Here is a 57,671-nt window from a genome sequence, read left to right as displayed (position 1 = left end):
GGCGTACACCTGGCCGAGGTAGGTGCCGTACGAGTAGCCGAGGTAGGAGATCCGGGGCTCGCCGAGCGCGGCGCGGATGACGTCCATGTCGCGCGCGGTGTTCCGGGTCGTGACGTACGGCAGGACGTCGCCCTGGGACGTGCGGCAACGACCGGCGAGTTCCTCGGCCAGGGCCACCGCGCGGTCGAACCCCGCCCGGTCGGTGCCCGCGCCGCGTACGGAGGAGCCGGTGGGCCAGTGGCAGTCCAGCGGCGTGCTGCGGCCGACGAAACGGGGGTCGACGCCCACCACGTCGTAGCGCTCACCGACCTGCTTCATCGCCGTGCGCACCCACGGCGGGTCGCCGATCGACTGCCCGCCGGGACCACCACCGTTGAGCAGCAGCGCGCCCACGCGGTGGGCCGTGTCGGTGGCAGGGATCCGCGAGATCGCGACGGTGATCGTGCGCCCGTCCGGGTCGTCATAGTTCAACGGGACGGTGACATCGGCGCACTGGGCGCCGGCCTGCTGGAGTTCCTTGCCGGTCTTGTCGTCGGGTCCGAGCAGGCAGCTCTTCCAGTCGAGGTGCTGCTGGTGGTAGCGGGCGAGGGGGTCCGCGGTCGCAGCGGCGGGTGCGGCCGCCGCTGCGGGCGACGCGGCGACGGTGAGCGCCCCGACCAGGCACAGGGCGGCCCCTGCCGCGGTGCGCGACACGAGCCGGTGCAGGCCGCCGGTCGTGGCACCACGGGGGCCGGTCGTGCTCGAGGCTGCGGGGGAGGCGGGGGCAGGGGGCAAGGCCGGAGGCGGAGGAGCCGTACGGGATAAGGAGGTGGGGGAGGAAGGGGAGTGGGAAGGGGAGCCGGTCACGCGGAAGTCCTTTCGGGAGAGCTGCCCTCACAGAGGGCCTTGTCGACGAGGTCCAGGAAGTCCAGCTCGGCCTGGAGCGAGGCGGGCACCTCGTTCAGGGCGACGGCGACGCTCCGGCCGCCGGGGCCGACGGCGACCAGCGCCCGGTGGCCGCCGGGCACCGTGCCGCCGTGCCCCCACCACGTCCCTCCGCAGGACAGCGGTGTCGAGATCACGCCCAGCCCGTAGCGGGCGCCCGGCCACAGCCGGTCGGCGTCGGCCTCCACCGTCCGTCGCAGCTCGGCCAGTTGGGCCGCGGGCAGCAGCCGGCCGTCGAACAGGGCGGCAGCGAACCGCGTCAGGTCGCCCGGCGAGGAGACCAGGGCGCCGCCGACCCCGCCCAAGGTCATGTTCCAGGCGGTGCCGTCGACGCGTCGGCCGTCGCCGTCGGTGAAGTAGCTGCGGGAGTGAGGTCCTCGGAGGCGGGTGTCGTCGCCGGGCCAGTAGGTGTCGTGCAGCCCGAGGGGCTTGATGATGCGGCGGGTGATCTCCGCCTCGGGGGTACGGCCGGTGACCTCGCGGACGATCAGGCCGAGGACGAGGTAGTTGGTGGTCGCGTAGTGCCAGGTGCCCTGCGGGCGCGGCAGTTCGAGAGCACGCGTGACGAGGTCGCGCGGCTCGAAGTGGCGGTACCGCAGCCGCTCGGGATGCTCCCATTCGGGCGCGTCGAGATAGTCGGGCAGTCCGCTGGTGTGGTGCAGGAGTTGGCGTACGGTGATCAGGCTCCCGTCGTGGCCGTGCCCGTGGATCAGGCCGGGCAGATAGCGGTCGACGGGGGCGTCAAGCGAGAGGCGGTGCTCGGCGACGAGTTGGAGGACGAGTGCCGCGGTGAACGTCTTGGTCACGCTGCCGACGCGCAGCCGGTCGACGCTGTTCATCGGGCGTCCGGTGCGCAGATCCGCCGTTCCGGCGGCCTCGGCCAGGCGGTCGCAGGGCTCGTCCTCGGTGGGGTAGCTCACCAGGACCGCGGCCCCGGTGATGCCGTCGCGGTCGGTGAGTACGCGCAGCGCCTGGCGGGTCTGGTCGTGCGTGCCGCAGCCGCCGCCGGAGCGTGAGCCCGGCGCCTGCGCGGACGCCGCCGGGCCGGTGGCCAGCACGGTGGCCGCCACCAGGGCCGCGAGGCCGATGCGCCTGCCGGTCTCCGAAGTCGGTAAGAAGGTTGGCATGCCACATCACGGTAGGCACGGGCGTTCCCGTGATCACTCCGGCAGGCATGTGCTTCGGAGCTGAGGCCAGCCCAAGCAGAGAGCCGGGAGCAGTCCCCCTGGACGGTGGGGACCTTCTGCTGGTACGGGCTCGGCGCACGCCGAGCACGCGAAACGCCGCGAACGCCGAGGCTCTCAACCGACCGGTTCACCCGCGCAGATGGCCGACGGACCTTCGGCGTATCCGCGTTCGGTGATCACGCTCGAATACATGCCTGGAATTCTTCAGTTTCTTCACCATTTCGCGGTCAACCAACTTTCTCGAGGCCCCTGTTGCGGATTGGCGCCGGGGGGTGTCTGGTAATAGATTTAAGTGTGCAAGGAAGAAGGTGAGAACATGCTGAGGTATGCAGCCCCGACTCTGATTCGCCTCGGGCGGATCGAGGAACTGACCGGGCAGCTCCGCCGCGGTGTCCCCGACCTCCTCGGTCACGGAAACATCCTGTGACAAGCTGTCACCCCGCCCCTCACCTGGTGCTTCAACAGCTGTTCAGGGAGGGGCTTTGATGTCCGGCCAGCACCTCGTCGTAGACTTGGCGGGATGCTCGGGGCACGCCGTACCCGAAATCGCGTATCGGTGCGGGCCGCCGCGCCACGGTGTCGTGGCGATCGATGCGAGAGGCGGCGTACAGGATCCCCCGGATATTTCGAAAGAGGGATGTTTTTCCCTTCAATGGTTGATCCCTGGAATTGCCAAAGGTCCGCCGCAGCCCGGAAACGGAGCGCGCGTGCTTTTCTCCGGCCCGCTGCTGTTCCGTCCATCTCTGGAATTCGTCCAGAACATTTCCGATGCGTCGGCCCGCGCGCAGTACCGGGCTCTCGCCGACGTACTCACGGAGCTTCCCGCGGAACTCTCCGGTTGCATCGTCACACCGGAGCGGGTCGTCCTGTTCCGTGGGCTCTCCAGCCCCGACCAGATCTTCTTCCGGAGGACCGGGGCAGGCGTGTCCTGGTCCTCCGACCCGAGGGATCTGCTGGACGGTCGTCTCCCGGACTTCGACCGAGAGAGCCTCTGGCGGAGCTGCCGGGGCGAGGACGTCTTCCTCTATCCGCACCTCGGGCGGCTGCGTTCCGGGCAGTTCGCCGTCCTCGGCCCCCGCTCCACTCGGACAGCGACGTACGAGCCGGCCACCCCCCTGGACCTGCCGCGCCACTTCACCCTCCACGAGTACGCACGGCTCACCTACGACCTGCTGCTGGAGGAGACCCGCCGATACGCCCCGGACAGCACCGGTCCGGGCCGGATCGGCATCCTGCTCTCCGGCGGCGTCGACTCGGCCACCGTTCTGGCGGCACTGACCGACCATGGCGCCGACGTCACGGCGTACCACATGGGCACCGACGACCCGTCCGCGGACGAGTCCTCGTACGCGCGGCAGGTGTGCCGGCACCTCTGCGTCCCCCTGGTGACCGTCCCCCGTGTCCAGGCCGACGACGACTACTTCGCCACCACCTGCGATCTCTCCCACCCTTTCAACCACGTCTGGCTGCGCTCGCTGGAGCGTGTCGCCGACCGGATCGCGGCGGACGGGGTGCGGATCCTGCTGTCCGGCCTGGAGGGGGACATGCTCTTCGGCCCGCTCCGGTACGGGCTGCACGACATCCTCACGGGTGACGTGCCGTCGTACGAGAAGTGGTGCATGCTGCGCGGACTGCTCGGCACTCGCTGGGAGCTGAGCCGCATCCTGCGCAGTGCCAGACCCTCGTACTCCCTTTACGCCGACCCGGAGGGACTTGCCGAGGTGGAACTCGGCAGCGACTTCCTGGTCCCGGTGCCGGGCGCGGACCCCGAGTCGTACGACATCGACTTCGCACCCCAGGAACACACGCTGAACCTTGCCCTGTGGCGGCCGCGAGGCATTCACCTCGCCAAACCTCTCGGCGGCCGGCTGCTGCGGCACCTCGCGGCCAGGCTGCCCGATGCCTACCGCCTGATCCCGCACGCCGGGCGGACCATCGACAAGCCCGTGCTGCGGCTGGCCGCCGCCCACCGGCTGCCGTCCGACGTCTGGCGCCATTACGGGCGGACCTGGCTGGGTTCGCCCGACGAGACGTGGTGCCTACGTCACCCCGGGGCGCTCGCCAGGATCCTCGGTGCCCCCGACGCCCGGCTGACCGCCCTGGGAGTCGTCGACCCGCGGCGCCTCGACGAGGTGCTCGCGGACCCGCGGGCGCTGCGCCGCAATGCCGAGAACCTGCTCTGTTCCGCCATGGTCGAGCTGTTCCTGCGCGACCTCGAAGCACACCTGGACGCACATCTCCGCCCCCGCGGGGCGGACGACCGGAGGTGACCGCCATGCCGCTGCTCCGGCTCACCGAACAGACCGTCTTCGACCCCGCCGACGGCGCCGGAGTGCTGCTCGACGGTGCGGAGGGCGCGTATTACGAGCTGAATCCCGTCGCCACGCTCATGCTGAAGGCCGCGCTGCGGTACGACACCACCGAGGAGGCCCTCCACGACCTCGGGCAGCGCATCGACGCCACCGACGCCGTACTGCGCGAAGGTCTGGCCACGCTCGCCGGCCGGCTCATCGAGACGCGCCTCGCCGAGCCCGATGCCGACACCTCCGTGTCGCCATGAACGCCCGCGTCGGTCCGGTCGCCGCATGGGAGTTCCTGCTGTGGGATCCCGGACCAGTCGGCCAGGCCGCCACACCGCCCCGTCCACCCCTTGGGACACGGCTGCTCGCCGCTGCCCGTACCGTCCGCGCCGCATGCCTGCTCCGGCGGCGCGGCTGGCCCGACGCCCAGCGGCAGCTGCGCGCCCAGCGCCCCGTGGTCCGGGACGACGACACCTGGCGGGAGCCCTCGCAGGCGGTCCGCCTGGCCCGCCGTGAAGTGCTGACCTCCCTCACGGCGCTCCGGTTGGCGGACCCCGACGCGCTGTGTCTGCCCCGCTCGTACGCCATCGTCACCTACCTCACCGCACTGGGGCTTCCCGCCGAGATCGTCGTGGCCCGGCAGCGCTCGTCGGTCGGCGGACGCTTCGCCTTCCACGCCTGGGCGGAGCTGTACGGCGAGGTGCTCGGCGACATCCCCGGGGTCAGGACCGGCTACGTCGTGCTCCAGCGCGTCGGCTCCGAGCACCTGGGGAGAGCGGACGCGGACCGCTCCGGGGGCACCGTATGAGGCACCCGAGGCACCCAAGGCACCCACCGAACTCACCAGCTGTGGCGACCGGCGGCCGACGACGACGCACGGGACCACAGGAGATCCGGCGCATCCTGCGGGGCCACGGCCACCGGATCCTCCTGGCCGCGGTGCTGGCCCTGGCCGCCTCCGCGCTCGCCCTGGCCCAACCGCTGGTCGTCAAGCGGGTCATCGAGGCGGCGGGCACGGGCACGGCGACGGGCGGCGCCATCGGGCTGCTCGTCGTGCTCTTCCTGGCGCAGGCCGCGGTTCAGGCGGTGGCGCGCTATGTGCTCGCCCGCACCGGAGAGGGCGTCGTCCTCGGCCTGCGCCTCGACCTCGTCGCCCACCTCCTGCGACTGCCCATGCGCACATACGACCACCACCGCACCGGCGATCTGATCGCCCGCACCAGTGCCGACAGCACCGCGCTGCGCCTGCTCGTCTCAGAGGGCTTCACCGACGCCGTCACCGGCACGGTCGGCCTCGTCGGCGTCGTCGTACTGATGGTGTGGCTCGACTGGATGCTGTTCCTGCTGGTGCTGGCGGTGATCGCGCTCGGCTCGCTGGCCGTGGTCTCGGTACTGCGCGGCATCGAGCGGGCCGCGCTGCACGCCCAGCAGGCGACGGGGGCGATGACCGCCGAACTGGAGCGAGCGCTGGGCGCCATCCGCACCGTGCGCGCCAGCCGGGCGGAGGACCGCGAGACGCAGCGCATCGGGCGACAGGCCCGGTCCGCGTACACGCAGAGCGTGCGGGTCGGAGCCCTGGACGCGGTGGTCGCCCCGGCGATCACGCTCACCATCAACGGATCGTTCCTCCTGGTACTGCTGATCGGAGGGGTACGGGTCGCCGGCCGTGACGCCTCGGTCGCCGAACTCGCCGCCTTTCTCCTCTACATGCTGTATCTCATGTCCCCGGTCGCCGCCGTCTTCCAGGCGCTGAGCACCATGCGCCAGGGCCTCGGCGCGCTACGGCGCATCAGTGAGATCCTCGACCTGCCGGGCGAACCCGGACCCCACCCGCCGAGCGACTCCGGCGTCCGGCCTGCGGTGCCCGAGCGGCCGGGCCACGACACTGCCGTACTGGAATTCCAGGACGTGTGGTTCGGCTACGAGCCGGGCCGACCGGTGCTGCGCGGAGTTTCCTTCACGGTCCCACCGCGTGGCCACGTGGCCCTGATCGGCAGCTCCGGCGCGGGCAAGTCCACCGTCCTTGCGCTGGCGGAGCATTTCTACGAACCCGACGCCGGCCGCGTCCTGTTCGAGGGACGGGACGTGCGCACCCTGGACAGATCCGAGCACCGCTCGCGGATCGGACTGGTCGAGCAGCACGCTCCCGTGCTGTACGGCACGCTGCGCGAGAACCTGCTGTACGCCGCGCCCGACGCGGACCCCGCCGAACTGGACCGGATCATCGAACTGGCGCAGCTGACCGAGATGGTTGCCCGGTCACCGCACGGACTGGACACGGCGGCCGGAGAACGCGGCATGGCCCTGTCGGGCGGCGAACGCCAACGCATCTCCCTGGCCCGCTCCTTGCTCACCCACCCGAGCCTGCTCCTCCTCGACGAACCGACAGCCCATCTGGACGCGGTCAACGAGGCCGCGCTACGCCGCTCGATCCGCCGGATCACCCACGAGTGTGCCCTGCTGGTCATCGCCCACCGGTACTCGACGATCCGCGCCGCCGACCTCGTCGCGATCCTGGACGAAGGCCGGATCGTCGCCACCGGCACCCACGACGAACTGCTGAACAGCAGCGAGCACTACCGCTACCTGGCGCGCGCCCAGGAGACGGGGGACCTCCTGTCCGGATAGGCCGGCTGTCCGGACAGGCCGGCTTCGACGCGCTCTCAGCTTGGGAAGCGACGGCGCTTGGGTGGACGCCGGGTTGTCCGATCCGAAGGGCACGCCGCGGGCACGCACCAAGGCCGGGTGGACGTGGTCAGTTCGCCGGCGCACCCGTCAGGTCGTCCAGCTCGGCGGCGAAGAGCTGCGCGGGGTCGATTCCCATGCCGGTGAAGTGGCCGGCGAGTTCCAGGGACAGGACGCCGTGCAGCCGGGTCCAGAAGGTCAGGGCCCGACGGAGGGCCGCGGGCGGGGCGGGATGGCCGTCCGCCCAGTCCCGGTGGTCTTCGACGTGCGCGTCGAACGGTGTCGCCGGTCCACCCAGGGGCAACGCGGCACACGCGTCCAACAGGGTCGCCATGATCTCGGACGAGATCGCGGTCGTGTCGTCGGGCGCTCGGTAGCCGGGGACGGGCGTGCCGTAGATGAGGAAGTAACGCTGTGGGTCCCGCAGGGCCCATCCCCGCAAGGCGTGCGCCAGCGCGGTCACATCGGCACCGCCCTGCGAGGCTGCGCGGAAGGTGTCGGCAAGGCTTCGGTACGCGTCCCTGACGAGCTCGGTGATCAGCTCGTCGCGACCGCCGAAGTACCGGTACAGCGCGGGTCCGCTCATGCCCATCTGCTTGGCGATCGCGTTGAGGGAGAGCGCGGACGCGCCCGCCGTGGCGATCTGTTCCCACGCGCGCTCTTTGATCTCCGTACGCACCTGGGCGCGGTAGCGCGCGCGGGGGGTCTCCGCTTCCGAGTTCACCATGGTTAGAGGTTATCACTGAAGTTATTGACACTCTCGAACCTGACAGTTATAACTTCTAGCGAACACGAAGGCTTGTAACCGACTGACTCTGTGGAGGTCGTCATGAACGCCGATGGACTCGTCGAGGTCGTCCTGCCGGGCAAGGTCGAGCCCGAGGGACTTCAGATCCGGCATGGAGCCGTACCTGCCGCGGGCCCCGGCCAGGTCGTGATCCGGATGGAGGCGACCGGCGTCTCGTTCGCCGAGCAGCAGATGCGGCGCGGCCGCTACTACGACCAGCCGCCCTTCCCGTTCGTGCCCGGCTACGACCTCGTGGGTACGGTGCTGTCGACCGGCGAGGGAGTCGAGCGGGGCCTGGCCGGCACCCGGGTCGCCGCGCTGGTCAAGGTCGGTGGCTGGGCCAGTCATGTGCTCGTCGACGCGGCGGACGTGGTACCCGTGCCTGCCGGGATCGGTGCGGCGGAGGCGGAGACCCTGGTCGTCAACGGCATCACCGCCTGGCAGATGCTGCACCGCAAGGCCCGCGTCCGTGCGGGGCACACCGTCGTGGTGCACGGCGCGAACGGTGGCGTCGGATCGGTCCTGGTCCAGCTCGCCCAGGCCGCAGGCGCGCAGGTGATCGGCACGGCGTCCACGCGCCACCACGACGCCCTGCGCGAACGGGGAGTCGCTCCCGTCGACTACCGCACCGACGACGTCGCCACACGGATCCGCGAACTCGCCCCCCATGGGGTGGACGCCGTCTTCGACCACGTCGGCGGCCGCGGCATCGTCGACTCCTGGCGCCTTCTCGCCCCCGGCGGCACGCTCGTCTCGTACGGCAGTGCCTCGACCCGGGACGACGAGGGCTCCAAGCAGTGGCCCGTCCTCAAGCTGCTCGGCCGGGTGTGGCTGTGGAACGCCCTGCCCAACCGCCGCCGCGCGTACTTCTTCAATGTCTGGGCCGGCCGAGCCCTGGCCAAGAACCGCTTCCGCGCCCGCCTCCGCACCGACCTCACCCAGGTCTTCGCGGCCCTCCAGCGCGGCGAGGTCACAGCTCGGATCGCCGCGCAACTGCCGCTCACCCGCGTCGCCGAGGCCCTGCGGCTGGCCGAGTCGGGCACCGTCGCCGGAAAGATCGTTCTGAACCCGTAGCAGAACCCGAGTGGCCCGATCCGATCACCACAACGAAACGAGAGGAACACCATGTTCAGCACCGGCCCGTCGAACGCCCCCGGTCAGCACCCCCGCCCCCGTCACCCGCTGCACCCGCGCACGCGAACCCTCCGGCGCCGGCCTCGCGCCGGTAAGGCCGCGGTCGCGCTCGCCGTCGCCGCCGTTCTCACGAGCACCATCCCGACCGCCCAGGCTGCCGTCGCCCCCCACGGTGATACGTCCCAGTGCGGCGGGCGAGGTGTCGATCCCACCGCCCTCATCCGCTACGAGTCCGACATCGTGATCAAGGCGCCACTGAGCACTGTCTGGAAGCTCCAGACCGACGTCGAACGCTGGCCGTCCTGGCAGCCCCCTGTCACCACCGCCGAACGTCTCGATCCCGGCCGCCTGAAGGCGGGTTCGCAGTTCCGGTGGACCACCCCCGCGCCCGCCACCCCCACGACCCCCGCCACCACACTCGCCATCACCTCCACCGTCCAGGAACTCCAGCGCCACAACTGCATCCTGTGGAGCGGCCCCGCGACAGGTGAGGGGCTGCGTATCGACGAGGGCATCCACCTGTGGACCTTCCGCAAGGTCGAGGGTGGCCTGCACGTCCACACCGAGGAAACCTGGACCGGCACCCAGGTCGAAGCAGACGTGCCCACCGCGACCGCGGCCCTCGGCGCGGGCCTCGAAGCGTGGCTGCACGACCTGAAGACCACCGCCGAAGCCCTCACCAGCGACCACCCGCGTCCCCACTGAGGCCGGCAAGCGACAACTGACCACCATGAACAGCCAACAGGCCCAGGTCTCTGACCTGGGCCTTCATCATGGAGCGGGTGACGAGAGCCGAACTCGCGCTCTCAGCTTGGGAAGCGACGGCGCTTGGGTGGCCGCATGGCTTCTGACCTGCGTGGGTTCGATGTGCGGCTCGGCAGGCGTGGGGCCTGGGGCACCGCTGTTGACCGCAGTTGTCTCCGATCACGATGAGTAGCCAAGTCGGCGCAACATTCACGCCCTTGACATGCCGTGGAGGCGAGAGTAAGGCTGGACATACAGGTGTTCATTGCCTAATACCCCACGGAGCGGGCGGACCCTCCCCGTACAGGGAGTCAAACCCCGATGCCGCTCGTGGCATCTGCGTTCATCATTCTCGGCGAGCGGGTGCACACACTCCCGATTCCCAAAGGCTTGCTAATGCGTAACGTCGTGGTCGCTCTCTGGTGATGTCTGATCGGGTCATGTCCTTGGTCCTGTGTCTCGTCCGTTTCTTCGGGGTTGCTGCTTTGGGGTCTCGAGCGGTGAACCTCACGGCAAGAGAAAGGCAGCAGAGAAGGAAGCAAGGAGAGCATCCATGGATCTCCACAAGATCGTCCGGGCCTGGGAGGACCGGGAGTACCGTAGCGGCCTGAGCGCCGCAGAGTTGGCTGACCTGCCGGACAACCCGGCGGGCGTCATAGAGCTGACGGACGCGGAGCTGGGCCAGGTTCTGGGCGGCGCCCAGAGCGGCAACAGCGTCGGCTGTAACACGAGGACCTGTGTCACGACTCGCGGTAACTCGCAAAACCCCTGCCGCAGCTGCTGACAGCGGGGCGTTCGGCGTACCCGGCCGGGAATCGGCCGGCTTTCGGGCGGCCCCGCATGTGACCTGTGACCGCCTCTGACACGTACGGCCGAACGTGGTTCGGCGAGGGCTGCCAGACGCTGTTCGGCAGCCCTGGCTGACGTCCGGGCTGACAGCAGCGGGTGGATGTCGAGGGAAGCGGCCAGCTCATGAGAGCGGAAGAGGTATGGCAGTCCCCCGAGTGGTGCCAGGCGCTTTCCCTCCCTGAACGCGGTGGCACACGCAGTACCCGCGCGGGGGTGTCCACCGCTTCGGACCTCCCAGTTGAGGAAGCGCTGGATCGTCTGCGTGCCTGGAAGGGCCAGAAGCCCTTCGAGCGTGGGCGGCTGTTCGCCCAGCGGCTGGCTCTCGACTCGCTCTCGGAACGTGATCTGCTGGCTCTCCTGGCGGAGCCCCCGGAGCGTCTGAAGGCCCGCATCCAGGGTCCCCCGGACTGGCTGATTGTTCTCCGGCGGGCGTTCACCCACCGGGATTCCGGCGTGAAGCCGCCACCTCTGCTTGAGAAGACCGAGGCCGATCACCCTCTCCATGGAGGTCTGTCGGCGATCAGCCCTCTCCTCCTGGACGCTCTTGACAGTCTTCAGGAAAGGGTGCGCAGCCTGCGCGGCGAGGTCGAGTTCTTTCCCTTCGAAATGAAAGCGCTCCCCGGGGTGTTCGTGGCGAATCTCGCGCCCCTCCTCCTGTTCCAGCTCAGCAGGCCGCTAGTACTCGAACTCCATGTCGCGCGGCTGAAAGGACACTTGAGAGGCGGGACAGCGGAAGAACGCTTCGAGGACTTCATCCGGCGGCTCGGTCAGGAAAGCTCGCTGGTGGAACTCCTCGCCCAGTACCCGGTGCTCGCACGTCAACTGGTGCTCATGACGGAACAGTGGGCGGATTACCTGTACGAGTTCCTGACGCATCTGTGCGCGGACTGGCAGTCCATCCGCACCACCTTCGCCCCGGGCGGCGATCCCGGCCCGCTGGTCGACGTGGACGCCGGAAAAGGTGACCGGCACCGTCATGGCCGCAGTGTGCTCCTGCTGCGGTTCGCCTCGGAGCTGAAACTGTTGTACAAGCCCAGGTCGCTGGGTTTGGACATGCACTTCCAGGAATTGCTGTCCTGGTTGAACGACAGGGGGGCCGAGCCCCGCCTGCGGCCGCTGGTGGTCGTCGACCGCGGGAACCACGGCTGGTCGGAGTTCGTCGACGTGGCCTCCTGCACATGCGACGAGGAAGTCGTGCGCTTCTACGAGCGTCAGGGAAGCTACCTGGCGCTGTTCTACGTCCTGGACGCAGCCGACCTGCACAACGAGAACCTGCTCGCGGCGGGTGAGCATCCGATGCCCGTGGATCTGGAGGCCCTGTTCCACCCTTACGTCCACGCCAAGGGGCCGGCCCCGGAGAACCTCGCCGCGGGAGCGCTGGATCGTTCCGTGTGGCAGGTCGGGCTGCTGCCGCGGCGCGTGTGGTCCGACCAGGATTCGATAGGCGTGGATATGAGCGGCCTGGGTGGGCAACCGGGGCAGATGAACCCGCATCGGCTCGTCAGCTGGGAGAGGCCGGGGACGGACGAGATGCGGGTGGTCCGGCGGCGTGCCGAGCTGCCCGTGAGCGAGAACCGGCCCCGGCTGGGTGACCAGGACGTCGAGGTCTGGCAGTACAAGGACGCCGTACTGGCGGGCTTCACCGGAATGTACCGTCTGCTCCGTGAGAACAGGGCGGAGCTGCTCGCGGAGCAGCTCCCGCGCTTCGCCCAGGACGAGACACGTGTCGTCGTCCGCTCCACGAACGTGTACGGCCTCCTGTGGTACGAGAGCTTCCATCCCGATCTGCTGCGGGACGCGCTCGAACGTGATCGCTTCTTCGATCACCTGTGGACCGAAGCGGCGCAGCGTCCCTACCTCGTTCCCCTCATACCGGCGGAGCAGCGGGATCTGCGGCATGGTGACATCCCGCTGTTCAGCAGCCGCCCCGGCAGCCGGGCGCTCCGCACGACGCAGGGGGCGCGCTTCGAGGACTTCTTCGACGCGTCCGGCCTCGATCTGGTCCGGCAGCGAGTGGAGCAGCTCGGTGACGACGACCTGGCCAAGCAGCTCTGGATCACCGAGGCGTCGCTGGCCACACTGCTCATGGACCATGAGGACCCGCTCTCCCGGCCGGCGCAGGTTCCGTCGGTGAAACGGCTTTCCCCTGGGCCCCGGCCGGTGGATCGAGAACAGCTGCTGGCACTGGCCGGCTCCGTCGGGAGACGTCTCGGCGAGCTCTCCCTGCACAACGAGGGCGGCGCGTACTGGCTCGGCGTGGGCCCCCTGGACGAGTCGACCTGGGGCCTGTTCCCTTCGGGCAGTGACCTCTACTCCGGGACCAGTGGAATCGCACTCTTCCTGGGTTACCTGGGGGCGATCGCCGAAGAGCCCTCCGTCACGCTCCTCGCACGTCGGGCACTGACATCGGCACGCATGCAGGCGCGGGAGTGGCTGGAACTCCGGGAGCAGCCGCAGGCGAGCGGATCTCCCGAGACGGTCGGCGCCTTCGACGGCCTGGCCTCGGTCGTCTACGCCCTCACGAGCCTGGGCGTCCTGTGGGCCGAGCCCGATCTCCTCGACGAAGCGGCCGAACTGGCCGACGGGCTGCCACCGGTCATCTCCAGGGACGTTTCGCTGGACGTCGTCTACGGCTCGGCGGGCTGCGTCCTCGCGCTGCTCAGCCTGTATGCGGTCCGTCCCTCGGCACAGACCTTGGCGGTGGCGATCCGCTGCGGTGAGCGGCTCCTGGCCACGGTGCTGCCCGTGCGTCGAGGGGTCGCCTGGACGACACTGGAGGACCAGCCGCCGCTGGGCGGGTTCTCGCACGGCACCGCCGGCATCGCGTTGAGCCTTCTGCGGCTGGCGGCCCAAAGCGGCGAGGACCGATTCCGGCGAACCGCTCTCAGCGCTCTCGGCTACGACCGCAGCCTCTTCCTTCCCGAGCTGAACAACTGGGCCGACCTGCGCGTCTTCGCGTCCCGGGCAAGCCGGGCCGACCCGGTTGACCCGGTCGTCGAGCCACCTCACAAGAGCATGGTGGCCTGGTGCCACGGCGCCCCGGGTATCGGCCTGGCACGCCTCGCCGCCTTGGATCAGCTGGCCGACGCTGCCACACGAGACGAGATCGACATCGCCCTGAGCGCCACGAAACAGTACGGCTTCGCCATGGGCCACTCGCTCTGCCACGGCGCGCTGGGGAACATCGAGCTTCTCCTGACGGCGGCGCGGTCGCTCGACAGACCCGAAGATCATGAGGCTTTGGCACGAGCGACCGCGTCGGTGGTGGCGCACATGGAGGCCAACGGCTTCGTGACGGGAGTGCCCCTCGGGGTGGAGACGCCCGGGCTCATGACCGGACTGGCGGGCATCGGGTACGAGCTGCTCCGGCTGGCCGAGCCCGACAAGGTGCCGTCCGTTCTTCTCCTTGCTCCTGCACGGTGGCAGGCGCAGGGCTGAGAGAGAGGACCCTTGGTCGTGGCCCACCGTGTGATCTTCCGGGAGAGCGCCATCCGGGCCTACCGGCACGGTACGGCGAAGGACATCGTGCCTCGCCTCACCCTGCGGCCGGCCATCGTCTGCCTTTGGCTGTTGCTGGCCGTACTGATCGCCACCGCGGCACTGGCCTGGTCCGTACGGGTACCGGCCTACGTCGGCACCCAGGGCACGATCCTCCAGGACGGTGCCCGGGCCGGACCCGGCGACGCAGCGACGACGGCCGCCCTGTTCCTGCCGCCGGATCAGTCGGCGCAGGTGCGGGCCGGCCAGTCGGTCCAGGCGCGGATCGGCTCTTCGGGTCCATCCGTATCGGGTGCTGTCGTCAGGGTCGAGCCGGGCGTGGTGGGCCCGGACACGGCACGGGACAGGTACCGGTTCGAGCCCGGGGCCGACACCGTTCGGCAGCCCTGGACCGTCGTGATCGTGCGGCTGGGAGAGTCGCTGCCCCCGGCCGCCTACGCCGGGAGCCTCCTGACCGCTCGGGTGGAGGCCGGGTCGGAGCGACTCCTGGCGCTCTTCCCCGGACTTGGCGGGCCCCTCGGCGGTGCCTCGTGACGAACCCGTTCGCCTGGTTCACGGGCCGTCGGCACCGCAGGAGGGTTCCCGAGGTCAGACAGCTGAGTGAGGTGGAATGCGGCCTCGCCTGCCTGACGATGATGCTCAACTACTACGGCCGCGGGACCTCCCTGTCGGAGCTGCGGACGCGTTGCGGCGTCGGTCGCGACGGCCTCTCCGCCCTGGAGATCGTCAAGGCCGCGCGCGACCACGGAATGCGGGTGAGGACGGTCTCGCTACCGCGGAACGATCTCCGTTTCATCGCACTCCCCGCGATCGTCCACTGGGAGTTCACTCATTTCCTCGTCGTCGAACGATGGTCGCGCAGGTACGTCGACGTGGTGGACCCCGCCAGAGGACGCTGCCGGCTGACGGAGGACGAGTTCGACGCCGGGTTCACCGGGGTGGTCATCCTCCTCGAACCGGGCGCGGGTTTCGACCGTCGTGCGGCCGTCGCACCCCGCGCGACTTTCCGGGCGTACGCCCTCCAGTACGTACGGCAGGCGCCCTGGAGGTCGCTGCAACTGCTCGCGGTCTCCGTGCTGCTGATCCTGCTCGGGCTTGTCCTGCCGATCCTGACCGCGGTGGTGGTGGACCAGGTCCTGCCCTACCGGATGCGCAACGTCATGCCGGTCCTGGCGATCGGCATCGTCGTCGTCTTTCTCGCCCAGACCGTCGCGACGCTGCTGCGGGAATGGCTGTTGGTGTACCTCCGTGCGCGTATCGACGTCAGCATGATGCTCGGCTTCGTAGAGCACCTTCTCGAACTGCCCTACAAATACTTCCAGCAGCGCTCGACCGGTGACCTGCTCGCCCGGGCGGCCAGCAACGCCATGCTGCGCGAACTGCTGAGCAACCAGCTCCTTGCCACCGTCATGGACAGCGGGCTGGTGATGTTCTACCTGCTTCTCCTCTTCTGGCAGTCCCCGCCGTTCGGCCTGCTCACACTCGGCGTCGGTCTGCTGGGGGCAGTGGTCATCATGCTCAGCAACGGCGTCATCACGAGGTTGTCGGGCCGAGAGCTGGCCGCGTTCGGGAAGTCCCAGGGATATCTGGGCGAAGCGATAGTCGGCATCGGAACGCTGAAAGCGGCGGGCGCCGAAGCACAGGCCTTCGACCGCTGGTCGAACCTGTTCTTCGACCACCTCAACATCTCGATGCGCCAGAACTACGTTTCCGGTGCCGTGGCCTCGCTCCTGGGGTCCCTGCCCCTGTTCGGACAGCTCGCGCTGTTGTGGGTGGGTGCCACACAGGTCCTGGGCGGATCGATCAGCCTGGGCACGATGGTGGCGCTTCTGGCGCTGGCCACCGCCTTCTTCGCACCGCTCACGTCGCTGGTGGACAGTGCCCAGCAGTTCCAGCTCGTCAGTGCCAACCTCGACCGCATCCGTGACGTGACCGAGGCCGAGCCGGAGCAGTCGCGACAAGTGCCACGACCGGCCCCACGGCTGTCGGGGCAGCTGCGGATGGACAGGGTCGGCTTCCGCTATTCGCAGGCAGGCCCCCAGGTGCTGCACGACGTCGACCTCACCGCACGGCCCGGAGAGAGGATCGCGCTCGTCGGACTCTCCGGTTCGGGCAAGAGCACGCTGGGGAAACTGCTGCTCGGACTCTACGTCCCCACACAGGGGGACATCCTCTACGACGGCGTCTCGCTGCGGGACGTCAACTGGCAGGAGCTCAGACGCCAGTTCGGCGTCGTCTTGCAGGAGAGCGCCCTGTTCAGCGGGTCGATCCTGTCCAACATCGCCCTCAGCAACCCATCGATCAAGCGCGAGCGAGTGGTTGCGGCCGCCGAGCTGGCCGCGATACACGACGACATCATGGCCATGCCGATGCAGTACGACACCTTCGTCTCCGAGGGCGGGAGCGCCCTGTCGGGCGGTCAGCGACAGCGGCTGGCCATAGCACGAGCGATCGCGCACAAACCGGCGATCATCATGCTCGACGAGGCCACGAGTCATCTGGACGTCGAGACCGAGCGGAAAGTCGCGGAGAACCTGCGCAGCCTGGCCTGCACCCAGATCATCATCGCGCACCGCTTGAGCACGATCCGCAACGCCGACACCATCCTGGTGCTCGACCAGGGAACCATCGTGGAGCGGGGGAGCCATCACGACCTGCTCCGGCGCGCCGGTCACTACGCGAGACTCGTGGGCCAGCAGCTCGAGTCCGGCGAGGAGGCACGGCCGCGCCCTGGTGCCGCTGACCGGCGATGAGCTGCCGTGCCGTCAGTTCGGGGCGGCGCCCGGATACGGCATGTGGAGAGGTACAGCGGCAACCATGTGGAATTCGAGACCAGATAGTTGCGCTTGGGAAGCGACGGCGCCTGACCTGCTCCACGTTCCTGACCAGCGCGTATGCCTTTGCCGGGGGTGGACGTGGCCATCGGCTCGCGACGGAAAGCGGAGCAGAGGTGAATGGGTGGCGGAGTGTGGTCTATTTCAACAACCTCTGCCCCGGTAGCCTCATCTGTGGCCAGTAGCGCACCAATCCCCCCACCCCCCAGGTGTGCGTGCCGGTGTGGACGACACCCATCTCTCTGCCCCTGGCAGCCGGGTGATCTCCCCCCGTTCGCCGCCTCTAGGAGGATCACGGTGAAAGTTCGCACCAGAAGCTCGGCGATCATCGGCAGCCTCTGCCTCGTCGCTTCCCTCGCTTTGACCACGGCGTCTGCCGACGAGCTCAGCTCCCCACGCCAGGCAGCGAAGGTCGTGCTCAAGAAAGTGGCCACGGCCCAGAATCCAACCGCCGGCGCCGCCGGCCCCGGTGGCACGGTCTGGATAGCCGAACGCGCGGGCAAGGTAAGGGTCTTGGACGCCGAGGGGCTCGGCGAGCCCGTCCTGGACATATCCAGGGAGACCACCACCAACGGCGAACGCGGCCTGCTGGGCATCGCGTTCGACAAGGAGTTCGCGCACTTCTACATCTCGTTCACGAACCTCGAAGGCACCAGCACCGTGGATGAGTTCGCGGTGCGGGACGGCAGGATCCAGGCGGACACCCGGCGCACCGTCCTCACCCAGACACAGCCCTACGCGAACCACAACGGCGGCGACATCACGTTCGGCCCCGACGGCTACCTCTACATCGCGTTCGGCGACGGCGGCTCGGGCGGCGACCCGCACGGCAACGGCCAGAACCTCGACACGCTGCTCGGCAAGCTGCTGCGGATCGACCCGAGGGGCGGCAAGCCGTACGCGATCCCGCCGGGCAACCCGTTCGTGGACGACCCGAACGCGAAGGACGAGATCTGGGCGTACGGGTTGCGCAATCCGTGGCGGTTCTCCTTCGACGCGGGCACGGGCGACCTGCTGATCGGGGACGTCGGCCAGAGCGCCTGGGAGGAGATCGACTGGGCCCCGGCAACCAGCAAGGGCGGCGAGAACTACGGCTGGTCCCAGATGGAGGGCAACCATCCCTTCCGGGGCGGCACGGAGCCCGCGGACCACGTACCGCCGATCCACGAGTACGACCGCAGCGGGCCGGGCTGCTCGGTGACGGGCGGATACGTATACCGAGGCGAGGCGATCCCGGACCTCAAGGGCCAGTACGTGTTCAGCGACTACTGCGACGGCACCGTCCGTGCTCTGCACATGGAGAACGGCGAGGTGACCGGCGTGAGCAACCTCGGAGTCGACGGCGGCCGGGTCGTCTCGTTCGTGCAGGGAGGCAACGGCGAGCTGTACGTGCTCGACCTGCGTGGCAGCGTCTCCCGCATCGACCCGGCGTAACGACCACCGGATGAAGAAGCCGCCGAGCAGCGAGTGTCACCCAGGTCGGCCGGATCACCTCCGGGATCTCCGGCCCGCTTGAGGCAAGCCCGCCGCCCGGCCCGAGACCCGGGTGTCACATCGCGGCGATGCCCTCCATGCCCGACTCGTCGAATGCGGGAAGGCCCTCGGCGGTGGTGACCTTGGTGAGGGATCCGTTCTTCTCGACGCGGAAGCCGTCGACCGTTCCGGAGGTGGCGTTCTGGACGTAGACGAACTTCGCGTCCTTGGTCACGGCGATGTCGATCACGCCCTGCGATTTCGAGGAGGGCGGGGTGGCGAGGCCGACCTCGTTGGTCAGGGAGAGCCGTCCGTGCTTGTCCATGCGGTAGCCGGTGACGGTGGAGTTGCCGGTGTTGCCGCCGTAGAAGTAGTTGCCCGCGCGCTCCAGCCAGCACAGGACCTCCTGGCCGCTGGCGAGCGGCCGCTGGAGGACCTTCAGCTTGCCGTTGTGCCGGACCTTGTAGACGGTCACCGTGGACTTCTCGGCCTCGGCGACCAGCATCCGGCGGCCGGAGCTGTCGAAGCTGATCGCGAACGGCACGTTGCCGGCGGACTTGTTGACGACCGGCTCGGCGACGGCGGGCAGGCCGTTGCTCTTCAACGGGAAGACCTCGACGGTGTTGTTCCCCTTGGTGGTGACCACCAGGGCACGGCTGTCCGGGGTGATCTCGACCTCGCCGGGCGAGGTGTCGAACCGTGGTACGTCCTCGTTGTCCAGCCCGAGTGAACGGAAGGACCCCCGCATCGGCACGAGCCCCTTCCTGGTGATCCGGAAGCCCTGGACGCTGCCCTGACCGCCCGCGTTCATGACGTACGCGACCTTGCCGCGCACCGCGATGCTGGAGGGGAACTCGCCCCCGGTGTCGAGGACTTGACGGCGTTTGAGTTCCGTTCCCTCGACGCGGAAGGAGGTCAGAGTGCCGCTGCCCGCGTTGACCGCCAGCAGCATGCCGGAGGCGTCGTCGTAGAGGAGGGAGCCCTGGGAGGCGAGGGAGTCCGTGGGGGCGTCGACCTGGTCGCCGCCCCGGCCGCCGGTGGCATAGGTGCCCGCGGGTTTCAGCTTGCCCTGGCCGTCCCGCGCGAAGACATGGATGGTGTTGCCGCTCAGCTCGTTTCCCTGCACGAACACGGCACGGCCGGTTTCCGCTTGGGACGTCCCGTACTGGCTCGCCGAGGCCAGGGACACGGCCACGGTGGCCGCCGCGGCGGTGGCGAGGGCACTGCCGCCGATCACGATCCGCCGCGTCCTGGACTTCGCCCGGTGACCGCGACGTCCTCCGGCCGTCCGGCGGCTCGATCGGGGCTCACTTCCATCGCCGTGGATACTCATGTCCCGCTCCTTCTCTCCTCGTGGCGTTCGTGTGTCCGCGTGGTCTTCGAGGACGGGAGAAGCGTGGCCGGTGGCGGCGGTGAGGCGGGTGGGGAACGGGGGGCGCGTCAGACTCTCGTAAGCAGTTCTCCGGGCGACGACGGCCGTCACTGTTCCGTGAGGCGCTCGGACATTCCGGGGCAGGTTGCACGACGCCCGCACGGCGACCTCTTCGCGCTCTCAGCTTGGGAAGCTGCGTCCATTTACGGGGTGTTGGCGCGCTGACGTGGGCGAACGGCCGGTCTGCGGACCCGCCGGGCTCGGCTGCGTTTACCGTGATTCCCCGCTGTTGGTAGGGGACGCTCCGGGTCGCCTTCGGCTGGACCGAGATGGATGACCAACGAGGCCCCCGAGCCGCGTGATTGAGACGTCAGACATCTCGATCAACAGCTCGGGGGCCTCGCTCGTTGCGCTTCGCGGACCGTCACCTGATCAGTGGCCGGGTTGCGAATGCCTACTCGCAGAACTGCTCCAAGGTCGCTTGACCGAACCTGGCGAACGCCGCTCGGGTGCCGGAGCCGGCGATGCCGTCGAGGTCGCCGGTATACCCCCAGCCGCCGTTCTTGAGGAAGTACTGAAGCCCTCTGATCGTCGCCGGTCCGACGATTCCATCAACAACGAGGCTCTGGTCCCAATTGTTATTGAGGAAGTTCTGCATCGCCTTCCAGCTTTCCTTGCCGAGATACCCGTCCACTTCGAGGTCGACGAAGGGTGAGTCGTCCAGGAAGCACTGAACGCCGTAAGCCTGGTACTTGGTGAGTCCCAGGTTGTTGTACGCGGCCACCGCTGCGGGCGAGGCTGCAACCGCAGACCTCGGGGCGGTCGGCGTAGCCGCCATGGCGGTGCCCGCCGTGGCCAGGCCGCCGGCGGCGATCCCGACCGCGGTGGTGACACTGACGAGTGCCTTCGTGAGAGCTCGCATGCTGTTCCCCTCAATTGCGGTGCGCTTGAAGAACCCGACCGCAGCGGCCGGCTCCGCAACGAGACTGCGGGTTCGGCGAGATGTTCGGCCACAGGTGACACGGAAGTGACCTCGTCCCGGGACGTCCCGTTCGATGACCTGCGCAGACGCCGCCCGCCGAGTCCCTGCGGCGGGACTGCGGTGAGAGGGGGATGACTGATTGACAGCTGGTGCAGAATGAGGCCGGGACACGGGGGGCCGGGCCTGCGGTCCCGAACGCGAGTGGGGGGACGCGTGTCGCGCTGGAAGGAACTGCCCGCAGAACTGCATCCACACGTCCACCAGCTGATCGTGCGACTGCGCAGGCTGAAGGACCACAGCGAGCTGAGCACGCGGCGACTGGCCGCGAAGACCGGGTACAGCGCGAAGTCGTGGCAGCGATATCTGAATGGCAGGTCTCTGCCGCCCCGGGAGGCCGTCGAGGCGATGGCCCGCGTCGGCGGTGACGATCCGGCCCGGCTGCTGGTGATGCACGAGATCGCCGCCCAACGCTGGGCGGAGGGAAGGGCGGTCACCACCGACACCCCCGAGGACTTCTCCGCTACACCGGAACACACCCCCACGGAGAAGCAGCCGTACGGGCGCCACCTGCGCGTCGCGGTCACGGCGGGAGCCGTGGTCACGGCGCTGTCCGTCTCCGCGGCGCTCCTGCTGGCCGTGCGGCTCACCGAGGCCCGTGCCCAGCTCGCGCACGACCGCGGCGACGCTGTCGCCACGGCCCTGGCCACCGTGTCGGAGTCCATGGTGCCGGTCATCTACACCTGCCGGCTGGAGCAGCGTGACGGCCGCTGGTACGCGGGCCTGAGCCGGACCACGGACATCCTCCTGTCCAACACCCACGTGGGGCTCGAAGTGGCCGAGGCACAGTGCCTGCTGCACCGGGCGGGCACCGCACCAGGGGAGATCGACGGCGTCTTCGGCCCGAAGACGCGGCGAGCGGTCGAGCGCATGCAGAAGCAGAACGGGCTGATCGTGAACGGAGTCATCGACCCGCCCACCTGGCAGGCCCTACGGGAGGCGGCGCCCCGGTGACCACGGAACACACCCGGCTGGCCGCGGCGCTGCGGGAGCTGCGGGCCGGTGCGGGGCTGAGCCTGGCGGCGCTGGCGGAGCGAACGCCGTACAGCAAGTCCTCGTGGGAGCGTTACCTCAACGGCAAGAGCCTGCCTCCTCGCCAGGCCGTACGGGAGCTGTGCCGGCTCGCGAACGAACCGGACGGGCGGCTGCTGGCCCTGTGGGAGATCGCCGAGTCGCACTGGAGCGGACGCGCGGTGGCCCCCGCACCCGCCCCTCCCACGGCCGAGTCGCCGCGGCCATATCCTCAGGAGCCGCCACCGCCCGCCGGAACCGGGCGGCGGCGACTTGGCGGGAGCAGGCTCCTGGTGGTGCTGGCGTCGGTGTACACAGTGATCGTCGGTGGTGCCGCGGCCCTGCTGTTCCTCCTGCTGCCGGACTCGGAGGCTCAGGAGGACGAACCGCTACCGGCCTCCGTCCCGTTCTCCCTCGCTCCCCAGTGCCACGGAGCCGCCTGCGAGGGCCGGGACCCGATGCGCCTGATCTGCGGCATCGGCCCCGACACCCTCGCCTCGCACCGCACGGCCACCGGCGCCCACGTCGAGCTGCGCCACAGCAAGAAGTGCGGTGCGAGCTGGGCCCGGACCTGGGGGACCGAGATCGGCGACCGGCTGGACGTCACGGCAGGCGGCCCGACCCACGGCGTGCGCATCAGGAACAAGGACGATGCGGCAACCTTCATCTATACCGAGATGACCGAAGTCCGTCCCGGCAGCACCGTCCGGGCCTGCTTCCGGCCCGCGTCGGCCGACGGCGAACGGGAGTGCTTCGAGGCCCGCGTGGGCGAGGCCGCCACCACCACCCGGCCGCCCTCAACACAGTAGCGTCAGGCCCTCGGGCGCCCCGATGCCGACGATCTGGTCAGCCGCGACCCGTGCCGGATGAAGGGTGCGGGCAAGGAGTCCGCTGCTGAACGCCGTATCGCCACCGTCGCCCAGGCCGACGCGGGGCCCGACGGCCTGCTCTTCGTCGGCGAGCTTTTCGCTGTGCCCGCCCGGGTCGCGAGGCATGGCACCGCTCCCTGAGTTCTCGGCGGCGCTTGAGCGGGGGTACCCCCGTCCAGGGCCGCCGGACGAGGGCCCGTGTCGCCTCAGGGTAGTCATCCGATCTATCTGGGTCTGATCCCAGTCGGTGCTTCGACGGCGTGGCCTGAACTCGAGTGTAAGTCTCAGCTTTGAACAGGTTCTTCTGGCATACCTCTAGACGCGTCGTGGGTTGGTGTCACTTAATACATCCGATGTTATAGAGCCGAACGTCCCCCCGTTTCGGCCTCGCTGCGCCTCGCAGCCCGAGGCTGAGTCGGTGCGGCAAGTCCAGACGTCGTCCCCTGCAACCAGTCCAGGAGTGAGCCATGTCCTCGCGAAGAATGACTCGCCGTACGTTTCTCGGCGCGGCGGGTGCGGCGACCGCCGCGACCGCCCTGCCGATCGTCCCCGGCTTCTCCGGCCTTCTGTCGCAGGCGTCCGCCGCGGACACCCACACCAACCTGAGCAGGATGGTCGACATGCGGTTCGGCATGTTCAACCACTTCAGCCTGGGCACCTTCACCAACCAGGAGTGGGCGGCACCGAATCAGAGCCCCACTCTCTTCGCTCCCCCGAGCGTCAACTGTGGGCAGTGGGCCGACGCGGCGGCTGCCGCGAAGATGAGTTACGGCATCCTGACCACGAAGCACCACGACGGCTTTGCCCTGTGGCCGAGCGCCTATGGCACCCAGAACGTCGCGAACAGCTCCTACAAGCAGGACGTGGTGAAGGCGTACTGCGACGCCTTCCGCGCGAAGGGGCTGAAGGTCGGGTTCTACTACTCGATCTGGGACCGTACCTTCGGCGTCGAGGCATGGGAGACCCGGCACAAGGTGTCGGGTCTCGAGATCACCGATGCCATCCAGCCCGCCGACATGACCTTCATCCTCGGTCAGATCACCGAGCTGCTGACCAACTACGGCACCATCAACATGTTCATGACTGACGGTTACGCGTGGCAGATGGGACAGCAGGCCGTCTCCTACCAGAGGATCCGTTCACTGGTGAAGCAGCTTCAGCCCGACTGCGTCATGATCGACATCGGCGGACTGTCCGAGCCCTTCCTCAGCGACGCGATCTTCTTCGAGGAGCCGTTGGGCGTCACGGCGCCCGCGGGCAACACCTACGCCGGAATGCAAGGACAGACCATCAGCAACGGCTGGTTCTGGCACCCCTCCACCCCGACCGAGGGCCTCATGAGCAAGGACGCGATCCTCTCGCACCTGGCCGACCTGGAACCGAAGTACACCTCGTTCATCCTCAACTGCCCGCCCAACCGCAACGGCCTGCTGGACACCAACGTCGTCAACCGGCTGGCCGAGGTCGGCGCGGCATGGAGCCCCAACACCTCCCGGCCGCCGCTGCCCACCCAGCCAATGCGCGCCGAGCACCCCGTCACACCGGTCAACGCGTACGCCACCGCCTTCCACGCCGGCGAGGGCCCGCTCAACGCGATCGACGGACTCAGCGACGTCCGCTACGAAACCTGCTGGTCGACCTGGGGCCTGTCGTTGCCGCAGTCGATCACCATCGACCTGGGCGGGGTGTGGAGCAACGTCTCCACCCTGGAATACCTGCCCAAGCAGTGGAGCCGCAGCAACTCCACCGACGGCGACATCACCTCGTACACCATCCTCACCAGCACCGACGGGGTCGCCTTCACCCAGGTCGCCACCGGCACCTGGGCCGGCAACGGCAAGTACAAGGTGGTGGAGTGGCCCGCCCGGAACGTGGGCTTCGTACGGATCCAGGTCAACTCCGCCACCGGTGGCTACGCCAACATCGGCAACGTGAGGATCGGGGGCCGGTCGGTCAGGCCGGCCCTGGTGTCCACCACGCTGCCCGGCGACGGCACCGTCTACCGGCTGGTCGCCCGGCACAGCGGCAAGGCCGCCGACGTGAAGGGCGGGGCCACCGCCAACGGCGCCAACGTCCTTCAGTGGCCGTGGCTCAACAAGGCGAACCAGAAGTGGACCTTCACCAAGGCCGGTGACGGCTACTACAAGATCAAGGGAGTGGGCAGTGGCAAGCTGCTGGAGGTCGCGGGTCTCTCCCGCGCCGACGGCGGCAACGCCGGCATCTGGTCGGACGCCGGCGCCCCTCAGCAGCACTGGGCCGTCACGCCCACCGGTGACGACTACTTCTTCCTCGTCAACCGCTACAGCGGACTCTGCCTCGCCGTCGACGAGGGCAGCACCGCCGACGGAGCCAACATCGAGCAGCAGCCGTACGCGTCACTGGCGCGGCAGCAGTGGCAGATCATCCCCTCCTGACCTGACCTGACCTGACCTGACCTCACCTGACCGAGCAGGCGGAACAGCGGGGGGCCGGGGGTGGGCCGGGGCGCAGGTTGCTCGTGGTCGACGGGGAGCCTGCCTTCGAGCTCGGCTTCTGGTGCGGAACGTGCCCGTTCCTGTTCCGCCGGTTGGATTCCGCCCGGCAGAGGTTGTCGCTGGAGAGCGTGCAGGAGTGGCTCACCGAAGCGTTGGCTGATCCGGACGACACCGGTGTGATCGATGCCTTCGGTGCGTTGTTGCCGGAGGGTGAGTACCTTCCGGTGCCGCTCCACGTGGAGCCCCGTCTGGTCGTCCCCGGTGGGGAAGGCGACTACTTCGGCGAGGAACAGGTGGCCACGTGATGGGCCGAGGATCGGTCCCGACAGCTGTGGCGGTCTCCACGTTGGACGTCTGCGAACCCGCTCCGGCCTGCCGGCGGACCACCACCGACACTGGGGTCTGACGCACTTCCTGCTCGACGGCCACCACAAAGGGTCTGACCGGATCCGAAGACTGCGCCCGGTGCCTGCCCTGCGCACCCAACTCCGCTCGGCCCGAGCGACCGGCACCTGAACCAGGCATTGCCTGGTAATGAGGTAGAGGAGGGCGACAATCCCTTCTCCTCAGTAGCCGCTCTCGCAAGCTGACTTGGTCCTCTCCGTCGAGACGCGGCGACGGGTGGGTGCTCGACGTCCTTCGGGGAACGGCAGGCTGAGAGCTCTGGCCGCACGAACCTTCGATGGCTCATGTGGCCCGCAGAGGGCGAAACCGTCGTGGCGGCGGGTCGCCAGCACGGTGTACTTCTCGCCCATGTCCTCAGTCAGAGCGCCCAGTTGGCCGACTTGTAGGCGCTCGCGGTGGCCGGCACGCCGCCGGCCAATTGCGTGCACAGGCCCAGAGCGAATCGGACTGAACTGGCCAGTTCCATTGACGTGCTCCTGGCTGCAACTTATCTTTCGATCGCCATTCGTAGTTCGCAATTCCGCACGCTGTTCGAAATGTCGGACTACGGCCGTCGAAGGGGACAGCACGTGTTCGCACCCGTCACTGGTCCACCGTTCCACGCTCTGGCGAAGCCTCCGGCAGGAGACCCACATACCTGTGGTTCCCTCCGGCCGGTCGACGGTGTGTGTCGCCGTCGGCCCGCTCTTCACATCCCAGACCCTCGCCACCCGAGCGGGCTGCTGGGAGGCTGCGGATCCAGATGGCCGCTGCTCGGAGGTCGAGTCCGGCGGGGTGGCTCGGGCCACGCGGTTCGCCTGACCGTCGCGTGTCAACCGCTCGACGCCGCGGCCACGGAAAGGCTCAGGCTCCTCGTCCACGCCCTCGAGGAGCCGGACGCAGAGCTGCCCCAGCGGGCGACCCACCGGGCGAACACGTCGTCTGTGACCCGACCGCACCATCTCTCATCTGGAACGTCATCCGGTCCCGCCTTCGGCTGACGCTCCCCACTCCCACCCGCCGCCTCCGCCCTGGGCTGCCCCTGGGCTCGGCGGGCCACAACGAGTCCCCTACAGCGGAGAACGAGCCCCCCCACAGCAGGAGTACGAGGATGGAAAATTCACCGGCCCACCGGGACGGATCAAGATCGACCGGCAAACTGCCTGCTCATGCGGACGGGACGCCGCCCGGGCGGATTCCGCTGCGGCGCCGGATCCGCCGCGCGGGCAGTGCCCTGACCGCCACGGTCATGATGATCACCGGTCTGCTCCTCGCCGGCTCCCCGGCGCAGGCCGACAACCCCATAGACATGGACCGGTTCGTGGCGGACCCGTCGGCGCACGTCTTCAACGGGCGCATGTACATCTACGCCACCGACGACTCCGACAACAGCGGTACGTACTGGGACTCCAGGGACTGGCGCTCGTACTCCTCCGCCGACGGGGTGACCTGGACCGACCACGGACAGGTCTTCGACCTCACAGGCTTCAGCTGGGCCGACAAGCTGGCCTGGGCGCCTGCCGCCGCCCAGCGCAACGGCTTCTACTACCTGTACCTGCCGACGGACCGCAACAAGATCGGTGTCGCCCGCAGCACCTCGCCCACGTCCGGGTTCAAAGACGTACGCGGAACACCCCTCATCGACACCTCGCGCGACGCGAACACCGGGACAGAGCCCATCGACCCGATGGCGTTCATCGACGACGACGGACAGGCGTACCTGTACTTCGGCAGCAGCCGCCAGCCCAAGGTCGTCCGGCTCAACCCGGACATGATGTCGACCAGCGGCCCCATCATGAACGTCACGGTCAACGGCGCTCCCGGCCAGGGCTTCGCCGAAGCCCCCTGGATGCACAAGCGCAACGGGCTCTACTACTTCTCGTTCTCGACCGGCTGGCCGGGACAGATCCAGTACGCGACCGCGACCAGCCCGCTCGGTCCGTTCACGTACCGGGGCGTCGCGCTCGACTACGTCAACGTGAACACCAACCACTCGTCCATCCTTCAGTTCAACAACAAGTGGTACATGGTCTACGCGAACAAGGCTCTGGAGGGCGGAGGTAACCACCGCCGGTCGATCGCCTTGGATTACCTGCACTACAACAGTGACGGCACCATCAAGACGGTGGTCCAGACGGCCGTCGGGACCGCGGGGCCGGTGGGCCCCTACGAGACGATCACCAACCGCAACAGCGGCAAGGTCGTGGATGTCAGGAGCCGCAGCACCGCCAACGGCGCCGGCATCATCCAGTGGTCGAGCTCGGCCCTGGCCGCGAACCAGCACTGGTTCTTCCGTGACACGGGCAACGGCTACTACAACCTGGTCAGCCGCAACACCGGAAAGTGCCTCGACGTCAAGAGCGCGAGCAGGACAGACGGTGCGGCCGTCATCCAGTGGCCCTGCACCGGCGGCACGAACCAGCAGTGGTCCCTGACCAACGTCGGCAACCACGTGCAACTGGTGGCGCGACACAGCGGGAAGTGCCTCGACGTCAGTAGCGGGAGCACAGCCGACGGCGCGGCGATCATCCAGCGGACCTGCACCGGCGCCACGAACCAGCAGTGGACAAGAACCACGGTGTGACCTTCCCCGGGCCACGACCGGCCGGAGGGCTGACCTGCCTCGCACGCAGGTCAGCCCTCCGGCCACTCGGCACGCCCGCACATCAGGCACCACCGTCGGCTCACCCAGAACGGCTATACCGCTGGCGATGATGGTCTCCACGTCCCAAGCTGATCACGCCTCGCCGTCCTCCGCGGGCCGTAACCCAACTCCGATGTCAACACATGGAGCTCGGTCGCCTCGGCTACCGCAAGGCCGAGCCGCGGAGCGCAGTCGCCCGCGCGCCCTAGACGTGGCCTGCGAGCTTCATCTTCGTCCCGCCGCGTCCAGCAATCGTTGGCCGGCCCCCTACTCGTACCGGTATTTCAGCGAATCCGCCTCCGTCTGCTCGATGTCGGCGATCGTCAGTTCCGGCATCCGCAGCTGGGCCAGTGTCACCTCGGCCGAGGTGGGCTGCGCGTCCGCTGGCAGCCACTGCTCAGGCTTCCAGGCGCCGCTGCGCAGGAGCGACTTGGGGCAGTGCGGGTAGACCTCCTCGATGCCCACCACCAGTGCGCTGGCCGGCGGCTTACCCACGGCGGTCAGCTGGGACAGCAGCTCCGGGCGGGTGGAGACGCAGGCGCGGCCGTTCACCCTGAGCGTGGTGGTGCGCCCGGGTATGACGAACAGCAGCCCGGCCCGTCCGGTGGCGATGACGTTTTGCAGGGTGTCCAGACGCTTGTTGCCGGTCGCGTCCGGTATCGCCACCGTCCGTGAGTCCAGGACGGCGACGAATCCGGCGGGGCCGCCGCGCGGGGATACGTCACAGTTGCCCTCGGCGTCCGTGCTGGCGACCAGGACCAGCGATGAACACCCGATCAACCGCTGGGTCTGTTCGGTGAGTTCGGTCATCTGCTTGCGTACGGCCGCGTCGTGGGGGAGTGCGTAGACCCGGCGCAGCGCCTCCTGGTCGGGTACGGCGTCGAGGCGGAGCAAGTCGAAGGCACTGCCGGCAAGGGGTGTCGTCATGCCCCCGACACTAATAAGCCGAGTGCGAGATCACCTCCCGGTCGCCGCTGTAGCCTCCGGCCGCGCCGCAAAACAACCCACCCGGCACAAATCCAGCACCGAGCTGCTGCTTACCGACTTCGGCGTGCAGCCCCGCCCATGACAGTCGCTATGTGTCCGTCAGGGCGTATTGAACTGCTGCTTTGGAGCGGGTGACGAGAGTCGAACTCGCGCTCTCAGCTTGGGAAGTGACGGCGCTTGGGCGACCGAGTGGCCGCTGACCTGAGCGGATTCGTCGTTTCGGTACCGTTGCGCCGGGCCCGATCGCACCGGTGTTGACCGTGGTTGTCCGTTCTTACGGGCACGCTCTGGGCACGCGAACCACCAGCGGCTGAACCAAACGGCGTGCGGCGCACCGACCAGCGGGCATCGCCTGCCGGACTGATCCGGAGCGGCCGTTGCGATGGCAGATCCGGCAACAGCGCCCGGAACGGACGCGAGTACGACGAGAGGGCGGGGATGTTCACCGACCTCTGTCCCGATGCGGCGGTGCCGAAGGACGCGGGGCGTGGTGAGCCTGCTGACCCGCGGCGTCCCGGCGACCAGGTCGGCGACCACAGTCGTTCGTGTACGGCCGAGACCGACCCCCGCCAATCGGAGGGGGACAGTTGGCCGACCGGCGGGACACCTTCCGAAGCCCGGCGGATGGTCGACCGCCCCCCGCCTCGGCAAGGTTGCCCCGGTGACCGAGATCGAAAGCGCCAACAAGACGCCTCCCCGGCCCTTACCCTCGCCCGAGTCCGCCACGGCGACGGAACGCCCCGCGCCGATGGCGCGGCTGGTCGGGGTGGACCTGGCCCGTGCACTGGCCGTGTTCGGAATGTTCACCGTGCACGTCGGCCCCGCACCCACGCCAGGCGGCGGCGTTGGCGACTGGTTCCTGGGCCTGGCGAGCGGCCGGGCGTCGGCGCTGTTCGCTGTCCTCGCCGGGTTCTCGTTGATGCTGATCGCCGGTCGCCTTGAGCCGAAGACCGGACTGGCCGGCCGGCAGGCGAGGGCCCGGATCGTGATCCGGGCCGTGATCCTGCTGGTGCTGGGGAGCGCGTTGGCGATGACCAACTTCGGCGGCGCCGGGATCCTCAACTTCTACGCGGTGTACTTCCTGCTGGCCCTGCCCCTGCTGCGCCTGCGGGCCAGGACGCTCGCGATCATCGCGGTCGCGCTCGCGGTCGTCACGCCGCAGCTGGCGTACGTGATCCGGGCACTGCTCACCGAGTCGATCGTGAACACCATCGATTTCTGGGACCCGATCGCGCGACTCTCCGGCGTGGGCGTGCTCGACCTTCTCCTCACCGGCCTCTACCCGGCGATCACCTGGATGACATTCGTGGTCACCGGCATGGCGTTGGGTCGACTGGATCTGACCTCCGGCGCGGTACGGCGGCGGCTGGCCGTGGTCGGTCCCGCGCTGGTCGCGTTCGGATACGGCGTCTCGTGGCTGGTGCTCCGGTTGACCGGCGGCGCCGAGAAGATCATGGCCGGGATGCCTGCCCTGAAGGACCCCGGTGCCCTGAAGGACCCCGGCATGGCAGCGGGATCCTTCGACACGCCGGTCGGTGGTGAGCTGTGGGGCCCCGACGCATGGGGGCTACTGGCAGCCGAGCCGCACACCGGTTCCACGTTCGACCTCATCGGCAGCATCGGGATCGCCATCACCACGCTCCTGTGCCTGACGGTGGCGCTGGACCGACTGCCCTGGCTGCGCCGACTGGCAACTCCGGTCATCGCCGTCGGCACCATGTCCCTGACCCTCTACGTCGGCCACATCCTGGTCATCCTCGCCCTGCCCGGCGAAGCGGCCGCCCCGCCGCAGTCCGCCTCCGCCGCGCTGCTGCTCTGCTTCATCCTCGGGGCCACCCTGTTCGCGGCGATCTGGTCCCGCTTCTTCCGACGCGGACCGCTGGAGTACTCGCTCAACAGCGCCACCAAACTGGCGAATCGCGTCCGATGAGCCTCGGGCGGGCACCCCGGGAAGTCCGTACGAAGAAGTGACTGCTGCTCGGGATCACCGCCCTGAGGGGGCGGCGAGTGTCAGCCGTCGTCCTTGAGGGCGGCAAGCGGCTCACTCAGTGTTCGAATCCCCGGTGTGCTTCAGCACTCCGGGGATGAGCGGCAGCGTGAGTTGGCCTCCGGCGTGCGGGAGCTGGAAGCCGGAACCCCCTCTCGACGCGCATCGCCGGTCTGTCGGGCGGCGTACCGCCGGACGGCACGCACGTGCGGTGCCCGCGGCTCCCGCGCAGCCTTCCGCCTCTCACCTGCCGTTCCGCCTCCACACTGATCCAAGGACCTTCGCCATGGCCACCATCTCCACCGCCTGGACCACCGGCTCCCATGGCCTCCGCCGGGAATCGCACCGCCGCGCCGACCAGCCGGACGCTCCGGCGCGCTGGGAACGCCCGGCGCTGGCTGCGGTGCTGGGCGTCGCCGCGCTGCTGTACGCCTGGGGCATGGGGCACGCCGCGATTCACCCCTACTACAGCGCGGCGATACGGTCGATGGCCACGAGTTGGCGGGCCTTCTTCTTCGGCGGTCTCGACCCGAGCGGATCGATCACCCTCGACAAGTTGCCCGGCGCCTTCTGGCCCGATGCCCTCTCCGTATGGATCTTCGGGCCGCACACGTGGGCGGCCGCGCTGCCCCATGTGATCGAGGGCGTGCTCACCGTATGGCTGCTGCACCGGATCGTACGGGCATGGGCCGGGCCGCTCGCCGCACTGATCGCCGCGCTGACGCTCACCTTCACTCCGGTCACCGTGGTACTGAACAGAGCCACCATCCCGGACACCGCCCTCACCCTGCTGCTGGTGGCGGCCGCCGGAGCCCTACAGAAGGCGGTGCGAACCGGGCGGCTGCTCCCGCTGATCACGTGTGGCGTCTGGGTCGGGCTCGCCTTCCAGACGAAGATGCTCCAGGCCTGGCTCGTACTGCCGGTCTTCGCCGTGGTCTATCAACTGGCGGCGGGGAGCCCGCCGTTGCGGAGGGCTCTGCGCCTGCTGCTGAGCGGTGCGGTCACGCTGGCCGTCTCCTGCTCGTGGGCGCTGATCGCGTGGGTGACTCCCGCGGACAACCGCCCGTATGTCGACGCCACGTCGAACAACAACCCCTTCAGCATGGTCTTCGGTTACAACGGCCTGAGTCGCTTCAGCGACGACGGCACCGCGCTCGGTGCCGTCCCGGCCACCGCAGCCAGCCGTATGACCGGAAACACCGGCTGGGGGATGCTCGTCAACCACACCGTCGGCCCGCAGATCGCCTGGTTCCTGCCGCTCGCCGTGCTCGCCGTCGTCATGGCCCTCATCTGGCGCGCCCGCGAGCCGCGGACCGACCCGCTGCGTGCGGGTTTCCTCCTCTGGGGCGGTTGGCTCGCCGTCCATGCCGTGGTGTTCAGCGTCTCCAACGGCAATCACGTCTACTACACGGCCGTGCTCGCACCGGCGATCGCCGCGCTGTGCGGGGGAGGGCTCGCGCTCTTCCGGTCCGCGTACGAGGCGGGCGGTCGAAGACGGCTGTGGCTGCCGTCGGTGATCGCGCTGACCGTGGCCTGGGCGCTCGTACTCGACCGGCCGACCTGGTTCGCCTCCCGGCTGCTGGTGTTCGCCGTGATCTTCGCGGTGTGCGCGGCGTTCGGCCTGTGGCCCAGCGCGTCACGCACCTCCCGGCGCCTGGTCCAAGGCTCTCTGGCCGCCGGAATCGCGGCCACTCTGCTCGTACCCGCCGGCTGGGCCGTCTCCTCCCTTGACCCGCGCTACGCGGGCGCCTCCACGTCCCCGACGGCCGGTCCGGTCGGCGAGTTCCACCACCGGGCCCTCCACGACCCGTCCGCTCTCCGCCGGGCCGAGCTCGACCGGCCCAGCGCCCGCGACACCGCCCTGCTGGACTACCTCATCGCGCACCGCAAGGGCGAGAAGTACCTGCTCGCGACCCAGGCCGCCTACCCCGCGGAACGTCTGCTGCGCGCTCAGGCCCAGCCCGTGCTCGTCATGGGGGGATTCACCGGGAAGGCCCCCTTCCTCAGCGCCCCGCAGCTCGGCGATCTGATCGCCACTCACCAACTCCGCTACGTGCTGCTCACCCACCTGCGACCCACCACCCCCGCCACGACGTGGGTGAAGTCCCACTGCGAGCGCGTCCGCTCCGGGGCCTACGGCTGGCGCACCAGGGGCAACTTCGGCCTCTACGACTGCCGCACCCCCGCCGATCGGCGGGGGTGAAACAGCCGACTGCGGGATGGGCAAGGCAGAAGAAATACAAAATAATCCGCGCGGGCAATTGCCGTCTCGATTACGGGCGGCTCATCGCAATTTGTTCGCATCCTGTGAAGCTGGCTTCACCATTCTCGCAGGTGTTTCTCATTGAGTGTTTCAGTCATTGAGTCAACTTTCGCGATCCCGCGAACTTGCAGTTCAGGGCAGTGGTGTGGCTCTTTCTGGATCCGTGAAACGGCGCTTTATCGCCGTCCGTGAGCACCGTCACACTTCCCCGATAAACCGGCCAGGTATTTCCATCGTCAGGCAGGTCGAGCACTTTTGCTCGGTGTTCCACGCGACATCGGCAGAGTCTGGAAAGGATTCTTCTTGACCACCACTCGATCTCCGATATCCACGCAGCGCCCGGCTCGGCGTCGGGCGGACATGGCTGTGCTGGGAGGTGTACGGCCGCCACTGGCGGCCCTGCCGGTTCTGTTGGCGCTCGTCGCGGGCCTGACGGTGTTCGCGGTCGGGAGCGATGCCGAACGAGGCGTCCCCGAGGCCGTTCTCAGCTCCCAGCAGCACATCGCCGAGGACGGGGCGGTCGCGCTGCTGGGCGCCGTAGACCAGAGCGTCACCGATCTGCGGACAGCGGCCGCGGACTTCGCGGGCGCCAAGTCCGTACCGGCGGACGGAATGCTGACCCGCCTCAACCGGACCTACCCCAAGTGGCGCGGTACCGCCGTCGTCGACCAGTCCACCGGTCGGCTGCTCGCCGCGCAGGGCGAGGCCCTACCGCTCGGGAAGGTGAACCTTCGGGGACTGCCGGCGAACCCGCCACCGAGACTGGTGCGGGACGACTCGGGCGTCACCCGGCTGCTGGCCTTCGCGACGCTGTCGCAAGGCGGCAGGCAGGAGTTGCTCGTCGCCTCCCAGAGCCTGAAGCCGCCGGGCATCTCCGTCGGCAAGAAGCACACGCTCACCGTCGTGGACCGTGACGGGGCCACCCTCACCTCGGCCGGGCCGGGATCCGGTACCGACGGGGCGAAGGCGCTGGCCGGCACCGCCGCCCGCGAGGCGCAGAGCAAAGGGCCGTCGGAAACCGCCGCCGCCGGAGGCTTCGACGGTGCGAGCGGCAGTCTCGTCAGGGCAGCGGACGGCAACACCCGTACCGCCGTCGGGTACGCCGTCGTAACCCGAGGGTCTGCCGCGAAAGAGAGTCCGAGCAGCGGACTCGGACTGACGGTCGTCACGACGGTGCAGACCGAGCGTCAGGGGGCCGGGACCGGTCACCTTCGTCTCGCCCTCCTCGCCGCGGCCGTGCTCCTGGCTCTCGCGGCCGGGGTCACCGCCGCACTCCACCTGCTGGTGCAGCGGCCTGTGCTGCGGTTGTATCGCGAAGCGAAGAGGCTCGGCTCGGGTGACCTCACGGCTCCGGTCCGCGTGCCCCGCTTCGGGGAACCCGCCCGGGTCGGCGCCGCGCTGGAGGCACTGCGCCTTCAACTCCGTGGCAGGGGCGGGCCGTCGCAGGAGACGGTCGCGCAGCCGGCGGCCAAGGGGCGTGTTCCGCGCGGGACGGGCAGGGGCCGGCGTCGGCTCGGACTGCGCACCGTCCTCGTGGTCTGCGCGTTCGCTCTGCTGGCCTGGCCCGCGTCGATGCTGCTGACCCTCGGCAGCACCCTGCCGCGCGCGGCCGCGGTCGTACCGCGGGTGATCTCCGACGACCAGCGGCAACGCACCGAGACGACGGCGGATCGCATGCGCAGGGGGATCAACGACGGATACGCCGATCTCGCCCGTCTCGCCACCGTGATCGACGCTTCCCGGTCGGAGGAGGCGCGCAAGGTCCTCGACCGTTCCCTGGAGCAGCACGGCCGCTACCGGTCCCTGTACGTCGTCGACGGCACCGGCAGGATCCTGGCCCGCGCCGGTGGTGAACCCCGCACGCCGGACAAGGCCCGTGTCAGGACCGGGGTCACGCAGACGAACACCTCCGGCAGGGAACCGGTGCTCGCCGCCGTGGCCGCCCAGCCGGTCAAGGGTGCGCCGGCGAAGGCCGGACGCCACTATGTCGTGGGCGAGTTCAAGGTCCAGTACCTGACCGGCATCCTCAACCGGCCCGGTCTCGGCTCGGTGTGGCTGGTGGACTCCGCGCATCGGGTCATCGCGTCCAACAAGGGGTTCGTGGCCTTCGGGCGGGTCTCCGACAGCCGGCTGCGGGCCCAGATGAAGGCAGTCGGCACGACCAATGGCTCCGCTGAGCTGCTGCTCGGCCGGCGGAACCCGGCGGTCGCCGCGGTGGCACCGTTCAACGCCAAGCTGGGCGTCGCGGGCGCACTCGGCTGGAAGGTCGCCTCCATCAAGCCGGTGTTCTGGATCGGGCTGCCCGAGTACGAGGCACAGCGGCGGATCATGCTCGTCGGTCTGCTGGGGCTGACGGCGGGCACCCTCTGCGTCGGCTGGCTGTACCTCGTCGTCGTACGTCCGCTGCGTGAACTCGCGCAGGGCGCCGAGGCGTTGGCCGCCGGGGACCGCAGAACGGTGCTCTACCCGCGCTACCACGACGAGGTCGGATCCGTCGCCCGCAGCCTCGAACTGATCCGACAGCGACTCCCGCGCACCGACGCACCGCCCGCGCCCGGTTCCCCGGACGGGGCGCCCCCTCCCTCCACCTCCCTGCCCGACCCCGGTCCCAGGAGCTGACCCGCCGTGCTCTTCCTGTACTGCGTCCTTGCGACGTGCTGCGCCGGCCTGCTCGTCGCAGGCATCGTCGAACAGCGCCGCCATGACGCGAATCTGGCCGTCATACCCACCCGAGTGCTGGTCAACGGCATTCGCGGCAAGTCCTCCATCACCCGGCTGTGCGCGGGCGCGCTGCGCGGCAGCGGCCTGGTGACCGTCGCCAAGACCACGGGCACCGCGGCCCGGTTCATCCACCCCGACGCCACCGAGGAGCCCGTCTACCGCAAGTTCGGCATCGCCAACGTCGTGGAGCAGATCGGCATCGTCCGGCGGGCCGCCGCCTACCGGCCCGATGTCCTGGTCATGGAGTGCATGGCCGTCATGCCGGCGCTCCAGGAGATCAACCAGTCCAAGCTGATCCGCTCCACCATCGGCGTGCTCTGCAACGTCCGCGAGGACCATCTCGCCGAGATGGGCCCGACGCTGGACGACGTGGCCCGCTCCCTGTGCCGGTCCCTGCCGGAGGGCGGCGTCTGTGTCACCGCGGAGAAGGAGCGCTTCCACATCCTGAAGGAGGAGGCCGACGCCCGGAACTGCGAGCTGGTCTACGCCGACCCGGAAACCGTCACCGACGAGGAACTGCGCGGCTTCAGCTGGTTCACCTTCAAGGAGAACGTCGCCATCGCACTCACGGTCGCCGAACTGCTCGGCGTCGACCGTGCGACCGCGCTGAAGGGCATGTACGAGGCGCCGCCGGACCCGGGTGTGCTGTCCGTCGAGCGGTACCGCACCCCTGACGCAAAGAGGCTGCGCTTCGCGAACGTCTTCGCCGCCAACGACCCCGAGTCGACGCTGATGAACATCAATCAGCTGCTCGAACTGGGCGCGATCCACCGCCCGTTGCACGTCGTCATCAACTGCCGTCCCGACCGCGTGGAGCGCAACGGGCAGATGGGCGCGCTCATCCCCCAGCTCGACCCGGAGACGGTGTTCCTCATCGGCCACCCCACCAAGTCGGCCGCCGATGCCATACCCGCCCACTGGACCGGGAACGTCGTCGATCTCGGCGGCGACCGCCACGACCCCGACCAGCTCACCACGGAACTGCTGGCTCACCTGGGCCCGGACTCCTCGCTCGTCGCCATCGGCAACATCCATGGCCAGGGCGAACTCTTCCTGGAGCGGCTCGCGGCACTCACGCCCGACCACCCCGACGCCGCCGCCGAACCCGCCGGCCCCGCCAACCCGAGCGACGCCCCCACCTCACTCGTCGCCCACCACAACTCCTCGCATGGAGAATCCCGTTGATCCCCGCAGTAGTCACACCCCAGATCGCGGCCATCGGCATCGCACTCGGTCTGGTCTTCTCCCTCCTGTGCTACCTGACCACGAACCTCTCACCGGGCGGAATGATCACCCCCGGCTGGCTCGCCCTCACCCTCGTCGAGGATCTGCGGCGCGCCGCCATAGTCGCGGCCGTGGCAGGCCTGACCTACCTGCTGACCAAGCTGGTGCAGCGCTTCGTCATCCTCTACGGCAAGCGGCTGTTCGCCTCCGTCGTGCTCATCGGCGTCCTGCTCCAGGCCGGGCTCTCCCTGTTGCTCCAACAGCAGTTCCCCACGCTGTTCGCCCATCAGGCCCTCGGGTTCATCGTCCCCGGTCTCATCGCCTACCAGCTGGAGAGGCAGCCCAAGACGGCGACGGTCCTCTCCACCGGCGCGGTCACTTTCGCCACCTACGTGATCTTGGTGTCCGGGCTTCTGCTGGGCGCCCTGCCCACGACATGAGCTGCCCCCTTTCCCTCAACGGAGTTGACCAGTGAAACGCCGTAGGTTCTCCCTGACCAGGAACGCCGCCCTGTTCCTGGTGACAGCCGCCCTGCTCGCGACGAGCTACGCGCTGACCCTGCCGCTCAGGCACCGCACCGACTCTCCGGAGGCATCACAGGCGGCACAGACATCACAAGGATCAAAGGCATCGAAGGCATCACATGCATCGCATGGATCACAGGGTGCCGGAATCCGGACCAGGAGCGGCCTGCTGCGCTTCGAGCGGATCGGCAACCCCGCCCGCACGGTCGCCCGCGACCCGCGCGGCACCGTCATCGCCACGTTCACCGACGGCGCCCGTACGGCCGTACTGACAGGACCCAGCAGGACCTTCGCGGAGCCGCGTACGACGGATGCCAAGGTCGTCACCAAGAGCTGGGTGCGGCTGCTGCCCAAGCCATGGGCCCGTGGCGCGGAGCAGAGCGCCTGGTTCAAGAACTGGCTCAGGACCCGGCTCGGCAGCCGCGACCCCGACATCCTCGCCACGGCCTTCGACTACATCGCCGGCGCCCCGGCCCGGACGACGGCAGCGGGAGTCAAATACAGCGGGGCCGCCCGCTACACGCCCAGCACCCCCAGCGACTCCGGGCGTGCTGTGCAGGGGAAGCCGAAGCCGCGCACGGGCTCGGACTTCTACGACTACCTGGGCATCCCCTGGACCTTCCCCGACAAGGTCACCCGCCGCCCCGAGAAGGACCGCGCACGCTCCGTCGACAGCTCCGGCTATGTCCGGCTGGTGTACGGATACCGCTCGGGATTCCCGCTGAACAGCAGGGACGGCGCGGCGGGCAACGGGCTGCATCGGACCCCCGACGCTATCGCCCGCGGGCGGCTCGGCCTGCCCGTGATCCCCCTCACCGACCGCCGCCCCGCCGTCATCCAGCAGCTCCAGCCCGGCGACCTGGTCTTCTTCAAGACACGGGAACTGCCCGGCGGACGGATCGGCCACATCGGTATCTACCTCGGCCTGGACACCGCCGACCACCCGCGCTTCATCTCCAGCCGGAAGAACGCGGGCGGCCCCACCATGGGCGACAAGGGCGGCACCTCACGGCTCGACGGTGACGGCTACTACGCACAAGGGCTGCGCGCGGCCCGTCGCCTCTGACCGCGCTCCGCCCGGTCGAGGATCCGGCGGCGGTATGCCTGAGCCAGGCGCGAGGGCCGGTGCTGTCTGCCGGCCCTCGTCCGATGTACCGTCTGCCTGTGCTCACGCCGGTCGACGCCCTTGTGGCGGTCCCGGTGGGGCGGCCGTCGGCCTGTTCCGAGTTCTGAAGCGGAATCAAATGATCTCTGTCCTGATTGTGATCACCACGGTGGTGGCCGGGTGGTCGCTGGTCGCCGGCCGGCTGGAGCAACGGCATGTGCGGGCTCCTCTGGTGCTGGTGCTCGCGGGCGTGGTCACGGGGGTGTTCACCCACAGCCAGATCGCCGTCACCCTGAACTCCGAGGTCGCCCAGCATGTGGCCGAGGTCATCCTGGCCGTCCTGCTGTTCGTCGACGCCACCGAACTGCCCGGCGGGCGGCTGTTCGGCAACGATCCCGGCTCCGCCGCGCGGGCTTTGCTGGTCGCCCTGCCGCTGAGCCTGCTCACGATGGTGCTGCTGGGAACGCTGCTGCTGCCCGGACTGCCGGTGGCGCTGCTGCTGCTCATCGCGTGCATCGTCGTCCCGACCGACTTCGCTCCGGCCGAGACGCTGGTCCGCGACCGGCGTATCCCGGCGAGGGTGCGCAGCGTGCTCAACGTGGAGAGCGGCTACAACGACGGCATCGTCTCGCCCCTCTTCCTGTTCGCGCTGATCCTCGTCGGCACCAACTCCGTCACCCGGACGCCCGAGCAGGCCCTCGGCACGGCCGTACCGTTCGCGCTGAAGGCCCTCGTGGTCGGCTTCGTGCTGGGGGCGCTGGTGGCGTGGCTGATCAATCTGGCCGACCGCGCGGAGTGGATGACGGAGCAGTCCCGGCGGATCGTCGTGCTGGTCACACCGCTGCTCGCCTACACCGTGACCACGGCGATGGACGGCAATGGCTTCGTGGCCTCGTTCGTGTGCGGGATCGCCTTCCGCTACGTCAGGCAGGCACCGGTCCGCCGGCGGGGCGCCTCGGCTCCCCACGCCTCCGACTTCCAGCTCATCGAGGACACCAACTCGATGATGACGATGTGCATGTGGTTCTTCTTCGGCAACGCCGTTGTGCTCGCCCTGGGCGAGGGCATCGACTGGCCCGCCATCGTGCTCTGCGTCGCCGCGCTCACCGTCGTGCGCATCCTTCCGATCATGCTCGCCTTCCTCGGCTCGAAGTTCACCTGGCGGGAACGGCTCATGGTCGGCGCGCTCGGACCACGCGGCACCACCTCCATCGTGTTCGGCCTGCTCGCGTTCAACGCTCTGCCGGACGGCCGGTACGCCGACACCGCCCTGTACGCCATGACCCTGACGGTGCTCGGCAGCGTTCTGCTCCACGGCGGCGGCTCGGTGGTCATCGCCCGGTCTTTGACCGGCCCGCCCCCGTCGGCTGCCGGCGGCCCCGGCTCCCCGGGGACCGACGGGCCGGACTCGCGGGTCGTCGCCATGCAGGGTTGATGTGCCCCTCCTACCCCAGGCCGGTCTTTCCAGCCACTCGGCGGGGGAGGACCCGACAGTCGCCGGATGTGGGGCGAGCGGCCGGGCGTCCAGGCTGAAGGCATGACACAGCACGTTCGTGACAAGGAGCCCGAGACCGCCGTCGAGCCTGGCAGAGGCCGGTTGCTGGAACCTCTCTGCCTGACGCTGATGGCGGGCGCCGGTGTCCTGTTCGTCGTCCGCCCTGAGTTCTACGAGGCAGGGGTGCACCTCTTCGCCTCCCGGGCGGCCTCACTGGTCCACTGAGCCGGCGATCGCAGATCCCTCGGGGCAGGCGCCTGGCCGTCGTACGCCCTGATCTCCGTGATGCCGTTGTGCACACGCTCGCTACGAGGGCTGTGGCAACCGCCGACGCGGTGCGCGGCCGACCACATGGGAAAGGAATCCTGTGAACACCGCATCCGCCCCAGAGGCGACGGGTGCCGAGTCCTTGCGTGCCCGCGAGACGCTCAAGGCGCTGTACGGGTACGTCCGTCCGCACCGGTGGGCCGTCGCGCTCGGTCTGCTGTTGGCGCTGGCAGGGGCCGCCGGCGGGCTGCTCCAGCCCCTGGCCACGAAGGCGCTGGTAGACCGGCTCTCGTCCGGTGGCACGATCGGCACCATCCTGCTGGCCATGACCGTTCTGGTCCTGCTGAGCATGGTGGCCGAGGCGTTCGGTGCCTATGTGCTGGAACGGACGGCGGAGTCGGTGGTGCTCGCCGCCCGCCGCAGCCTCATCGGACGGTTGCTGCGGCTGCGCCTTGCGGAGGTGGACCGGATGCAGCCGGGCGACCTGATGTCCCGGGTGACCTCCGACACCACGCTGTTGCGGGCGGTCAGCACCCAGGCGGTGGTCTCCGCGGCGACGGGGGCGGTGACACTGGTCGCGGCGGTCGTGGTGATGGCGTTCCTCGATGCCGTCCTGCTGGGCGTCACGCTCGGCGTGGTCGCGGTCGTCGGTGTGGGTGCCGTGCTGGTGATGCCGAAGATCGGGCAGGCCGCCGAGCGTTCGCAGGCGGCTGTCGGGGAGATGTCCACGGGCCTGGAGCGGGTCTTCGGTGCGTTCCGTACGGTGAAGGCGTCCGGCGCCGAGCAGCGGGAGACCGCTCGCGTCGAGGCGGCGGCGCGCAGGGCGTGGCGCCACGGCGTGCGCAGCGCGAAGTGGGAGGCCGTGCTGGGTACGGCGGACAACCTCGCCGTCGAGCTCGCGTTCCTCGCGGTGCTCGCCGTCGGCGGGGCGCGGGTGGCGTCCGGGGACATGCCCGTGTCCACCCTGATCGCGTTCCTGCTGTACCTCTTCTTCCTGATGGAGCCGGTGTACCAGCTGGTCGAGGCGGCGTCCCACTACCAGGAGGGTGCGGCCGCGATCGCCCGGATCGCGCAGGTGGACGGCCTGGCGACGGAGCCTCAGGACGGGCACCGGCCGGTGCGGCCCACGGCGACGGAGGCGGTGCGGCCGCGTCCGGCGGCGGTTCGCTTCGAGGAGGTGTCCTTCCGGTACGGGCCCGGGCTGCCGGACATCCACCGTCGGGTGGACTTCGAGGTGCCGGCCGGCGGGATGACGGCGTTCGTCGGCCCCTCGGGCGCGGGCAAGTCGACGGTCTTCGCGCTCGTCGAGCGGTTCTACGAGGCGACCGGCGGCCGTGTCCTGGTCGACGGCAAGGACATAACGGAGTGGCCGCTGTCCGAGCTGCGGTCCGTCATCGGGTACGTCGAGCAGGACGCGCCGGTGCTGGCCGGCACGCTGCGGGAGAACCTGGTCTTCGCCGCGCCCGGCGCGACCGACGACGATATTCGCGAGGTCCTCGCCCGGACCAGGCTCGACGCCCTCGTCGAGCGTCTCCCGCACGGCCTGGACACCCCGGTCGGGCACCGCGGCACGAAACTGTCCGGCGGCGAGCGTCAGCGCGTCGCGATCGCCCGCGCGCTGCTGCGCAGGCCCCGGCTGCTGCTCCTGGACGAGGCCACCTCGCAGCTCGACGCCGTCAACGAGCTGGCACTGCGGGACGTCATCGCCGAGACGGCACGCGAGACGACCGTGCTGGTGGTGGCCCACCGCCTGTCGACGGTCACGGACGCCGACCGCATAGTCGTCATGGACGCGGGCAGGGTCCGCGCGGTCGGCACCCATGAGGAGCTGGTGGCCAAGGACGAGCTGTACGCGCAGCTCGCGGCGACGCAGCTCCTGACCACGGCGGGACGCACTCGCGGGTGAGACGGGCCTGACCCGTGGGCCCGCCGGTGCCGTCGGCCGTCGGCCCTCGTCCACCGGCTGCCCCCGCCGTTCGGCTGCCCCCGCCGTGCGGCGGGGGCAGTCGGCTGCTGCGGTTCGCTGCCCGCCCAGTCCGTCCCTCAACCGGGAGCCCCCATGCCCGTGCTCATGGCCAAGGGCGAGCAGGCCCGCTGAGCAGGCCGGACGGCCGCCCGCTCGACCTGATGCGCACGGGCATCGGGCCGGCCGCCCACTCCACGCCCCGGTACGTCTTTCCGCCGCGGGTTCCCACGGCGCTGATCATGGCGACGGTGACCGCGCGGGCGACGCGTGGATCATGACAATCATCGGCGAACCGGCGACGTGCACCACTTCGCCGACCTCCTCCAGGCCATCGAGCGCCATGGCTGAGCACGCGCACACGATCCCCGCACCACTCGGCGCCGCCGGCACCCGGCCCACCGGCCAACGGTTCGCAGCACACGAGGAGTTCGGGGAGTACGCACGCCTGCGCCGCGACGCCCTGCTGCGCATCCAGGCGACCTGGCCGGGCATCGACCTGAGGACCGAGTTGTGGCGCGCACGCAAAGCGGAGGCTGGGAGGGCTTCAGCACCAGGGAGGCCGCTCGGGCCCTCGGCATCGCTCAGGGCGCCGCGAAGAGCACCCTCCACCGAGCACTGGAGATCCTCCGTCAGGAACCGACGCCCTCAGAGGCCGCGGCCTGACACCCACAGGGCAGCCCCCGGCCGCGCACGGACGGGAGTCGGCGGGTGTCCCGACTGCCGGTTCACGTTCACCCGGGGCGTTCGCTTGTGGAGCTCCCCTGGACGGCTGGTCATCCACCGCACCGCGTCCGAGGCCGGGCGCCCTTTGAACTGTCCCGCAGTCGTCCAGACCGCGTCCATGGACGACCGGTTGGCGCCAGGCGGAGCTGAGATCAGTCGGCCAGGGACCACAGCCGAGGCCCGCAAGGGCAATCCCCTTGCGGGCCTCGGACGGCTCACCAGGCAGGGATGGGCAGGGATGGGCAGGAAGCGGGCCACCCCGACCGGACCTCACCGGATGTACTTGGCGGGCTTGGTGGCTGCGTTGAGCAGGTACTCCAGGGGGCCGCGGCGGAAGAAGCGGGACCAGATCGCGGCGAACACGCTCGCCCCCAGGATGTACGTGAGCACGGGCACCCAGGACTTCGTGGTGCCGGCGCCGGAAGCGGGCCACGCGGACTGTGCGAGGAAGTGGCCGACGTAGGCCGTCAGGGACATCGTGCCCACGGCGATGACCGGTTTCGCCAGGCGGCGCAGTCGCGGCAGGCGGTCGATGGCCACCGTCGCGCCCACGATCACGAGGATCGCGACACCCAGGCAGCCGATGGTGTCGAGGGTGGTGCCGGTGTGCGCCACGGCACCCAGCAGGTCCGAGGCCGACTGCACGGGCCCGCCGGACCCGCTGCCCATGGACCCGCTGCCCATGGACCCTGCCCCGGACCCGCTGCCCATGGACCCTGCCCCGGGGCCGCTGCCCATGGACCCCGCTCCGGAGCCGCTGGACGGCCCTCCGCCTCCCCCGAAGCTCAACACCGCGCTCGTGCCACCCAGCAGCATGGCCAGGCCATAGGCGCCCACGGTGAGGCTTGCACCGAGCGCCGCCAGGCGCCGCTGGACGGTGGCGGCGGTCAGGTCGAGGCGGGCCAGGGCCATGCCGGCGATCACGAACGCCATCCACGTGATCGTCGGGTAGAGGCCCGTGAGCAGCAGATCGAGTACTCCCACGGTGCTGAGCTTCTCGAGCGGGTCGTAGGCGTTGATGCTCTGCTGGACGGAGTCGCTCAGCCACATCTTCAGGACGAACGCCAGCTGCGGCATGACGAGCGCGATCCCCGCCGCGATGATCGCCAGCGTCTTGGCGCTCAGTCGCACCAGGAGCAGCGCGAGGAGGAAGTAGACGCCGTAGTAGGCGAGGATGATGATGTCCCCGTACTCCATCGCCAGCACGGTGCCCAGCGCCAGCAGGATCACGGCGCGGATGGCGATCCGGGCCTTCGCCTGCCGGCCCGCCAGGCCGGTCTTGGGCTCGAGGCGGCCGGCGATCAGCATCAGCGAGAACCCGGCGAGGGTGGCGAACAGGGCCGACGAGCGCCCCTCCGCCAGGGAGTACACCCAGCTGCCGAGGTCGTTCCCGGCCGACGGCATCGGGGCGATGTGCACGATGTACATGCCGAACACCGCCAGCGCGCGGGCCAGATCCAACCCGACCAGGCGTCCCATCGAAGGGCCGGGCGAGACCTGCCCGGCGGACTCGGACGAGGTTCGGGGCGGTGGAGGCGAGCTCTCCTGCGGAGCCGATGTGTCCTGCGGCGGCCGTATCTGTGTCATACACGGAATCCTTCGGTGCCGTCAGGAGGCGGCCCATCCGGCAGGCTTCGGAGACACCCCCGCCGACCGGCCGGTACCGCCCCGCCGACCGGCGGAACAGCGCCGCGGGGGCCGGTCGGCGGGCCCGGACGGCCAACCGCCTACTTGATGATGGCGTTGGCCACCACGACCGTCAGCCCGAGCAACGAGTCAACGGTGCCGATCATCAAGGCGGAGCTCCACGTGCGACCGGCGGCGCGGGCCGCGAGCAGGCCCCAGGCGAACAGCAGCACCACGTTCACGGCGAAGGCCACGTACTCGATGCCTGCCGAGGGCCACCACCCCCAGCCCGCGCCGAGCAGCAGGACCACCGTCGGCACCGTCGCCACCACCAACGGCCACTCGGACAGCAACAGCCGCACCGCGGCGCGCACACCGTGATGGGTCCGGTCGCCGCGCAGGGCGATCAGATGTGCGTAACCGTGCGCCAAGGCCGATGCGGCGGCCGTGATCAGGAGCCACTGGGCGCTGCTGAACCGGTCGGCGGGCGCCGTCTCACCCTGTTCCGTCAGGGCGGCCACCATGGAGCTGGCCAGTACCGCCCCGTACACGCCCCCGAACAGCACATGGGGCTGCGCCGCACAGCGGCGCAGAGCACGGACAGGCTGACGAAGGGACAACTCGGGCATGGCTGGGTGATCCTCGAACGGTTCGGAAATCGACTGCGGCCGGCAGACCCGGTCGGGCCCACGGACCGATCCCACCGGACGAAGAACCGCCGACGCCACCCGCCGAACCTCGCCCACCCGCCCGCCGACGGGCCGGAGCGCTCCCCCCGAACGGCTGGAACGGGCCTGCCGGGTGGCGGGAGTCTCCAGCGGCCGCACCGTCGCGCACCTGGCCGGACGTACTGTCGACAGCGAGCGATCACAGTACGGGAACGTGGACGCCCCGATGCGGGGGGACTGGTCGCCGAGAAGCTGGACAGAGCAGACGAGTGTGAGGCGGAACGCCGGTGATCCGGGTAGTGGTGGTGGACGACGAGGCGTTGGTGCGGTCCGGGTTCGAGCTGATCCTTAACGCCTCCGAAGGCATCCAGGTCGTGGCGACCGCGGAAGGAGCGCAGGCGGCCGACGTGATCCGGCGCGAGCACCCGGACGTCGTGCTCCTCGACATCCGCATGCCGGACGTGGACGGCCTGACCGTCCTGAGGGAGATCCAGACGCTGCCCGAGCCGCCGACCGTGGCCATGCTGACCACCTTCGACACCGACGAGTACATCCTGACCGCGCTGCGCTCGGGAGCCGCGGGCTTCCTGCTCAAGGACACCGAACCCGAACAGCTCGCCCAACTCGTACGCACTCTGGCCGCGGGCGGGGTGGTGATGTCCCCGAAAGCCTCGCGGGCCCTGCTGCGCGGCCATCCGGGGGCGGACACGCCCCAGGACGCGGACGTAGCGCGCGTGAACCTGCTCACCGACCGCGAACGTGACGTCCTGGTCCTGATCGCGGAAGGACTGTCCAACGCCGACATCGGCACCCGCATCCACCTGAGCGCGGGCACCGTCAAGGACCACGTCAGCTCGATCCTGACCAAGCTCCGGGTCGCCGGCCGCGTCCAGGCGGCACTGCTCGCCGAGCGGGCCGGACTGCTCGGCGACAACGGCGACGTCGGCGCCGGCACGGCACGGGACAACCGGTGATGAGCACGGGTGAGGCACTGCGGCGGCGGGTGCCGCCCTGGGCCGTCGACACGGGCCTCGTCGTGCTCGCCGCGCTCGACGCCTGGATCAACCTCGACGACGAGGCGACACCCCTCATGTGGGCCTGCGCCGCCCTCGGCAGCGCCGGACTGCTCCTGCGCAGGCGCTTTCCGCTCGCCGTCTTCCTGCTGACACTGCCCATGCTGCTGTTCATGGACGTGGGAGTCGCGCCGATCGCCGCGCTGTACACACTGGCCGCGCGCACCCGCAACCGCCCGCTGCTGGCCGGCTGCGCCCTGCTGAACGCGGCGGCGACCACCCTCGCCTGGCCCCTGTCCGACACGTTTTCCGGCGACCCGTTCTCCGGCGACCGGACCTGGACGCTCATCGAGTTCGTCTACACGCTGGCCATGGCCTTCGCTCCGATCCTGTGCGGCCAGCTCGTGCAGGCCAGACGCGACGTGGCCCGCCAACTCGTCGAGGTCCAAGTGGCCCGCGAACACGAACGCGCCCTGTACGCCCAGTCCGTCCTCGCCCGCGAACGCGCCCAACTGGCCCGCGAGATGCACGACGTCGTCTCCCACCAGGTCAGCCTCATCGCCGTACAGGCCGGAGCCCTACAGGTCGCCGCCAAGGACCCGGACGCCCGCGACGCCGCCCGCACCATCCGCACCCTGAGCGTGAACACCCTCGACGAACTCCGCCACATGGTCACCCTGCTGCGCGCCTCCGGCGGCAAGGAAACCGAACTCACCCCCCAGCCCACCCTCGCCGACCTCCAGCAGCTGATCGCAAACAGCGGCATCGAGACCACCCTGACCGGGGAGCTCCCGCCCGGCATCAGCACAACCGCCCAACGCACCGTCTACCGCACGGTCCAGGAAGCCCTCACGAACGTACGCAAGCACGCCCCCGGCGCCCGCGCCGAAGTACGCCTGTGGCACGACGCGCAGCACTTCGGCGTCACCGTCACCAACACCGCCCCCACCCGCCCCTCCGTCGCCCTGCCCAGCGCCCGGCACGGCCTGATCGGCCTGAGAGAACGCGCCGAACTGCTCAACGGCACCCTCACCGCCGAACCCGTCCCACAGGGCGGATACAAGATCGAACTACGGGCCTCCACCCGGCCCGCCTGAGCACAACCCGCCCGACGCGGATCGGCGTTAATACCCCTGAGGTGGCCATTTCACCTCGACTTAGTGCATCCAGAGGGCATGGAGCCCTCAACATGGACCAGACACGACAAACCCCAGGCCACTGACCTGGGGTTTCAGCATGGAGCGGGCGACGAGAATCGAACTCGCGCTCTCAGCTTGGGAAGCGACGGCGCTTGGGTGGGATCTATGGCTCTGACCTGCGCGGATGCCTTCTCGCTGGGATGAGAGTGCTGTCGGATCCCACCGCTGTTGACCGTGGTTGTCCGCTCTCTTGGGCACGCTATGGGCACGACACCGTGCACAGGGACTCGGCCTTGGGCCTGAACGGGCGAGAGTGACGGCGTACGCCGGATGCCCCGAACGGCCTGCCAGGGGGCGACAGGTGCCGGGGGAGGGATTTCCATGGAAGGCATGTCCTCCCCCCTCGACAGTGCATGCCCCCGCTTCCTTCGCTCCGCCGCGGGACTGGGCCTGGTAGCGGCGCTGGCCGTCGGCTGTACCGGGTCCGGTGCCGACACCACCACCGCCGCCGCCGGACGTGCGGCCGCCCCGACGTCGCCGCTGCCCACCGTCCCTCCCGCCCAGCCACCGGCACAGATCACCCGGGCCGAGGTCCAGACCGCGGTGAGCCAACTGGACGACGTAGTACAGGACGGCATGCGCCGCACCGGTGTGCCCGGAGTCGCCGTGGGCGTGGTGCACGACGACGAGGTGCTGTATCTGAAGGGGTTCGGCGTGCGGAAGGCAGGCACGAAGGACGGCGTCGGAGCGGACACCGTCTTCCAGCTCGCCTCGGTCTCCAAGCCCATTGCGTCCACCGTGGTCGCCGCGGCCGTGGGCGAGAAGACCGTCGGCTGGGACGACCCGGTCGTCGACCACACCCCCGGCTTCGCCCTGAAGGACCCCTACGTCACGCGCCGTGTCACGCTGGCCGACCTGTTCTCGCACCGCAGCGGACTGCCCGACCACGCCGGAGACCTCCTGGAAGACCTCGGCTACGACCGCTCGTACATCCTGGACCACCTCCGCTACGAACCGTTGGCCCCCTTCCGTGCCGAATACGCGTACACCAACTTCGGGCTGACCGAAGCCGGCGTCGCCGCCGCGCGAGCAGCGGGGACCAGCTGGGAGAAGCTGTCCGCCGACAAGCTGTACCGGCCGCTCGGCATGGACTCCACCAGCTCTTCCTTCGCCGACTACGAGAAGGCGAAGAACAAGGCCACCTTGCATGTGCAGACCGGGGACACCTGGCGCGCCGAGCATGTGCGCGACCCGGACGCCCAGAGCCCGGCGGGCGGGGCCAGCTCCACGGCCCGGGACATGACGAAGTGGCTGCGCCTGCAACTGGGCAACGGCAAGTTCGAGGGGCGGCAAGTCGTCGACGCCGACGCGCTGGAAGAGACCCACCTGCCGCACATGCTCTCCGAGCCGCCGCACTCGCCTGTGGGCCGGTCCGGGTTCTACGGGCTCGGCTGGAACGTGAGCTACGACGACCAGGGCAGGCTGAAGCTCGGCCACTCCGGCGGCTTCGCGCTGGGGGCGGCCACCCACGTCGCGTTGCTGCCCTCGGAGAAGCTCGGCATCGTCGTCCTGACCAACGGCCAGCCCGTCGGCCTGCCCGAGTCGATCACCGCCACGTTCCTCGACACCGCGCAGACGGGCGGGCCCACCGTCGACTGGCTGAAGTTCCTCGGGCCGATCATCAAGCAGACCCTGGCGGGGGAACAGTCGCCGGTCGACTACAGCAAGCCTCCGGCCTCGCCCGCACCCGCCAAGGCGAACAGCGCCTACACCGGAACGTACGCCAATGAGTACTACGGCCCCATGACCGTCAGTGCCCAGGGAGGCGAACTCACCATGCAACTCGGGCCCAAGAAGCAACGGTTTGCCCTGCGCCACTACGACGGTGACACCTTCAGCTACAACACCACCGGCGAAATGGCCGTCGGCCTGTCCGGCGTGACCTTCACCGTCGGGTCCGGCGGACGCGCCGACAAGGTCAAGGTCGAGAACCTCGACACGACCGGTCTCGGCACCTTCACACGGAACGACTAGGACTTCAGCGGCCTGGACAACAAACAAACCCCAGGTCAATGACCTGGGGTTTCATCATGGAGCGGGGGGCGAGAATCGAACTTGCGCTCTCGACTCGGGAAGCGACGGCGCTTGTGCGGGCTCTATGGCTCTGACCAGCGCAGATATCTGGTCCTCGGGGTGGTCGTGTGGATCGGTCGCGCCGCTGTGGACCGTGGTTTTCCGTCCCTCCGGGCACGCTATGGGCACGGCTCCGGAGAAAGTCGAGTCGTCTCGGGATGGTGCGATTGGGTCTTGGGAGGGTTTCCGCGTCACGTGTCTCGAATCCAGGACAGCTGTGGTTGCGGATGAGTATGTGCGGCGGCCTCCGGCTGTCATCGGGCCTCGGCATACGGCGGGCGAGGCCGTCTGCCGGACCGCGCCGACAGAACATGAGGAAGCGCGTGGATACATCAATCCGGTACATGGACTACTCTTGGTACATGTCCATGAAGCGCACCAACGTCTACGCCGACCCCGAGGACCTGGCCATCATCAAGGAGGCCGCCAAGCGCCGAGGTGTAAGCGAGGCCGAGATCATCCGCCAGGGCATCCACCTCGCTGCCATGGCGAACCGGGTCTGGGACGAGCCGCTGTTCTCACGCACCTTCGAGGGGGCGGGGCGCACGCTGTCCAAGTCGGAGGTCCGCGACACGGTCGCCGAGGCTGTCCGGCGTGAGACCGGCTCGGGTTCCGGATCCGCCGCGTGATCATTGTCATCGCCGATACGTCAGGCCTTCTGGCAGCCCTGGACTCGGCTCATCCGGAACACCGGGCGGCGAACGAGGCGATCATGGCGGCGGGCCTGCTGGTCATGTCCCCGCTTCTGCTGGCCGAACTGGATCACGTCGCCACGCGTGAGCTCGGCAGGGAGGCCGCACTCAGTGCGGTCGACGACCTGCGGCGCTGGATGAGCCGGGGTCGTGTCGTCATGCCGGAGATCACGGAGGACCACCTGGGCGCCGCCCAGTCTGTCCGTGTCCGCTACCGCGCGCTGGACCTCGACCTCGCCGACGCGGTGAACGTGGCACTCGCCGCCGACTACGACACGGACGCGATCCTCACCCTCGACCGACGAGACTTCCGGGCCGTACGGCCGCTGGGCCACCACAAGGCGTTCCGGGTGCTCCCCGACGACCTTCCGCTCTGACGCAGGACCCTCGGCGGTCAAGCGCCCGCTCCCACAAGGGCTTGTGCACCGCCCACGACGAAGTGCGTGCGGGACATCTGCGTGAAAGTGCATGCCCAATCTCGGCGTACAGGGGCACCTGCAAGCGCGGCAGCAGCTCCCCGACAAACAAGCCCCAGGCCGCTGACCTGGGGCGTCAAGAAGAGCGGGTGACGAGAATCGAACTCGCGCTCTCAGCTTGGGAAGCGACGGGACGAATGGCGCCGATGCGGGAGCTGTCTGAGGCTGAACTCCAGTTCCCGCAGGAGGTGTTCGGGCGGCAGCGGAGTTCGGCTGCCAGACCGCCGATGGTTCCGTGTCGAGGGCTGAGGAGGGGCGCCCGCGCCTGCGCGAGCGCCCGGACGAAGTCCTCGTCCCCCGCCCCGACGTCACCGGTGAGACCAAATCCGACGCGGGCGCCGTGCCGTTGCCCTGCCGGCCTTCCTTCGACGAGGAGGTGACGCAGCATCCGCGACCATTACGCCCCGCCGCTGGTCCGGCCCCGACCGCCCAGAGCCTGCGCACCTGCACCATGAGTGGCTCACCGGCGCTGATCGGTTGAGCCTATGCGCTGTTCGAAGCCGCTGGGGAAAGCGCAGCCGACCTGACCACCCGAACCCGCAGGACCACCCGCCACGACGCGGCAGCCGCGCCCTGGGGAGTCCGGTCCGGCGGCGGACGGCACCGCTCCGTAGACCAACCAGTGCGATCGTTACGGGCATCGGACTGCCCAGGCCCGACGGGACCCCCAGCGGCGTGAGGCTCTGCCCATCAGCGGCCTCCGGCCGAGGGCCGCCCCGCATTCCTGGACTCCGCACCAGCTGCGTGCCGCCCGGAGGCGGAGTGAAAGCGGGCGACCTGGGGGTACCTCCCACGTCCCCGACGAGGTCTGCTGCGGAGCCCGACCAGCCTTCTGGCACGAATCCGGCACGAGGCGAGTGGACGCGGCGGACAGCAAAACGACCCAGGTCCTTGACCTGGTCCTTCTTCGTGGAGCGGCAGAGCACCGAAAGTGAGGGCTGGGCGGAGGTGGGCCGTTGCGTGAGCAGACGGAGGAACTCGCATGCGCGCTCACATTGCTCCGTTGACCTCGCTCCGTCCACCTCGAAAGGAGCGCTGCACATGCCAGCCCGCCGCTACGGGGCGCTCGGGGAGTAGGAGCGCGAACGGGTTCCGCGTTCACCGGCCGCATCGACCGAGCGGAAGATGCGGTCGAGATGCCGTCCAGGACCGTGATGGCGGGCTCGGGACAGCGCTGGCCGGTGAGGATGCTGGTGCCGAGCCCCGCGGACATCTCGAGCAGGCCGACGGCCGTCCGTCATCTGCGCACCGGCAGGGCCTGGGGTGGGCCGTCCTCACCGAGAGCGGCCTGAGCGCCGATGCGCTCGTCGCCGACCTCGGCCGGCCCGCTGGCACCTTTCCGAAGGTTCTCGACGAGCACCGGTACGCGACGATCACTCGCCATACGCTTCTCTGACCGTACGGCAGTCGTCTGAACATCGCCCCCGCCGGGGCGTTGATCCTCTGGCCGCCGCGGAGAGTCGGCCGGTGACGTCGCACTTGGATGCCAGACCCCCCCCCGCGGCAGCGACCTGATCTCCGGCCACCCCCCAACCCGATGCGCGCGGGTCGGGCGACGCTCATTCATCACGGGGTGGTGCGCACCGCGCTCTGCGCAGACCGTCGATTTACTGAGCGAGACACATGTGCAAGTGAAAAGAATTGGAAACGGGAAACTTCTGATCAGCCCTATGTGGAGCCAGCATTGCGTGCCACACTTCTCTCGGTTCCTGCTCCATGAAGGCATGGGGCGAGCGCGTGTGACTTGCTGAGGGAGGCGCCGATGGATGTTCCTTTAAGCTTCGGTGGGGAGCTGCGTCGATTGCGGGAATCCGCGAACATGACGCTGGAAGAAGTCTCCAAGGAGGTGAGCTGTAGCAAAGGACACCTCTGCAAGATCGAGCGGGGCGACAAGAAGCCGACCCAAGGTCTGGCACGTCGCTGTGACGCCTTCTTCGGGGCGGGTGGGTGTCTCGCACGCCTGCTGGACGCGTCGACGTCCACCGGTACCGGCCGAGCTCAGGGGCGTAGGGAAGTGCTTGCCACGGGCGTCGGTTCACTGTTGGCAGGCGCTCTCGAAGGCCAAGGCCGTGGGCTCTGGGAGGGGGACGCGGCACTGCCTCCAACCACCCTCTTCCATGATCAGTTGCAGCAGATCCGGATGTTGGGCCAGGCCGGGACGCCCACTGCGCTTCTGGCGTCGCTCAGCACGCAGGTCACCACGATCACCCGCATGGCCACCCATTGCCTGGGCCGCCCCCGGTCCGAACTGCTGGTCAGCGCGTCACGCTTCGCCGAGTACGCCGGGTGGATGGCCCAGGAGGCGGGGCGGGTCGCCGATGCCCTGGACTGGACGGCGCAGGCGGTGGAACTGGCCCAGGCCGGCGGCGACACGGATCTGGCGGACTACGCCATGGTCCGTCGCGCGCTCATCGCCCTCTACAACAACGACGCCCGACAGACCGTCGAGCTGGTTGAGAAGGCGCAGCACAGCAGAGTCCGGCCCCGGATCCGTGGGCTGGCGACCCAACGAGCCGCGCAAGGCCACGCGCTGGCGGGCGACGAGAGCGCCTGCCTGAACGAATTGGACCGGGCACGCGCACTTCTGGCCATGGACGATGCCAGGAACGATGGTCCTGTCCTGGGCCCCACTCATGTCCCCGACCTCGTCTTGATGGTGACCGGCTGGTGTCTTCACGACCTGGGCCGGCACCAGGAGGCCGCCGAGATCCTGGACCGCGAGTGTCGGCGCGTCCCCTCTCACGCGGTGCGCACCCGCGTCCGCTATGGCCTTCGTCGTGCCTTGGCGCACGCGGCTTCTGGTGAGATCGAGCATGCCTGCGCAGTGACACGGGAACTGTTGATGTTCACCGACCTCGCGCCGTCCGCGACGATCCGGACGGAAGTACGTCGGCTCGACCGTGAACTAGGGCGCTTCCGCTCCCATCCCGCAGTTCGTGAGGTGCGCCCAGGGCTGGCGCACGCCATGGCCGACCACTGACCCCGCTCTCCCCTGACGTGTCGTAGGCGACCGTCTGCTCTGTCGTGCCCGCTGACACGTGAACACGCTGCTGCCCAGGGGCGGCAAACCCGTCATCCTTCGGCGGCTCATGCCGCCCAGCTCCAGAGGAGAACGCGCTGTGCCTGTGATCTTCGTGAACTACCGCAGTGGCGACGAGGAGTTCACCGCCACGCTCGTGGAAAGAGAGCTGTCCCGAAGGTTCGGCGACGAGAAGGTCTTCCGTGCCAGCAAGTCGATCAGTCCGGGGAGCAAGTTCCCGCAGGAGATCCTCACCGCCGTACGGAGCTGCGGCGTGCTGCTCGCAGTCATAGGCCCCCGCTGGTTGGAGGCCCGATCCGCTGACGGAGGCCCCGCTCTTGAGGATCCGGAGGACTGGATCCGTCGAGAGATCCTTGAGGCGTTCGACACGGGGGCTGTCGTCATTCCCGTGCTCGTGGGCAAGACGGTGAGGCTCAAGCGCGAGGAACTACCCGCAGCGCTACGGGAGCTGGCCGACTGCCAGTACCGCAGGCTCAACCACCGAAACGCGGAGTCCGATCTGTCGCGCCTGGCCGAGGACCTCGGGCGTATCGTGCCCGAGCTGGGCAGGCAGGCGGAGAAGGACGCATCCCGTCAGGCCGGGCCGCAGAAGGTGATCAACCACCGTCAGCCCGGTGGCATCGGAAACGTGCAGGGCGACTTCACGGGCACGTTCGTCAGCGAACCGCAGGGTCCCGTCCACACAGGCAGCGGTCACCTGTACCAGGCAGGCGCACAGCATCTCGCGCCACAGATCTCCGGCGACGGGATGCAGATCGGCTACGTCGGGGACAACCACGGGACCGTGAACCAGGAGCGGGGAGGCACGGGCCCCTCGGACAGCGAGCGATGACCGGACACCGTACGACAGTCTCCGACCCACGGTCGGGCGTCCACACCGGCAGCGGTCACCAGTTCAACTTCGTCACGTGGATGCTGGGTGCCAACGAGCGCCTCTTCAGAGCGGGCACCGCCCGTCTCACGCTCGTCCGCGAGCAACGACGTCGGCTCGTCGGCTGCTTCGTGCGGCCTCAGCATTATGGGCGGGCCGCCGAACGGCTCGAACCTCGCGGCTCGGTGGTTCTGCTCGACGGTCCCCCCGGCATCGGCAGGCGGGCCGCCGCAACCATGCTGCTGGAGGATGCGCCGACCGCCGTCAGGCCGGTTGAAGAACTCCCGCCGACCGGGGAGGAGGGTTCCTTCGAAGTCTCGGCTGACGACCGTTACCTGCTGGACCTGTCGAGTGTCACCGACGCCGACTATCCAGCAGCCGAGCGCGCCCTGATCCAGTACCGGTCTGTCGTCGAACAGGGCGATGCCCGCATGGTGGTCGTCCTCCCCGCCGGCCTGGGCTGGATGCTGCATGAAGATCTGTCGCCGCTCGTCGTATCGCTGGGGCGCCCTCGTGGCCGTGCCGTCTTCAGCCGTCATCTGCGTGCCCGCGAGGTGGCCTTCGACGCCGACGACCTGGACACCGAGGAACTGCGCCATCTGTTCGTCACTGCCCCCATGCGGGAGCTCGCGCAGCTGGCCGAGCTGGTCGCCGAGGCGCGCGATTCCCAGCGGTACGGTACGAGCTTTCGGACGTGGTGTGCCGAAGCGGTGGCCGCCGCCACCAACTGGGCCGAAGAAGTGGCGCGTCAACTCCGTGAACACCGCGGAGCGCACGAGCGTGCACTGCTGCTGGCAGCAGCCATGGTCAGCGATGCTCCGGCAGAGACGGCCCTGACAGGTGCGCGGCTGCTGCTCGATGTAGTGGGGCACGACAGCGACGACTCCGTCGGACTGGCCCGGCCCGACCTCGGTGAACAGCTGGCACAACTGGACATCGATCGCGGCGATGACGGACGGATCGTGTTTCGGCGGCTCGCCTACGACAGCGCCGTCAGAAGGCACTTCTGGACCAACTTTCCAGACCTCAGAGCTGCCTTCCGGGACTGGGTGGCGCGGTGCAGCCACATGCCCGAATTCAGTGCCAGGAACCGTATGGACCTGATAGCGAGATTCGCTGAGCAGGCCATGGCGACCGGATGCCCGGACCATGTGTGCACCCTCGTCGAGACGTGGACCGGACAACCGGGCGGACGCTTCCGCGCCGAGGCGGCCGTGGCCCTCGAACTGGGCCTCAGCCATGAACGGTTCGGTTCGTACTTCCGATCACGTGTCTATGCGTGGGCGACAGGCCGGATCTCCCCAGGTCTGGCGGCTCTACTCACGGACGTGTGCCGGCAGGTGATCGCGGCGACCCATCCCGAGCAGGCCGCGGTCCGGCTCCGGCACCTCGTGCTCCGCCAGACAGGGCCGGAGCGCGTCGCGGCGCGTACAGCGCTGCTGGACCTGGCGCACAACAATCGCCGAGTGTTCCAGCGGCTGGCCGACCGGATCGCCGGCCTTCCCCTGATGGCAGGCGCCGACGATCTGCTTCTCGGCCTGCTCGACCCGGCGTCTTTGCGCATCGTGCCTCCGTACAAGGAGTTCGCGCTCGGGTGGCGGGCGCTGCTGATGGCGAGACCGGCGGCGGAGTGGACACCGGTGCTGCACCGCTGGTTGGACACCCTGGCGCGCGGGCCCCTCGACCACCGCGTCGTCGGCTCACTGATCGTTGCTGCCGCGGGCGACTACGGCGCGCTGAACCGTCTCTATGTGGCTGTCTGCGATTGGACTCTGCTCGCGCTGTCGGACACCCCGAGCGTGAGGCTCACAGACCTTGAGGCGCGGCAGCGCGTCGGTGCCCTGTTCTGCCGCGAGATCGACGTACTGCTCGGTATGGGCGCCGAGCACGCTGCTTCCGATTCACGACGAAGAGGAGAAGGGGTATGACACCGCGTCGTATTCCACGGGTGGTGCCTATCGGCTTCATCGCCGGGATGCTCGCTGTGACGGCGCTGCTCGGCTGGCCCGACTGGATGTGGTTCCCCCTCACGGCGGTCGTGGCCGGTTCGCTGCTGCTCGACATGTACGTCCGGAACGGCCGGGGGCGTGCCGCCGCCGAAGATGAAGAGGCGTCGGACAGCACCGAGTTCCCCACAGAACCGCCGTACCTGGAGACAACGGTCATCGATGTACCGGTCCCCAGCGGCCTCGCCGAATACCCGTTCCTCTTTTCGTGCACGGTCCGGTGGCGGACCGACACGGACCCGCTCGTGACATCGCATGGCAACCCGGGAGCTCTGGCCGTGGCTTCAGTCCTGCGGCGCGTCGAGCAGTACACCGAGGCCGAGCACCCCAGCCGTGCGGACTTCCTGTGCCACTGGCTGGAGGGGTTGCTCGGACGGCCTGTTCAGGACGAGACGGGCACGGTGACGGCCTACGCCACTGATGTGCGCCTCCACTTGCGGCAGGAGGACCGGAACCACCTGGAAGAGCTGGAGGAGCACAGGAGGAACATCGGTTCCTGGAAGCAGCAGCGAGAGTACGAGCGCAGCCGCCGGGCGT

At 69.2% G+C, this 57,671-nt stretch carries 46 protein-coding genes (2 of these 46 cut by a window edge); 36 read left to right on the top strand and 10 right to left on the bottom strand.

From position 1 onward, the window contains the following. Together KUM44_RS23630 and KUM44_RS23625 are read right to left on the bottom strand one after the other, a co-directional pair. On the bottom strand, positions 1-693 hold the start of the coding sequence (locus KUM44_RS23630; RefSeq protein WP_308402703.1) for an alpha/beta hydrolase. The gene continues 846 nt to the left of window position 1, outside the view; the window shows 693 of its 1,539 coding nt (coding positions 1-693); its start codon is at positions 691-693; its stop codon lies off the left edge, out of view. A gap of 149 nt (positions 694-842) precedes the next feature. Then, positions 843-2,051, bottom strand: a complete 1,209-nt coding sequence (locus KUM44_RS23625; RefSeq protein ID WP_217210755.1) for a serine hydrolase — start codon at positions 2,049-2,051, stop codon at positions 843-845. A 376-nt stretch (positions 2,052-2,427) separates the two neighbouring features. Between KUM44_RS23625 and KUM44_RS23620 the strand changes: the two genes are divergently transcribed. The 5 genes from KUM44_RS23620 to KUM44_RS23600 all read left to right on the top strand — a co-directional run bounded on the left by KUM44_RS23620 (position 2,428) and on the right by KUM44_RS23600 (position 7,039). After that, positions 2,428-2,538: a lasso RiPP family leader peptide-containing protein gene (locus tag KUM44_RS23620; RefSeq protein ID WP_217210753.1), complete on the top strand. Its 111-nt coding sequence runs from the start codon at positions 2,428-2,430 to the stop codon at positions 2,536-2,538. A gap of 280 nt (positions 2,539-2,818) precedes the next feature. Beyond that, on the top strand, positions 2,819-4,381 hold the full coding sequence (locus KUM44_RS23615; RefSeq protein ID WP_217210745.1) for an asparagine synthase-related protein: 1,563 nt from the start codon (positions 2,819-2,821) through the stop codon (positions 4,379-4,381). A 5-nt stretch (positions 4,382-4,386) separates the two neighbouring features. Then, positions 4,387-4,671, top strand: a complete 285-nt coding sequence (locus KUM44_RS23610; RefSeq protein ID WP_217210741.1) for a PqqD family protein — start codon at positions 4,387-4,389, stop codon at positions 4,669-4,671. After that, positions 4,668-5,219, top strand: coding sequence for a lasso peptide biosynthesis B2 protein (locus KUM44_RS23605; protein WP_217210739.1), 552 nt, complete (start codon positions 4,668-4,670; stop codon positions 5,217-5,219). The genes KUM44_RS23610 and KUM44_RS23605 overlap by 4 nt, the downstream gene beginning before the upstream one ends. Positions 5,220-5,260: 41 nt before the next feature. Then, positions 5,261-7,039 carry an ABC transporter ATP-binding protein gene (locus KUM44_RS23600; protein WP_308402702.1) on the top strand — a complete coding sequence of 593 codons (1,779 nt, stop codon included), beginning with the start codon at positions 5,261-5,263 and terminating at the stop codon, positions 7,037-7,039. Between the two features lie 127 nt (positions 7,040-7,166). Here KUM44_RS23600 and KUM44_RS23595 read toward each other — a convergent pair whose 3' ends face one another. Continuing rightward, complete coding sequence (locus KUM44_RS23595; RefSeq protein ID WP_217210734.1) at positions 7,167-7,823, bottom strand: TetR/AcrR family transcriptional regulator; 657 nt, start codon at positions 7,821-7,823, stop codon at positions 7,167-7,169. A gap of 102 nt (positions 7,824-7,925) precedes the next feature. Between KUM44_RS23595 and KUM44_RS23590 the strand changes: the two genes are divergently transcribed. The 7 genes from KUM44_RS23590 (at position 7,926) to KUM44_RS23560 (ending at position 18,376) form a co-directional block, all read left to right on the top strand. Next, complete coding sequence (locus KUM44_RS23590) at positions 7,926-8,957, top strand: medium chain dehydrogenase/reductase family protein (protein WP_217210732.1); 1,032 nt, start codon at positions 7,926-7,928, stop codon at positions 8,955-8,957. 51 nt (positions 8,958-9,008) lie between these two features. Further along, positions 9,009-9,722, top strand: a complete 714-nt coding sequence (locus KUM44_RS23585; RefSeq protein ID WP_217210730.1) for an SRPBCC family protein — start codon at positions 9,009-9,011, stop codon at positions 9,720-9,722. A gap of 592 nt (positions 9,723-10,314) precedes the next feature. Further along, positions 10,315-10,545, top strand: coding sequence for a mersacidin/lichenicidin family type 2 lantibiotic (locus KUM44_RS23580; RefSeq protein WP_217210728.1), 231 nt, complete (start codon positions 10,315-10,317; stop codon positions 10,543-10,545). A 278-nt stretch (positions 10,546-10,823) separates the two neighbouring features. After that, positions 10,824-14,048, top strand: coding sequence for a type 2 lanthipeptide synthetase LanM family protein (locus KUM44_RS23575; RefSeq protein ID WP_217210726.1), 3,225 nt, complete (start codon positions 10,824-10,826; stop codon positions 14,046-14,048). A gap of 18 nt (positions 14,049-14,066) precedes the next feature. Then, the gene (locus KUM44_RS47245; RefSeq protein WP_217210725.1) at positions 14,067-14,642 is read left to right on the top strand and encodes a hypothetical protein; all 576 of its coding nucleotides are present in this window, start codon (positions 14,067-14,069) and stop codon (positions 14,640-14,642) included. Next, positions 14,639-16,861 (top strand): peptidase domain-containing ABC transporter, encoded by a 2,223-nt coding sequence (locus KUM44_RS23565; protein WP_217210724.1) that lies wholly within the window; start codon positions 14,639-14,641, stop codon positions 16,859-16,861. Before KUM44_RS47245 ends, KUM44_RS23565 begins: the two co-directional genes overlap by 4 nt. Before the next feature lie 378 nt (positions 16,862-17,239). Further along, a complete protein-coding gene (locus KUM44_RS23560) occupies positions 17,240-18,376 on the top strand; it encodes a sorbosone dehydrogenase family protein (RefSeq protein ID WP_217210717.1) in 1,137 nt (378 codons plus the stop codon). Positions 18,377-18,491: 115 nt separating this feature from the next. On the opposite strand, the gene KUM44_RS23555 is transcribed toward KUM44_RS23560, so the two are convergent. Both KUM44_RS23555 and KUM44_RS23550 read right to left on the bottom strand, forming a co-directional pair. Beyond that, positions 18,492-19,652 (bottom strand): beta-propeller fold lactonase family protein, encoded by a 1,161-nt coding sequence (locus KUM44_RS23555; RefSeq protein WP_308402701.1) that lies wholly within the window; start codon positions 19,650-19,652, stop codon positions 18,492-18,494. A 589-nt stretch (positions 19,653-20,241) separates the two neighbouring features. Next, on the bottom strand, positions 20,242-20,709 hold the full coding sequence (locus KUM44_RS23550; RefSeq protein WP_217210712.1) for a peptidoglycan-binding protein: 468 nt from the start codon (positions 20,707-20,709) through the stop codon (positions 20,242-20,244). Positions 20,710-20,982: 273 nt separating this feature from the next. Between KUM44_RS23550 and KUM44_RS23545 the strand changes: the two genes are divergently transcribed. After that, positions 20,983-21,780 (top strand): peptidoglycan-binding protein, encoded by a 798-nt coding sequence (locus tag KUM44_RS23545; protein WP_217210710.1) that lies wholly within the window; start codon positions 20,983-20,985, stop codon positions 21,778-21,780. Continuing rightward, positions 21,777-22,646 carry an XRE family transcriptional regulator gene (locus KUM44_RS23540; protein ID WP_217210698.1) on the top strand — a complete coding sequence of 290 codons (870 nt, stop codon included), beginning with the start codon at positions 21,777-21,779 and terminating at the stop codon, positions 22,644-22,646. The genes KUM44_RS23545 and KUM44_RS23540 overlap by 4 nt, the downstream gene beginning before the upstream one ends. Here the strand turns inward: KUM44_RS23540 and KUM44_RS23535 are convergent. Further along, entirely contained in the window at positions 22,635-22,832 is a 198-nt protein-coding gene (locus KUM44_RS23535; protein WP_217210696.1) for a hypothetical protein, read from the bottom strand. The genes KUM44_RS23540 and KUM44_RS23535 overlap by 12 nt on opposite strands. Positions 22,833-23,173: 341 nt before the next feature. Here KUM44_RS23535 and KUM44_RS23530 point away from each other — a divergent pair, with 341 nt between their 5' ends. The 3 genes from KUM44_RS23530 (at position 23,174) to KUM44_RS23520 (ending at position 28,148) form a co-directional block, all read left to right on the top strand. Continuing rightward, positions 23,174-25,120, top strand: a complete 1,947-nt coding sequence (locus KUM44_RS23530; protein ID WP_217210694.1) for an RICIN domain-containing protein — start codon at positions 23,174-23,176, stop codon at positions 25,118-25,120. An 83-nt stretch (positions 25,121-25,203) separates the two neighbouring features. Beyond that, entirely contained in the window at positions 25,204-25,485 is a 282-nt protein-coding gene (locus KUM44_RS45635; RefSeq protein WP_254389963.1) for a hypothetical protein, read from the top strand. A gap of 1,190 nt (positions 25,486-26,675) precedes the next feature. Then, a complete protein-coding gene (locus tag KUM44_RS23520; protein WP_217210692.1) occupies positions 26,676-28,148 on the top strand; it encodes a family 43 glycosylhydrolase in 1,473 nt (490 codons plus the stop codon). A gap of 327 nt (positions 28,149-28,475) precedes the next feature. Here the strand turns inward: KUM44_RS23520 and KUM44_RS23515 are convergent, their stop codons facing one another. Continuing rightward, positions 28,476-29,135 carry an MSMEG_1061 family FMN-dependent PPOX-type flavoprotein gene (locus tag KUM44_RS23515; protein WP_217210691.1) on the bottom strand — a complete coding sequence of 220 codons (660 nt, stop codon included), beginning with the start codon at positions 29,133-29,135 and terminating at the stop codon, positions 28,476-28,478. 721 nt (positions 29,136-29,856) lie between these two features. Between KUM44_RS23515 and KUM44_RS23510 the strand changes: the two genes are divergently transcribed. The 10 genes from KUM44_RS23510 to KUM44_RS23465 all read left to right on the top strand — a co-directional run bounded on the left by KUM44_RS23510 (position 29,857) and on the right by KUM44_RS23465 (position 43,410). After that, positions 29,857-31,125 carry a DUF418 domain-containing protein gene (locus KUM44_RS23510; protein WP_217210689.1) on the top strand — a complete coding sequence of 423 codons (1,269 nt, stop codon included), beginning with the start codon at positions 29,857-29,859 and terminating at the stop codon, positions 31,123-31,125. Positions 31,126-31,468: 343 nt separating this feature from the next. Continuing rightward, positions 31,469-33,385 (top strand): glycosyltransferase family 39 protein, encoded by a 1,917-nt coding sequence (locus KUM44_RS23505; RefSeq protein WP_217210688.1) that lies wholly within the window; start codon positions 31,469-31,471, stop codon positions 33,383-33,385. Between the two features lie 420 nt (positions 33,386-33,805). Then, on the top strand, positions 33,806-36,064 hold the full coding sequence (locus tag KUM44_RS23500) for a HAMP domain-containing protein (protein WP_217210687.1): 2,259 nt from the start codon (positions 33,806-33,808) through the stop codon (positions 36,062-36,064). Between the two features lie 6 nt (positions 36,065-36,070). Then, the gene (pgsB, locus tag KUM44_RS23495) at positions 36,071-37,351 is read left to right on the top strand and encodes a poly-gamma-glutamate synthase PgsB (protein WP_217210685.1); all 1,281 of its coding nucleotides are present in this window, start codon (positions 36,071-36,073) and stop codon (positions 37,349-37,351) included. Further along, positions 37,348-37,830 (top strand): poly-gamma-glutamate biosynthesis protein PgsC/CapC, encoded by a 483-nt coding sequence (locus tag KUM44_RS23490; RefSeq protein WP_217210683.1) that lies wholly within the window; start codon positions 37,348-37,350, stop codon positions 37,828-37,830. The genes pgsB and KUM44_RS23490 overlap by 4 nt, the downstream gene beginning before the upstream one ends. A 31-nt stretch (positions 37,831-37,861) precedes the next feature. Next, the gene (locus KUM44_RS23485) at positions 37,862-38,980 is read left to right on the top strand and encodes an NlpC/P60 family protein (protein WP_308402700.1); all 1,119 of its coding nucleotides are present in this window, start codon (positions 37,862-37,864) and stop codon (positions 38,978-38,980) included. A 178-nt stretch (positions 38,981-39,158) separates the two neighbouring features. Next, on the top strand, positions 39,159-40,454 hold the full coding sequence (locus tag KUM44_RS23480; RefSeq protein WP_217210681.1) for a sodium:proton antiporter: 1,296 nt from the start codon (positions 39,159-39,161) through the stop codon (positions 40,452-40,454). Between the two features lie 102 nt (positions 40,455-40,556). Then, positions 40,557-40,739, top strand: coding sequence for a hypothetical protein (locus KUM44_RS23475; protein WP_217210677.1), 183 nt, complete (start codon positions 40,557-40,559; stop codon positions 40,737-40,739). 142 nt (positions 40,740-40,881) lie between these two features. Then, the gene (locus tag KUM44_RS23470) at positions 40,882-42,687 is read left to right on the top strand and encodes an ABC transporter ATP-binding protein (RefSeq protein ID WP_217210676.1); all 1,806 of its coding nucleotides are present in this window, start codon (positions 40,882-40,884) and stop codon (positions 42,685-42,687) included. A gap of 570 nt (positions 42,688-43,257) precedes the next feature. Further along, positions 43,258-43,410 carry a sigma factor-like helix-turn-helix DNA-binding protein gene (locus KUM44_RS23465; protein ID WP_254389962.1) on the top strand — a complete coding sequence of 51 codons (153 nt, stop codon included), beginning with the start codon at positions 43,258-43,260 and terminating at the stop codon, positions 43,408-43,410. 330 nt (positions 43,411-43,740) lie between these two features. Here KUM44_RS23465 and KUM44_RS23460 read toward each other — a convergent pair whose 3' ends face one another. Beyond that, positions 43,741-45,057: a DUF418 domain-containing protein gene (locus KUM44_RS23460; protein WP_217210675.1), complete on the bottom strand. Its 1,317-nt coding sequence runs from the start codon at positions 45,055-45,057 to the stop codon at positions 43,741-43,743. A 140-nt stretch (positions 45,058-45,197) separates the two neighbouring features. Beyond that, positions 45,198-45,725, bottom strand: a complete 528-nt coding sequence (locus KUM44_RS23455; RefSeq protein ID WP_217210674.1) for a hypothetical protein — start codon at positions 45,723-45,725, stop codon at positions 45,198-45,200. Between the two features lie 338 nt (positions 45,726-46,063). Between KUM44_RS23455 and KUM44_RS23450 the strand changes: the two genes are divergently transcribed. The 5 genes from KUM44_RS23450 to KUM44_RS23430 all read left to right on the top strand — a co-directional run bounded on the left by KUM44_RS23450 (position 46,064) and on the right by KUM44_RS23430 (position 51,118). Next, positions 46,064-46,738, top strand: coding sequence for a response regulator transcription factor (locus tag KUM44_RS23450; protein WP_217210957.1), 675 nt, complete (start codon positions 46,064-46,066; stop codon positions 46,736-46,738). Then, a complete protein-coding gene (locus tag KUM44_RS23445) occupies positions 46,738-47,874 on the top strand; it encodes a sensor histidine kinase (RefSeq protein ID WP_217210673.1) in 1,137 nt (378 codons plus the stop codon). The genes KUM44_RS23450 and KUM44_RS23445 overlap by 1 nt, the downstream gene beginning before the upstream one ends. 423 nt (positions 47,875-48,297) lie before the next feature. Then, the gene (locus KUM44_RS23440; RefSeq protein ID WP_217210671.1) at positions 48,298-49,950 is read left to right on the top strand and encodes a serine hydrolase; all 1,653 of its coding nucleotides are present in this window, start codon (positions 48,298-48,300) and stop codon (positions 49,948-49,950) included. A gap of 461 nt (positions 49,951-50,411) precedes the next feature. Further along, entirely contained in the window at positions 50,412-50,678 is a 267-nt protein-coding gene (locus KUM44_RS23435) for a CopG family transcriptional regulator (RefSeq protein WP_217210669.1), read from the top strand. Then, entirely contained in the window at positions 50,675-51,118 is a 444-nt protein-coding gene (locus tag KUM44_RS23430; RefSeq protein ID WP_194043261.1) for a PIN domain-containing protein, read from the top strand. The genes KUM44_RS23435 and KUM44_RS23430 overlap by 4 nt, the downstream gene beginning before the upstream one ends. Positions 51,119-52,454: 1,336 nt before the next feature. Here KUM44_RS23430 and KUM44_RS23425 read toward each other — a convergent pair. After that, complete coding sequence (locus tag KUM44_RS23425) at positions 52,455-52,601, bottom strand: hypothetical protein (protein WP_217210667.1); 147 nt, start codon at positions 52,599-52,601, stop codon at positions 52,455-52,457. Positions 52,602-52,979: 378 nt separating this feature from the next. Between KUM44_RS23425 and KUM44_RS23420 the strand changes: the two genes are divergently transcribed. From KUM44_RS23420 to KUM44_RS23405, 4 genes are all read left to right on the top strand, one after another. Then, on the top strand, positions 52,980-54,197 hold the full coding sequence (locus tag KUM44_RS23420) for a helix-turn-helix transcriptional regulator (protein ID WP_217210665.1): 1,218 nt from the start codon (positions 52,980-52,982) through the stop codon (positions 54,195-54,197). Positions 54,198-54,336: 139 nt separating this feature from the next. Further along, positions 54,337-55,089 (top strand): toll/interleukin-1 receptor domain-containing protein, encoded by a 753-nt coding sequence (locus tag KUM44_RS23415; protein ID WP_217210663.1) that lies wholly within the window; start codon positions 54,337-54,339, stop codon positions 55,087-55,089. Positions 55,090-55,169: 80 nt separating this feature from the next. Then, positions 55,170-57,056, top strand: coding sequence for a hypothetical protein (locus KUM44_RS23410; protein WP_217210661.1), 1,887 nt, complete (start codon positions 55,170-55,172; stop codon positions 57,054-57,056). After that, a protein-coding gene (locus KUM44_RS23405; protein ID WP_217210659.1) for a hypothetical protein crosses the window boundary here: on the top strand, positions 57,053-57,671 show its beginning. It continues 686 nt past the right edge of the window; the window shows 619 of its 1,305 coding nt (coding positions 1-619); it begins with the start codon at positions 57,053-57,055; the stop codon falls past the right edge of the window. Before KUM44_RS23410 ends, KUM44_RS23405 begins: the two co-directional genes overlap by 4 nt.

It is taken from the genome of Streptomyces sp. AC550_RSS872 (genome assembly GCF_019049285.1).
Taxonomy (GTDB): domain Bacteria; phylum Actinomycetota; class Actinomycetes; order Streptomycetales; family Streptomycetaceae; genus Streptomyces.
The sequence above is the reverse complement of the archived record's forward strand: the minus strand, read 5'-3'. Positions and strand labels throughout refer to the sequence as shown.

Excerpts from the sequence above, each read along its gene's own strand:
- KUM44_RS23625 (WP_217210755.1), bottom strand. The coding sequence starts at position 2,051 with ATGCCAACCTTCTTACCGACTTCGGAGACCGGCAGGCGCATCGGCCTC.
- KUM44_RS23440 (WP_217210671.1), top strand. The coding sequence starts at position 48,298 with ATGGAAGGCATGTCCTCCCCCCTCGACAGTGCATGCCCCCGCTTCCTT.
- KUM44_RS23590 (WP_217210732.1), top strand. The coding sequence starts at position 7,926 with ATGAACGCCGATGGACTCGTCGAGGTCGTCCTGCCGGGCAAGGTCGAG.
- KUM44_RS23500 (WP_217210687.1), top strand. The coding sequence starts at position 33,806 with ATGGCTGTGCTGGGAGGTGTACGGCCGCCACTGGCGGCCCTGCCGGTT.
- KUM44_RS23535 (WP_217210696.1), bottom strand. The coding sequence starts at position 22,832 with ATGCCTCGCGACCCGGGCGGGCACAGCGAAAAGCTCGCCGACGAAGAG.
- KUM44_RS23425 (WP_217210667.1), bottom strand. The coding sequence starts at position 52,601 with ATGGCGAGTGATCGTCGCGTACCGGTGCTCGTCGAGAACCTTCGGAAA.
- KUM44_RS23550 (WP_217210712.1), bottom strand. The coding sequence starts at position 20,709 with ATGCGAGCTCTCACGAAGGCACTCGTCAGTGTCACCACCGCGGTCGGG.
- KUM44_RS23585 (WP_217210730.1), top strand. The coding sequence starts at position 9,009 with ATGTTCAGCACCGGCCCGTCGAACGCCCCCGGTCAGCACCCCCGCCCC.
- KUM44_RS23445 (WP_217210673.1), top strand. The coding sequence starts at position 46,738 with ATGAGCACGGGTGAGGCACTGCGGCGGCGGGTGCCGCCCTGGGCCGTC.
- KUM44_RS23620 (WP_217210753.1), top strand. The coding sequence starts at position 2,428 with ATGCTGAGGTATGCAGCCCCGACTCTGATTCGCCTCGGGCGGATCGAG.
- KUM44_RS23595 (WP_217210734.1), bottom strand. The coding sequence starts at position 7,823 with ATGGTGAACTCGGAAGCGGAGACCCCCCGCGCGCGCTACCGCGCCCAG.
- KUM44_RS23580 (WP_217210728.1), top strand. The coding sequence starts at position 10,315 with ATGGATCTCCACAAGATCGTCCGGGCCTGGGAGGACCGGGAGTACCGT.
- KUM44_RS23505 (WP_217210688.1), top strand. The coding sequence starts at position 31,469 with ATGGCCACCATCTCCACCGCCTGGACCACCGGCTCCCATGGCCTCCGC.
- KUM44_RS23530 (WP_217210694.1), top strand. The coding sequence starts at position 23,174 with ATGTCCTCGCGAAGAATGACTCGCCGTACGTTTCTCGGCGCGGCGGGT.
- KUM44_RS23460 (WP_217210675.1), bottom strand. The coding sequence starts at position 45,057 with ATGACACAGATACGGCCGCCGCAGGACACATCGGCTCCGCAGGAGAGC.
- KUM44_RS23520 (WP_217210692.1), top strand. The coding sequence starts at position 26,676 with ATGGAAAATTCACCGGCCCACCGGGACGGATCAAGATCGACCGGCAAA.
- KUM44_RS23475 (WP_217210677.1), top strand. The coding sequence starts at position 40,557 with ATGACACAGCACGTTCGTGACAAGGAGCCCGAGACCGCCGTCGAGCCT.
- KUM44_RS23435 (WP_217210669.1), top strand. The coding sequence starts at position 50,412 with ATGTCCATGAAGCGCACCAACGTCTACGCCGACCCCGAGGACCTGGCC.
- KUM44_RS23480 (WP_217210681.1), top strand. The coding sequence starts at position 39,159 with ATGATCTCTGTCCTGATTGTGATCACCACGGTGGTGGCCGGGTGGTCG.
- KUM44_RS23455 (WP_217210674.1), bottom strand. The coding sequence starts at position 45,725 with ATGCCCGAGTTGTCCCTTCGTCAGCCTGTCCGTGCTCTGCGCCGCTGT.
- KUM44_RS23420 (WP_217210665.1), top strand. The coding sequence starts at position 52,980 with ATGGATGTTCCTTTAAGCTTCGGTGGGGAGCTGCGTCGATTGCGGGAA.
- KUM44_RS23410 (WP_217210661.1), top strand. The coding sequence starts at position 55,170 with ATGCTGGGTGCCAACGAGCGCCTCTTCAGAGCGGGCACCGCCCGTCTC.
- KUM44_RS23515 (WP_217210691.1), bottom strand. The coding sequence starts at position 29,135 with ATGACGACACCCCTTGCCGGCAGTGCCTTCGACTTGCTCCGCCTCGAC.
- KUM44_RS23610 (WP_217210741.1), top strand. The coding sequence starts at position 4,387 with ATGCCGCTGCTCCGGCTCACCGAACAGACCGTCTTCGACCCCGCCGAC.
- KUM44_RS23605 (WP_217210739.1), top strand. The coding sequence starts at position 4,668 with ATGAACGCCCGCGTCGGTCCGGTCGCCGCATGGGAGTTCCTGCTGTGG.